This is a genomic window from uncultured Faecalibaculum sp., assembly GCF_910588395.1.
Classification (GTDB): domain Bacteria; phylum Bacillota_I; class Bacilli_A; order Erysipelotrichales; family Erysipelotrichaceae; genus Faecalibaculum.
The window spans coordinates 56,083-106,800 of the sequence record NZ_CAJUPA010000002.1; the positions used below are offsets into that span (position 1 = coordinate 56,083).

General features: G+C 53.6%; 51 protein-coding genes and 4 tRNA genes (1 of these 55 only partly in view). 49 read left to right on the forward strand and 6 right to left on the reverse strand.

The window, feature by feature from the left end; genetic code table 11:
- From QZ305_RS00905 to ade, 10 genes are all read left to right on the forward strand, one after another.
- Positions 1–47 carry the 3' end of a class I SAM-dependent methyltransferase gene (locus QZ305_RS00905; RefSeq protein ID WP_294729613.1) on the forward strand. It extends 658 nt beyond the left edge of the window, so the window shows 47 of its 705 coding nt (coding positions 659–705); its start codon lies off the left edge, out of view; the stop codon is at positions 45–47.
- Complete coding sequence (locus tag QZ305_RS00910) at positions 44–721, forward strand: 5'-methylthioadenosine/adenosylhomocysteine nucleosidase (RefSeq protein WP_294729614.1); 678 nt, start codon at positions 44–46, stop codon at positions 719–721. Before QZ305_RS00905 ends, QZ305_RS00910 begins: the two co-directional genes overlap by 4 nt.
- A 28-nt stretch (positions 722–749) precedes the next feature.
- Positions 750–1,136, forward strand: a complete 387-nt coding sequence (locus QZ305_RS00915) for a hypothetical protein (protein ID WP_294729615.1) — start codon at positions 750–752, stop codon at positions 1,134–1,136.
- 150 nt (positions 1,137–1,286) lie between these two features.
- Positions 1,287–2,210 carry a YihY/virulence factor BrkB family protein gene (locus QZ305_RS00920; RefSeq protein WP_294729616.1) on the forward strand — a complete coding sequence of 308 codons (924 nt, stop codon included), beginning with the start codon at positions 1,287–1,289 and terminating at the stop codon, positions 2,208–2,210.
- A 105-nt stretch (positions 2,211–2,315) separates the two neighbouring features.
- Positions 2,316–2,738, forward strand: a complete 423-nt coding sequence (locus QZ305_RS00925) for a hypothetical protein (RefSeq protein ID WP_294729617.1) — start codon at positions 2,316–2,318, stop codon at positions 2,736–2,738.
- A gap of 31 nt (positions 2,739–2,769) precedes the next feature.
- Entirely contained in the window at positions 2,770–3,258 is a 489-nt protein-coding gene (locus tag QZ305_RS00930; protein WP_294729618.1) for a hypothetical protein, read from the forward strand.
- Positions 3,255–3,809 carry a DnaD domain-containing protein gene (locus tag QZ305_RS00935; RefSeq protein WP_294729619.1) on the forward strand — a complete coding sequence of 185 codons (555 nt, stop codon included), beginning with the start codon at positions 3,255–3,257 and terminating at the stop codon, positions 3,807–3,809. The genes QZ305_RS00930 and QZ305_RS00935 overlap by 4 nt, the downstream gene beginning before the upstream one ends.
- On the forward strand, positions 3,796–4,491 hold the full coding sequence (gene nth / locus QZ305_RS00940; protein ID WP_294729620.1) for an endonuclease III: 696 nt from the start codon (positions 3,796–3,798) through the stop codon (positions 4,489–4,491). The genes QZ305_RS00935 and nth overlap by 14 nt, the downstream gene beginning before the upstream one ends.
- Entirely contained in the window at positions 4,440–5,042 is a 603-nt protein-coding gene (locus QZ305_RS00945) for a histidine phosphatase family protein (RefSeq protein ID WP_294729621.1), read from the forward strand. Before nth ends, QZ305_RS00945 begins: the two co-directional genes overlap by 52 nt.
- 521 nt (positions 5,043–5,563) lie before the next feature.
- Positions 5,564–7,234 carry an adenine deaminase gene (gene ade / locus QZ305_RS00950; RefSeq protein WP_294729622.1) on the forward strand — a complete coding sequence of 557 codons (1,671 nt, stop codon included), beginning with the start codon at positions 5,564–5,566 and terminating at the stop codon, positions 7,232–7,234.
- A gap of 145 nt (positions 7,235–7,379) precedes the next feature.
- Here the strand turns inward: ade and QZ305_RS00955 are convergent, their stop codons facing one another.
- The 3 genes from QZ305_RS00955 to coaBC form a co-directional block, all read right to left on the reverse strand.
- Positions 7,380–8,108: an Abi family protein gene (locus tag QZ305_RS00955; protein WP_294729623.1), complete on the reverse strand. Its 729-nt coding sequence runs from the start codon at positions 8,106–8,108 to the stop codon at positions 7,380–7,382.
- A 386-nt stretch (positions 8,109–8,494) separates the two neighbouring features.
- Positions 8,495–9,265: a type III pantothenate kinase gene (locus tag QZ305_RS00960; protein ID WP_294729624.1), complete on the reverse strand. Its 771-nt coding sequence runs from the start codon at positions 9,263–9,265 to the stop codon at positions 8,495–8,497.
- The gene (coaBC, locus tag QZ305_RS00965; protein ID WP_294729625.1) at positions 9,259–10,437 is read right to left on the reverse strand and encodes a bifunctional phosphopantothenoylcysteine decarboxylase/phosphopantothenate--cysteine ligase CoaBC; all 1,179 of its coding nucleotides are present in this window, start codon (positions 10,435–10,437) and stop codon (positions 9,259–9,261) included. Before coaBC ends, QZ305_RS00960 begins: the two co-directional genes overlap by 7 nt.
- Positions 10,438–10,847: 410 nt before the next feature.
- On the opposite strand from coaBC, the gene QZ305_RS00970 reads away from it, so the two are divergent.
- The 5 genes from QZ305_RS00970 (at position 10,848) to QZ305_RS00990 (ending at position 15,099) form a co-directional block, all read left to right on the forward strand.
- Positions 10,848–11,921 (forward strand): hypothetical protein, encoded by a 1,074-nt coding sequence (locus QZ305_RS00970; RefSeq protein WP_294729626.1) that lies wholly within the window; start codon positions 10,848–10,850, stop codon positions 11,919–11,921.
- A gap of 95 nt (positions 11,922–12,016) precedes the next feature.
- Positions 12,017–12,250 (forward strand): hypothetical protein, encoded by a 234-nt coding sequence (locus QZ305_RS00975; RefSeq protein ID WP_294729627.1) that lies wholly within the window; start codon positions 12,017–12,019, stop codon positions 12,248–12,250.
- Between the two features lie 155 nt (positions 12,251–12,405).
- Positions 12,406–13,563 (forward strand): glycerate kinase, encoded by a 1,158-nt coding sequence (locus QZ305_RS00980; protein ID WP_294729628.1) that lies wholly within the window; start codon positions 12,406–12,408, stop codon positions 13,561–13,563.
- A gap of 133 nt (positions 13,564–13,696) precedes the next feature.
- Positions 13,697–14,203, forward strand: coding sequence for a hypothetical protein (locus QZ305_RS00985; RefSeq protein WP_294729629.1), 507 nt, complete (start codon positions 13,697–13,699; stop codon positions 14,201–14,203).
- Entirely contained in the window at positions 14,200–15,099 is a 900-nt protein-coding gene (locus QZ305_RS00990; protein WP_294729630.1) for an HAD family hydrolase, read from the forward strand. The genes QZ305_RS00985 and QZ305_RS00990 overlap by 4 nt, the downstream gene beginning before the upstream one ends.
- 60 nt (positions 15,100–15,159) lie before the next feature.
- Here QZ305_RS00990 and QZ305_RS00995 read toward each other — a convergent pair whose 3' ends face one another.
- Positions 15,160–15,507, reverse strand: coding sequence for a helix-turn-helix domain-containing protein (locus QZ305_RS00995; RefSeq protein ID WP_294729631.1), 348 nt, complete (start codon positions 15,505–15,507; stop codon positions 15,160–15,162).
- A gap of 357 nt (positions 15,508–15,864) precedes the next feature.
- On the opposite strand from QZ305_RS00995, the gene QZ305_RS01000 reads away from it, so the two are divergent.
- From QZ305_RS01000 to QZ305_RS01095, 20 genes are all read left to right on the forward strand, one after another.
- Positions 15,865–16,386 carry a hypothetical protein gene (locus QZ305_RS01000; RefSeq protein WP_294729632.1) on the forward strand — a complete coding sequence of 174 codons (522 nt, stop codon included), beginning with the start codon at positions 15,865–15,867 and terminating at the stop codon, positions 16,384–16,386.
- 169 nt (positions 16,387–16,555) lie between these two features.
- A complete protein-coding gene (locus tag QZ305_RS01005; protein ID WP_294729633.1) occupies positions 16,556–19,588 on the forward strand; it encodes a hypothetical protein in 3,033 nt (1,010 codons plus the stop codon).
- 31 nt (positions 19,589–19,619) lie between these two features.
- Positions 19,620–19,817, forward strand: coding sequence for a hypothetical protein (locus QZ305_RS01010; protein ID WP_294729634.1), 198 nt, complete (start codon positions 19,620–19,622; stop codon positions 19,815–19,817).
- Positions 19,814–20,374, forward strand: coding sequence for a signal peptidase I (lepB, locus tag QZ305_RS01015; RefSeq protein WP_294729635.1), 561 nt, complete (start codon positions 19,814–19,816; stop codon positions 20,372–20,374). The genes QZ305_RS01010 and lepB overlap by 4 nt, the downstream gene beginning before the upstream one ends.
- A gap of 35 nt (positions 20,375–20,409) precedes the next feature.
- The gene (locus QZ305_RS01020; protein ID WP_294729636.1) at positions 20,410–21,429 is read left to right on the forward strand and encodes a QVPTGV class sortase B protein-sorting domain-containing protein; all 1,020 of its coding nucleotides are present in this window, start codon (positions 20,410–20,412) and stop codon (positions 21,427–21,429) included.
- 31 nt (positions 21,430–21,460) lie between these two features.
- Positions 21,461–22,201 (forward strand): class B sortase, encoded by a 741-nt coding sequence (srtB, locus tag QZ305_RS01025; protein ID WP_294729637.1) that lies wholly within the window; start codon positions 21,461–21,463, stop codon positions 22,199–22,201.
- On the forward strand, positions 22,201–22,845 hold the full coding sequence (locus tag QZ305_RS01030) for a hypothetical protein (protein WP_294729638.1): 645 nt from the start codon (positions 22,201–22,203) through the stop codon (positions 22,843–22,845). Before srtB ends, QZ305_RS01030 begins: the two co-directional genes overlap by 1 nt.
- 69 nt (positions 22,846–22,914) lie before the next feature.
- Complete coding sequence (locus tag QZ305_RS01035; RefSeq protein ID WP_294729639.1) at positions 22,915–24,375, forward strand: hypothetical protein; 1,461 nt, start codon at positions 22,915–22,917, stop codon at positions 24,373–24,375.
- Between the two features lie 341 nt (positions 24,376–24,716).
- Positions 24,717–25,067, forward strand: coding sequence for a GTP pyrophosphokinase (locus tag QZ305_RS01040; protein ID WP_294729640.1), 351 nt, complete (start codon positions 24,717–24,719; stop codon positions 25,065–25,067).
- Positions 25,068–25,154: 87 nt separating this feature from the next.
- On the forward strand, positions 25,155–25,880 hold the full coding sequence (locus tag QZ305_RS01045) for a YoaK family protein (RefSeq protein WP_294729641.1): 726 nt from the start codon (positions 25,155–25,157) through the stop codon (positions 25,878–25,880).
- Between the two features lie 107 nt (positions 25,881–25,987).
- A complete protein-coding gene (locus QZ305_RS01050; protein ID WP_294729642.1) occupies positions 25,988–26,380 on the forward strand; it encodes an Inorganic pyrophosphatase in 393 nt (130 codons plus the stop codon).
- Positions 26,381–26,443: 63 nt separating this feature from the next.
- Positions 26,444–26,986, forward strand: coding sequence for a rubrerythrin (gene rbr / locus QZ305_RS01055; RefSeq protein ID WP_294729643.1), 543 nt, complete (start codon positions 26,444–26,446; stop codon positions 26,984–26,986).
- A gap of 84 nt (positions 26,987–27,070) precedes the next feature.
- Positions 27,071–27,313, forward strand: a complete 243-nt coding sequence (locus QZ305_RS01060) for a hypothetical protein (protein WP_294729644.1) — start codon at positions 27,071–27,073, stop codon at positions 27,311–27,313.
- On the forward strand, positions 27,310–27,834 hold the full coding sequence (locus QZ305_RS01065) for a phosphatase PAP2 family protein (RefSeq protein ID WP_294729645.1): 525 nt from the start codon (positions 27,310–27,312) through the stop codon (positions 27,832–27,834). Before QZ305_RS01060 ends, QZ305_RS01065 begins: the two co-directional genes overlap by 4 nt.
- A complete protein-coding gene (locus QZ305_RS01070) occupies positions 27,815–28,672 on the forward strand; it encodes a CPBP family intramembrane glutamic endopeptidase (RefSeq protein ID WP_294729646.1) in 858 nt (285 codons plus the stop codon). Before QZ305_RS01065 ends, QZ305_RS01070 begins: the two co-directional genes overlap by 20 nt.
- Before the next feature lie 53 nt (positions 28,673–28,725).
- Positions 28,726–29,802 (forward strand): exonuclease SbcCD subunit D, encoded by a 1,077-nt coding sequence (locus QZ305_RS01075; RefSeq protein WP_294729647.1) that lies wholly within the window; start codon positions 28,726–28,728, stop codon positions 29,800–29,802.
- Positions 29,799–32,366 carry an SMC family ATPase gene (locus tag QZ305_RS01080; protein WP_294729648.1) on the forward strand — a complete coding sequence of 856 codons (2,568 nt, stop codon included), beginning with the start codon at positions 29,799–29,801 and terminating at the stop codon, positions 32,364–32,366. Before QZ305_RS01075 ends, QZ305_RS01080 begins: the two co-directional genes overlap by 4 nt.
- Before the next feature lie 126 nt (positions 32,367–32,492).
- On the forward strand, positions 32,493–33,482 hold the full coding sequence (locus tag QZ305_RS01085; protein ID WP_294729649.1) for an asparaginase: 990 nt from the start codon (positions 32,493–32,495) through the stop codon (positions 33,480–33,482).
- 617 nt (positions 33,483–34,099) lie between these two features.
- A tRNA-Ile gene (locus QZ305_RS01090) sits at positions 34,100–34,176 on the forward strand.
- A 14-nt stretch (positions 34,177–34,190) separates the two neighbouring features.
- Positions 34,191–34,266, forward strand: a tRNA-Ala gene (locus QZ305_RS01095).
- Positions 34,267–34,477: 211 nt separating this feature from the next.
- Here the strand turns inward: QZ305_RS01095 and QZ305_RS01100 are convergent.
- The gene (locus QZ305_RS01100; RefSeq protein ID WP_294729650.1) at positions 34,478–36,388 is read right to left on the reverse strand and encodes a BglG family transcription antiterminator; all 1,911 of its coding nucleotides are present in this window, start codon (positions 36,386–36,388) and stop codon (positions 34,478–34,480) included.
- A 213-nt stretch (positions 36,389–36,601) separates the two neighbouring features.
- Between QZ305_RS01100 and QZ305_RS01105 the strand changes: the two genes are divergently transcribed.
- The 7 genes from QZ305_RS01105 to QZ305_RS01135 all read left to right on the forward strand — a co-directional run bounded on the left by QZ305_RS01105 (position 36,602) and on the right by QZ305_RS01135 (position 43,962).
- Positions 36,602–37,054: a PTS sugar transporter subunit IIA gene (locus QZ305_RS01105; RefSeq protein ID WP_294729651.1), complete on the forward strand. Its 453-nt coding sequence runs from the start codon at positions 36,602–36,604 to the stop codon at positions 37,052–37,054.
- Positions 37,055–37,069: 15 nt separating this feature from the next.
- Complete coding sequence (locus QZ305_RS01110; RefSeq protein WP_294729652.1) at positions 37,070–37,387, forward strand: PTS fructose transporter subunit IIB; 318 nt, start codon at positions 37,070–37,072, stop codon at positions 37,385–37,387.
- A gap of 113 nt (positions 37,388–37,500) precedes the next feature.
- Positions 37,501–38,607 (forward strand): PTS fructose transporter subunit IIC, encoded by a 1,107-nt coding sequence (locus tag QZ305_RS01115; protein WP_294729653.1) that lies wholly within the window; start codon positions 37,501–37,503, stop codon positions 38,605–38,607.
- Between the two features lie 113 nt (positions 38,608–38,720).
- Positions 38,721–41,417 (forward strand): glycoside hydrolase family 38 C-terminal domain-containing protein, encoded by a 2,697-nt coding sequence (locus QZ305_RS01120; RefSeq protein ID WP_294729654.1) that lies wholly within the window; start codon positions 38,721–38,723, stop codon positions 41,415–41,417.
- A 218-nt stretch (positions 41,418–41,635) separates the two neighbouring features.
- Positions 41,636–42,202, forward strand: coding sequence for a rhomboid family intramembrane serine protease (locus tag QZ305_RS01125; protein ID WP_294729655.1), 567 nt, complete (start codon positions 41,636–41,638; stop codon positions 42,200–42,202).
- Positions 42,203–42,329: 127 nt separating this feature from the next.
- Positions 42,330–42,830, forward strand: a complete 501-nt coding sequence (locus QZ305_RS01130; RefSeq protein WP_294729656.1) for a hypothetical protein — start codon at positions 42,330–42,332, stop codon at positions 42,828–42,830.
- Positions 42,831–42,981: 151 nt separating this feature from the next.
- A complete protein-coding gene (locus QZ305_RS01135; protein ID WP_294729657.1) occupies positions 42,982–43,962 on the forward strand; it encodes a hypothetical protein in 981 nt (326 codons plus the stop codon).
- A 112-nt stretch (positions 43,963–44,074) separates the two neighbouring features.
- Here QZ305_RS01135 and QZ305_RS01140 read toward each other — a convergent pair whose 3' ends face one another.
- Entirely contained in the window at positions 44,075–45,016 is a 942-nt protein-coding gene (locus tag QZ305_RS01140) for a ribokinase (protein WP_294729658.1), read from the reverse strand.
- Positions 45,017–45,332: 316 nt separating this feature from the next.
- Here QZ305_RS01140 and QZ305_RS01145 point away from each other — a divergent pair.
- From QZ305_RS01145 to ftsX (QZ305_RS01175), 7 genes are all read left to right on the forward strand, one after another.
- Positions 45,333–45,409 (forward strand) — tRNA-Ile (locus QZ305_RS01145).
- A gap of 14 nt (positions 45,410–45,423) precedes the next feature.
- Positions 45,424–45,499: transfer RNA gene (locus tag QZ305_RS01150), tRNA-Ala, on the forward strand.
- Positions 45,500–45,833: 334 nt separating this feature from the next.
- Positions 45,834–46,307 (forward strand): tetratricopeptide repeat protein, encoded by a 474-nt coding sequence (locus QZ305_RS01155; RefSeq protein WP_294729665.1) that lies wholly within the window; start codon positions 45,834–45,836, stop codon positions 46,305–46,307.
- Between the two features lie 398 nt (positions 46,308–46,705).
- Complete coding sequence (gene ftsX, locus QZ305_RS01160; protein ID WP_294729659.1) at positions 46,706–47,608, forward strand: permease-like cell division protein FtsX; 903 nt, start codon at positions 46,706–46,708, stop codon at positions 47,606–47,608.
- Positions 47,605–48,999, forward strand: a complete 1,395-nt coding sequence (locus tag QZ305_RS01165) for a murein hydrolase activator EnvC (RefSeq protein ID WP_294729660.1) — start codon at positions 47,605–47,607, stop codon at positions 48,997–48,999. Before ftsX (QZ305_RS01160) ends, QZ305_RS01165 begins: the two co-directional genes overlap by 4 nt.
- Before the next feature lie 62 nt (positions 49,000–49,061).
- The gene (ftsE, locus tag QZ305_RS01170; RefSeq protein ID WP_294729661.1) at positions 49,062–49,748 is read left to right on the forward strand and encodes a cell division ATP-binding protein FtsE; all 687 of its coding nucleotides are present in this window, start codon (positions 49,062–49,064) and stop codon (positions 49,746–49,748) included.
- Entirely contained in the window at positions 49,745–50,644 is a 900-nt protein-coding gene (ftsX, locus tag QZ305_RS01175; RefSeq protein WP_294729662.1) for a permease-like cell division protein FtsX, read from the forward strand. Before ftsE ends, ftsX (QZ305_RS01175) begins: the two co-directional genes overlap by 4 nt.
- Positions 50,645–50,718: the final 74 nt, after the last annotated feature.

Sequence of the window (50,718 nt, forward strand, 5' to 3'; positions counted from 1 at the left end):
CGGGAGAGAAGTATTTTTATATCTGCAGAAAGAAGGAGACAGCATGATTGGAATCATCACCGCCATTGAAGAAGAAGCCCAGGCTCTGCTGGGCATCATGCAGGTGAAAAGCGCCACGGAAACCGCCGGCATCCGCTTCTGGACCGGCACCATTGAAGGAGAAGACGTCACCATGGCCCTGGGCGGCGTGGGCAAGGCTCTGGCAGCCATGGCCACCACCCTGCTCATTGACCTCTGCGACCCGGACTACATCATCAACGCCGGCGTCGCCGGCGGCCTGCTGGAGACACAGAAAGTCGCGGACCTGGTCATCAGTTCCCGCATCATCCAGGCAGACTACGACACCTCCATCCTGGACGGCCCGGAAGGCAAAGGAAAGACCTTCGATCCGGACCTGCGTCTGGTGAACCGCGCCAGACAGATCATGGACACCCTGCAGATGCCCAGCGAACTGGGCATCGTGGCCAGCCAGGACAAGTTCATTGCCCTTCCCGAAGACATCGCCTTCATCAAATCCACCTGGCCAGACGCCGCCTGCGCCGAAATGGAAGCCGGGGCCATCGCCCAGGTCGCAGATGCCTTCCGCGTGCCTTTCATCGCCGTGCGGGCTCTCTCGGATGTCACCGGCCATGAAGACAACCCCATGGAATTTGAAGAATTCGCCAGAACCGCTGCCGACAGCACCGCCCGGTTCATCCGGAGCTGGTGCGCCAGCCTCTGATGGTAAAATGGGTGCGGAGGCGATTGATATGAGAATTACAGACAGTGCCAGAGAAGTTCTGCAGCAGGCCCTGCAGGAAACCGGCGCCCACGGCCTGCGTGTGGCCATTCAGGAGACATGCTGCGGCAAAAGCCCGGTGATCGGACTGGATGTCTACACCGAAGACGATCAGCCGGAAACCATCAATGACATCAATATCGTGATCCCCGAAGAAGCCCGGGACGTGGTGGACGGACTGGAAATCGATCTGGTCAACGGCGAACTCGTTGTGCTCAACACCGTATGCGGATGCGGCGGCCATGAAGGCGGCTGCTGCGGCGGTCATGGGGAAAGCCACCACGATCATGGCGAAGGCTGCTGCGGCCACGGCGAAGGCCATCACCATCACGGTGAAGGCTGCTGCCACCACGAATAAACCGCTGTTCGGAAACAGCGCCACTGCATGAAAACCGGCTGCCTGAAACACAGCCGGTTTTCAGGTGGAACCAGTGCAGGCAGCTTTGTCACAGTTTGCATGCCCCCACCCTGCCAGGCACTCCGCCGGCTCTGAAAGGAGAATCTGTCCGTGAACCTGTCTCAGGCCCGCAAAACCCTTATCCGCAAATTCGCTCCCCTCACCAGGCTCGTCACCCGGTGCATCCACGACGATCTCACCACCCGCGCTGCTGCGCTTTCCTACTACCTGGTGTTTTCCATATTTCCCCTGCTCATCCTCTTCAGCCTCATCATCGGCTCCCTGCACATAGACATCGCCGCCCTGAACACCTTTCTCTCCCACGTCCTGCCCGCCGACATGACCGCCATGCTGAAAAGCTACCTGGAGTACGTCACCCGGACCTTCGATGTCAGGCTGCTGATCTTCGCCCTGGTGTTCTCCGTCTACTTCCCCTGGCGTTTTATCCGCAGCCTCATGGACGGCATCCGCATCGCTTACCGCCAGCAGCAGGAAGACGGTGTGGTGAAACGGACCCTGAAACAGATCCTGTGCACCCTTCTGATCCCCTTCACCCTTGCCGCCAGCCTGATCCTCATTCTCCTTGGACAGAACGTTATCAGCTTCCTGGTCTCGCTGCTGGCCGCTGACACCCTGCGTCTCTCAGACCTGCTCCTCACCCTCTGGCAGTACGGCCGTTTCCTCATCGCTGCCGCCCTCATGTGCCTCTCCCTCATCATTCTCTACCGCCTCTCCATCTCCACCCGGATCCCGTTTCGATCCCTCCTCCCGGGAATCCTGTTTTCCCTCACCGCCTGGGTCATCTCCAGCATTGCCTTCTCCTTCTACGTGGAAAACTTCGCCGATTACAGCGCCATCTACGGCACCCTGGGCGCCTTCATTGTTCTCCTCCTGTGGATGTACCTCACCAGTCTGATCCTGCTTGCCGGCAGCGAAATCAACGCCCTGTGGTGGCTCAGAGCCTCTCTGCGCAGCAAACGCAACGCCATGAAGCAAAACGCCGCCGCACGCAAAGCCGCTTCTGCCGCCAGCTGACTGGCTGATCCGCTTTCGCTCCTGCCGATGGCCGCCGGTCAGGCAGGATTCCTTTCTTTCACAGGTGTTAGAACCGGCGGCAGGCGGGGCATTTAGAATGGGGGCATGAAGAAACGCATTGCATGGCTTGTGGCACTGGCCGGTGCAGTGGTGATCGGCAGTCTGGCGATCACTTCGCCGCTGGTGCAGAATCTGCTGTACACCGGACACCGCACCGGCGGCAGCGACAGAGCCCAGGGAACTTATGAACTGCAGGGAGAAGACCTGACGCTGAAGGAACCGGTCTTTGGCGGCGCCCAGAAAGACCCCCGCACGCTGCTGCTCACAGGATGCATCCGGCAGGATGGCGGAGAGGTGGCTGTGCAGCTGAGCGCCGGAAAGGAAAGCACGCCCCTGTGCAGCTATGCCGGATACTTTCAGCAGGAAGTCGTGCTTCCTGCCGGCAGTGCCTACATTGAAGTGGTCTGTCACGATTTCACCGGATATATCATGCTGGAGAGCCGGGATACGGGACACCAAGCCGGATGACAGATGTGCGTCAGGCGGTATAATAAAAACGATGCCAGCAAAAAACAGAAAGAAGAAGGGAAGCCGGAAAAGAACAACCTACGGACTTTCCATGACGATATTGCTCTGGGCCCTGGCCATCGGACTGGTTTCCGTGTTCTGGGCCCTCTTTATATCCGGTCCGGTGCGGCTGCACGACGCGCAGCTGTCGGCTGTGGAAACGGTGATCCGGGAAGAGGTCCCGGAAATCAAAGGACTGGAACAGAATACCTTTGCCTATGTAACGTGGCAGGGCTACACCGAAGAGACACTGTACTGGTTTGACAACAACGGTCACCAGCTCACCACCCGGGGCATCGAGACCCTGGATTATGACGCGGCGAAAGAAACCGCAAAAAAGGACTATGACATCGAATCGGATTCCATCCGGCTGGCCTTTGGCTATGACAGCCCGGTCTATGAGATTCACGGCTCCGGCCAGATGATCATGCTGGATTATGACACCCTGACACGGATTTATGAAAGAGAGGATGCGCATTGAACGACCGCAACGACTGGAACAGCCCCTGGATGGATCATGCGACCTGGATCCTGGGGCACCTGGAAACCCTGCATCTCACCCATCTGGAAGCACTGACGCTTCTGATGATCGAATATCTGAACAAGGCACAGATTCCTGTCTCCCATGACATTCTGTGCGAAAAGCTGTCCATCACCGCCGCCCAGGCGGAAAAGACCCTGGGAGATCTCAGCGACAAAGGCCTGCTGGATTTCACCATGGAAGGGGGCAGAGTCCGCTTCCAGACCCAGGGAGTCTATGACAGAGGCACCAGCGTGGGGCAGCCGCTGGCCAGAAGCCTCATTCAGGAGTTCGAAGACGCTTTTGCCCGGACGCTGTCCAGTCAGGAAATGCAGCGGATCCTGGACATGAGTGCGGCTTACGGTGAAGACCGGGTGCTGCTGGCGCTGGATGAAGCCATTGCCTATGACCACCCGGATACCAGCTACATTGAACGGATCCTGATGTCCTGGAAACAGAAAAACCTGAGCACGGAGGATCTGCGGAAAGGATACCGGAATGAGCGCCGGTAAGAGTTCCTGGACCGGGGATGAAATCATCCGGGAGCTGGAGACAATCTTTCCGGATGCCGAGTGCGAACTGCATCATGACACGCCGTTTCAGCTGCTGGTTGCCGTGGTGCTGTCGGCACAGACCACAGACGCGGCGGTGAACAGAGTCACACCGGCACTGTTTGCGGCTTATCCGGATGCGGCCTCCATGGCTGCCGCTTCCCCGGCTCAGCTGGAGCCGTACATTCAGAGCATCGGGCTGTACCGGACCAAGGCGAAAAACATCGCGGCGCTGGCCCGGGATCTGGAAGAACTTCACGGCGGCCAGGTTCCCTCCAGCCGCAAAGAACTGGAATCCCTGCCGGGCGTGGGGCGGAAAACCGCCAACGTGGTGCGCAGCGTGGCCTTTGGAATTCCCAGTTTCGCGGTGGATACCCATGTGGACCGGATTTCCAAGCGCCTGGGCCTGGCAAAGCCCCAGGACCCGGTGGAGAAAGTGGAAGAAAAGCTGAAGCGGAAAATCAGCCGGGAGCTTTGGAACAGGGGGCATCACGAAATGATATTCTTCGGACGCTATTTCTGCACAGCCCGCAATCCCCGCTGCACCGAATGTCCTTTCACCGCGATCTGCAGGAAGGAGAAGCTGGAAGCATGGAAAACACAGCAGAAGAAAAACGCCCGGACAGCCAGCACAAAAGACTGATTCTGATCCGTCATGGACAGACAGAGTTCAATACGCAGAACCGGCTTCAGGGCTGGAGTGATTCGCCGCTGACAGAAGAAGGCCGGAAACAGATGGAAATCTCCGGTGCCATTCTGAAGCAGGCCGGGCTCCAGCCAGATGTGATCTGGTGCAGCGATCTGGGACGGGCGGTGGAATCCGCCGGAATTCTGCTCCCTCATGCCAGCCGGATGGCCATGCCGGCGCTGCGGGAGTATTCCTTTGGTGAATTTGACGGAAAACCCTCGGCACAGGCACCCGGCTGGGACGAGCTGCCGGCGCATGGGGCGGAGGATTTGACAGCAGCCCGGGACCGGCTGGCCAAAGGCATCGGCTATATTCTCAGTCAGACACCGGAAGGCCAGAGCGCGGTGGCAGTCACCCATGGCATAGCCGCCAGTCTGATTCTCACGCTGGCAGAATGCGACAGGCAGCCGGAATGGTTTTCCAATGGCTGTCTGCTGGTGTTCGACTGGGATGAGGAAACCCTGCGTCTGCAGGAAATTCTGAACAATGAACAGGGTAAAGAATAATCACATATTATCACACAATGCGGCGTTCTTTAATCCACATCGGACTGGTATCCTATGGGTGAGCCAAGGATAGAGGCTCACTTCATAATCAAATTCCCTTTCTTAAAACTTTCTTAGAATGGAGACCGCAAGGTCTCTTTTCTAATGCCAGGCGGAGTATAATGGCATTTAAAAGCGTTTACTCCGGGAAAATGTTGCCCGGCGTAAAAATCCGAGGAATTTACATCGGTAAAAATATGACTGAGGTAAAAATTCTTGATCAGATGAAATTTCTTACCCGGTTCAACCGGAATCACATAATATCACACAATATGGCAACGATTAAAACATAGTGGTTTGGTATCTTATGAGTGAGCCAAGGATAGAGGCTCACTTCATAATCAAATTCCCTTTCTTAAAACTTTCTGTAAAAGGCCCGCGCAAGCGGGCCTTTTGCATGGAAGAGCAAACCTGCAGGCCCGGGATTGGAAAACCGGGCAGCCGGCGGGTACACTGGGAAAAAGAGAAAGGTGTGTTCTGCCTTGAAAACACTGTACAAAGACGCCTGGGTTCTGAATGTCTATACCCGGGCTTTTGAAAAAACCGATCTGCTCACAGAAGACAGCCGGATCCTGGCAGTGGGAAACGACCTGGATCAGGAAGCGGAGAGAATCTGTGAGCTTGCCGGAACCTGGATCATCCCCGGTCTGCTGGATGCCCACATGCACGTGGAAAGCACCATGATGACCCCGGCCTGGCTCTCCGAAGCGCTTCTGCAGCACGGGACCACCGGGATTGTGGCGGATCCTCATGAAATCGCCAATGTACTGGGCACCGGGGGCATACAGGGAATGATGGATCAGGCTGCGGATGCGGATCTGGATATCTGGTGGACGCTGCCCAGCTGTGTGCCGTCTTCCCCCATGGAAGCCGGTGCCCGGAGGCTGCAGGCAGCGGATCTGAAACCGTTCTGGCAAGAGCCTTCCGTGATTGGCCTGGGGGAAGTCATGAATGTGCCGGGGGTGCTGTGCCGGGAGCCGGATCTCATGGAGAAAATCCGGGATGGTCTGCAGGCCGGAAAACGAATCAACGGTCATGCCCCGGGTGTGACAGGCCGAAACCTGGATGTGTATGCAGCCACGGGAATCACAGACGACCATGAATGCTCCAGTCTGGAGGAGGGCATGGACCGCATTCGCCGGGGAATGACCGTTCTGATCCGGGAGGGCAGCGCAGCCCGGAATCTGGAAGCCCTCATGGGGCTCTTCCAGGATCCCTGGTGCCGCCGGTCCCTGCTGTGCACAGATGACCGCCACCCGGCAGATCTGCAGGCACAGGGCCACATCGATCATGTGATCCGCAAAGCCATTTCCCTGGGAGCCGATCCGGTCACCGCCATCTGCATGGCTACGGTGCAGACGGCGGACTATTATGGTCTGAGAAACAAAGGAGCACTGGCACCAGGAAAGGATGCGGATTTTGTCGTGTTGTCAGATCTGGACACTTTTGCGATTCACAGCGTGTACAAAAACGGAAAACAGGTCCGTCCCGGCGAAACTGAGGGCCATCCGGCTTTCCTGAAAACAGCCCGGAACACCGTGCATCTGGACCCCGCAGTCCCCTCCCGGTTTGCACTGCCCGGGGAAGGAAAACAGCGGCTGCGGGCGATTCAGTGGCCTGTCGGCACTCTGGTGACAGAGGAGGCCATCTGTGAAGCTGATCCCCGGAATCTGCCGGAGAACCTGGCGAAAGCCGCGGTCCTGGAACGGCACCGGGGGACTGGTCTTGCCTTCACCGGTCTGATTCAGGGCAGCGGACTTGTCCGGGGGGCTGTCGCCAGCACAGTGGGACACGATGCCCACAACCTGCTGGTGATGGGAAAGGATGACCGGGATATGGCGCTGGCAGCCAACACACTCCGGGAAATCGGCGGCGGTCTGTGCACCGTGCTGGATGGCAAGGTTCTGGCTGTGGTACCGCTTCCTGTGGCAGGGCTTATGGCGGAAGAAAGCCTGGAGGATCTGGCGCAGCGGGAAACGGAGCTGAAGGCTTCTCTGCGGGCTCTGGGTGCAGATCCGGCGGGAGATTTTTTCATGACGCTGTCGTTTCTGTCTCTGCCGGTGATTCCGCATCTGAAACTGACCGCCCATGGGCTGTTTGATGTGGATGAAAACCGGATCGTGCCCCTGCAGGCAGATCTGTCTGATGCATAGAAAAAAGGGGAAGCGGCGCATGCTGCCGCTTCCCCGGATGAACCCGCCTCGGTCCGCAGTACTGCCTGAGCAGCCTGATGCGTGGGAGTTGATATTTTCAGTATACTGCCAGATTCAGTAGATGAAAAGCGTGTATCATGTCAGTTTAAAGAAATGGATCTGCAGATAAGTATCCCATCCAGTCTTCCGGAAATCCAGCACAGTCCGGGTGTATCAGAGACTCGTTTTGCGCAAAGACTTCGTCAAGTCTCTGACAAATATCAACCCAGAATGGCTGATTGGCTGTTTCGAGCAGACGTTTCATGATCAGAAATGCAGAGAATAGTTTTCCGGGATATCTGGCAGACGCAGTTTTATCCTCTTTCAGAAGTTTGGGAGCTTTTTTCAATGGACGGTTGAAGAGGGTGGTATGGTGGCAGCACATATTTCTCAAAGCTGCCAGAGCCGATAACCAGCTGCCTATGTATTCGCTTTTATAGCCAAATCTGTCAGCCAGATCTTTACGATCCTGTTTGTGCATGATTTTATACAGTTCGTTCAGAGTGCCGAAGGACAGATATTCGACTGCAATGGAAAATGGAACAGGCTGAATGAAGCTGCTGTGCGTTCTATGGGATTTATCGTAATGATGTACTATGTCCTGGCTGCACCTGTGGATGATTGAACTGTGTCTTGAGACTGTCTGATTTGCAGATGGGGCTGCAAAGTTATTGCTGTTAAGGTATCCAAAAGGACCGTATTTCTCTGTCAGCAGTGCAGAAAGGCTTGACTTCATCTGCAGCTCCACCATTTCAAGTGCATCTCTTGTAATGCTTCTGAGCCTGCAGTCAAACAGAAAAATCTGATAGAGATGTTCAATATACACTCCTTCCATAAAACTGTCCGGTTTTCAGGATCCAGCAGTTCAGAACCATATTGCCAAAGACGGTCCACACTGATTCTTCTCAGGATAAGATGAGCATTTTCCTGGCAGAGAATCAGCAAGCCATATTTGCGTGTGAGGGTGTGAAGCTGCTGTTCGTAATATGAACAGGAAGGGAGACTGTTCTTTATTGTCATATTGCAAAACCTCTCGATATTGCTCCAGAGAGCAATAATCACGTATGTTTGTTTCCTGACTGTGCTGTGAGAATATAAAAAATTACACAAACATGCAACTTATTTCAGGGGTTTTACAGAGTATAAACAGAAAAAAGGGGAAGCGGCGCATGCTGCCGCTTCCCCGGATGAACCCGCAACCCAGCGGGTTTTTTGTTTCGGCTACTGATCCTGGTTTTTGTCGTAGATGGTTTTCAGACCTTTGAAAATCAGGTCCGGATCATACACATCGATCAGATCTGTCGCCCCGCAGATCACACGGCCCAGTCCGCCGGTGGCAATGACCCGGAAATCCTGTTTCAGTTCCCGGCGATACTGCTTCACCGTGGTCTCGAAGCCGCCCAGGAACTGGAAGAAGATTCCTGCCTGCATCTCCGTGGCTGTGTTGCGCGCCATGATGGTCTCCGGCATGCGGATCTCCACCTCCGGCAGCTGCGCTGTCCGCCCCCACAGGGCATTGGCACCGGATTCGATACCCACAGATATGGCGCCCGCCCGGAAGACTCCGTGTTCGTCCACATAGTCGTAGGTGGTCGCAGTTCCGAAATCCACCACCAGCACCGGGCCGCCATAGGTATAGTAGGCGCCGGCACAGTCGGCAATCCGGTCTGCTCCCACAGAGCGGGGATTGTCCAGCTGCACGCTGATTCCGGTCTTGATGCCCGGGCCCACGATCAGCGGCTCAATGTGCAGATACTTCACAATGGCGTTTTTCAGCGAGTGCATGATTTTGGGTACCACACTGGATACAATCACGGCATCCACATCCGACGGGGAAATGTCAGCCAGGTCCATGAATGCAAAGAGCAGCACCGCGATCTCGTCACTGGTGCGGCGTTCCGCCGTGCTGGCCCGCTTTGTAGCCACCAGTTCGTCTTTGTCGTAAAACCCGATCGTGATATTGGTGTTTCCCACATCCACAGCCATCAGCATGTCAGTGCCTCCTTCAGGATCCTGAATCCCAGTTCTTCCTTGGTGGTTTTCTCCAGCCGCCTCGTTTCCCGGGGCGTAATGAACAGCACCACATTGGTGTCTGTGCCAAAACCGGCGCCGGGCATGAACAGATCATTGGCCACCAGCAGGTCGCAGTTTTTGGCTTCCAGTTTGTGACGGGCATTGGTTTCCAGATTCTGGGTCTCCATGGCAAACCCCACCAGTTTCTGCCCCGGCTTCTTGTGTTCGCCCAGCCAGGCCAGAATATCCGGATTGGGCTCCAGCTCAGTGACCAGGGCGGCATCCCGTTTCTTGATTTTCTGATCCGCCACCTGCGCCGGACGGAAGTCAGAGACAGCCGCTGCCAGTACAAAGACATCAGCCCCGGCACGGGCTTTCACGGCTTCAAACATATCCAGCGCCGAAACCACCGGCACCACCTCCATGCCCCAGGGAGCCGGCAGAGCGACCGGTCCGGTGATCAGGGTCACGTCTGCGCCCATATCCCGGGCGGCTTTGGCAATGGCATAGCCCTGTTTCCCGGTGGAATGATTGGAAATGAAGCGGACCGGGTCCAGAGCTTCCTGAGTCGGACCGGCAGTGACCACCACCCGTTTTCCCGCCAGGGGTTTTTCCTGAAGCGAGGAGAGAATCACTTCCGCTATGGTCTCCACATCCGGCAGTTTCCCCTTGCCTTCATCCTGACAGGCCAGGTGACCGCTCACCGGTTCCAGCACCTGCCAGCCGCGGCTGCGAAGCAGATCCAGGTTATCCTGCACCGCCGGGTTTTCATACATATGCACATTCATGGCCGGACACAGGATCCGCTGGCGGAAAGCTGCCAGACACACCGTGCTGGCCAGATCGTCCGCAATGCCATGGGCAATCTTGCCGATGATGTTGGCTGTAGCCGGCACCACACAGACAGTGTCTGCCCACTTGGCCAGATTGACATGGGCAATCGGGTCTTCCGGGTGGTCTTCAAACAGCGTGGTGAGCACCGGCTTGTGGCAGAGGGACTCAAAGGTGAGAGGCGTGACGAATTTCGTCGCATGGTCGGTCATGACCACCCGGATCTCATGTCCGGTTTTCGACAGCCGGCTCGTCAGATCACAGGCTTTGTATGCCGCAATCCCGCCCGTCACGACAATCAGAATATGTTTGGGTTCCATGAACAGTCCCTCCTCAATCAACTCAGTATATCTTTTGCCGCAGGCAAAAAACAAGTGCAGCCCCCGCAGGGACGGAAGTCCGGAATCTGAAACGGAATTCAGGCGGAAGATACCGGCTGGCACAGGACTCCGGGCGCTCCGGAGACGGGCGTCATATTCTGCAGCCAGGATGGAAATGTCATGCGTGCAGATTCATTTCAAATGTCATTTTATGAAGCGATGCACGGCTTTGAGGTGACAAAAAGATGAAGCGGAGAAGCCCGTCAAACGCAGTTTTCAAAGGCACATGACTCGTTTCTTTCGTTCATAAGTACGCAATATTCAGAAGTATGTCACCTGGAAACGGTGAAAATATGGCTTGAATACTTCTTCTTTCTCCTCCATACTGCCCTCGGAAAGGAGGACAGGAAATGAAGGATTCCGGAAACACAAACCGGCCTGAGACTGTCAGAACCAATGCCAGGCAGGTGGCAGCCACAGACCGGCCTGCTTCGGATTCCGGGGCAAAGGCCATGCTGCATGACAAACAGATTATTTCCCTGGTTTTGAAACGGACCTGCAATGAGTATGCCGGATTCTCTGTCAGACAAATCAGCAGCCGGATTCAGGAAATGTTCCGGATCAGTCTGAATGTGGAGAACGATCTGGAAGCTCTGAACGAAAAAGTTGAAACGATGGATCCATCAGTCACTGCAGCAGGTGAAGGAACCACCATCAATGACCAGGCGTATCTCATTCAGGATATGGAGAGTGAACAGCTGTATGTGGTTGTCATGGAGGTAAACAACGGATTGGGATCCGCTGATGTCATGGGAAACCGGGATCTGTACTATGTCAGCCGCACGATCTGCAGCCAGAGGAACCGGATCAACGGAATGAATACAGCCTATGAAGGATTGAAACCGGTGAAGGTGGTATGGATCTATCCATCTGCCGGTTTTTCGGATGTGGTGAGATGCAGACTGCAGGCGGAAGCAGAGATTGGGCAATATCCGAAAGTGAAACAACTGTGTGATCACCTGGGATTCATGGTGGATAATACGCTTGTGTTCATCGGGCCCGAATGGGACAATGCAGATAACGAGACGATCAATGGTCTGGGGCATATTTTCCGGAACAAGGACCGGCAGATGGCTCTGGCTTACATGGAGAAGGAAGGTGTTGTCATGAGTGCGGAAGTTGTAAAGGCAACGAATGAATACTACAACGACTTTCAGATGCTGATCCCGCCCAGTGTGATGGAAAGAGCCATGGATGACCTGAACAGAAGGCATCAGGCGGAACTCGCTTTGAAGGATGAACAGCATCATGTGGAACTCGCTTTGAAGGATGAGCAGCATCAGGCAGAGCTCGCTTTGAAGAACGAGCAGCATCAGGCAGAGCTCATTTTGAAGGATGAGCGGATAGATCAAGTCGCGTCGGAACGGAATGCAGCTCTGAAACGGATTCAGGAACTGGAATCTCAGCTGGCAGCAAAAAGCTGAGTCTGGTTGAAAAGCCCATCAGTGTTCCGGGTCACATTTTTCGGAACAAGGACCGGCAGATGGCTCTGGCCTGCATGGAAAAGGAAGGTGTTGTCATGAGTGCGGAAGTTGTGAATGCAACGAATGAATACTGCAACGACTTTCAGATGCTGATCCCGCCCAGTGTGATGGAAAGAGCCATGGATGACCTGAACAGAAGGCATCATGTGGAACTCGCTTTGAAGGATGAGCGGATAGATCAAGTCGCGTCAGAACGTGATGCAGCTCTGAAACGGATTCAGGAACTGGAAGCACAGCTGGCAGCAAAAGACGCAGACGCCGGTCAATAACAGATACCACCGGTTTTCAGAACCATAAACAGATGCAGCAGCCGCAGGACTCCTTCAGGAGACACCTGTGTGATACTGCACCTTTTTTTTGCATCCCTCAGCCAGGAGAAACAAAGGATTTTTACACGAACAGTCCCCTCTAGTACAATAAGGCCATGGAAATCGTAGTAGCCTGCGACTCCTTCAAAGGGTGCATGAGTGCCCCGGAAGCAGTACGCAGCATAGAAAAAGGAATTTGCCGGGCAGACCCCGGCCACAAAGTCCGCAGCTATCCCATGGCAGATGGCGGGGAAGGCACGGCGGAAGTATTCGCCCGCTACGGCAAAGGACGTCTGGTGGACTGTCCCGTGGTGGATGCCTATGGAAAACCGGTCATGGCCCGGTACTGCTGGAATGAAAAAGACAAAGTGGCGATCATGGACGCCGCCAGCGCCATTGGCCTGAGCCGCACACCCCGGGACCGCCGGAACCCCATGATTGCCAGCAGCAGCGGTGTGGGCATGCTCATGCGGGAGGCCATAGACCGGGGGGCAAAGGAAATCATCATGGGCCTGGGCGGTACTGCCACCAATGACGGCGGCATGGGCCTGCTGGCGGAATTCGGCGCGGTGTTTTACGACAGCAGCCGCCAGATCCTGCCTCCCTGCACCTACAGCCTGGACCGCATCGCCTTTATTGACAAACGGCGCTGCCGGCTCCCCCGCCACGTGAAAATCACCGTGGCCTGCGACGTGAAAAACCATCTGCTGGGAGAAAACGGTGCCACCTATGTCTTCGGCAGACAGAAAGGGCTGTATCGGACACAGATGGTTCAGGTGGACGAAGCCATGGTTCATTACCGGGACAAGATCCGCCAGACCTTCCACGTGGACATGGATGAACAGGACGGCTCCGGCGCAGCCGGGGGCATTGGCGGTCTGCTGCTGGCGGTGTTCGGTGCCCGGATGGTGCCGGGCATTGAGCTGATCATGGAATACAGCGGGCTGGAAGACGCCATTGCGAAAGCCGACATGGTGATCACCGGCGAAGGCCAGACAGACCGCCAGACGCTCTTCGGAAAAGTTCCCTATGGCGTGGCCTCCCTGGCAAAAAAACACGGCGTTCCCTGCATCTGTCTCTCCGGGGCCCTGGGAGCGGGATATGAAGGCATGTATGACGCCGGCTGCATCGGGGTGTTTTCCACCGCGGACAGAGCCATGGACTTTACCACAGCCCTGCGGACAGGAAAGCAGAAACTGGAAGATCTGGCCTTCGGAATCATGAAAATGACCGACGGTCTTCGGGCAAAAACAGCACAAAACGAACATAAATAAGCAGGGCGATATACAGCATGCAGGAGACTGCCTATATAATAAGGAACGGATGTGCCCACGGCACAAATTCCAGCGTTTGAAAAGAACCGTTGAGTCCGGATTTCCGGCTTTTCGGTACAAAGGAGGAACCCAGTTGAGATTGAAAAAATGGATGATGGCACTGCTCGTGTCGGTGCTTCTGCTCTGCGGCTGTGCCGGACAGAAACAGGAATTCACCATCACAGACGTGACCGTGCAGGATGTCAAAGACATGGCCGATGCAGGAGACACTTTCCTGCTGCTCGTGGAACGGGAAGGCTGTGATTTCTGCCAGGCCATGAATGAATACATGGAAGAAACCAAAGCGGATCACCCCGAAGTGAAGCTCTTCCGCCTGGACACCACAGACTTTGACCTGGTCAAGGAACAGGCCGAGGACAAGACCCTGGTGTCTGAAACAGAAGAAGGCAAAGCGTGGCTGGAACTGCAGCCGTACTTTCTCTATACCCCGGCCATCTACCGCTATGAAAACGGCAAAGCCGACGAAGCAGCCATTGGCTTCAACGTGGTCACCGACGAAATCAGCCTGTGGGACACCACCAGTACCATTGACTTTGACACCGCAAAGACCGAAGGGCTCTGGGAGTTTCTCGAACGATGACAGTCAAGGTTCTGGCATTTGATCTGGACGGGACACTGCTCCGCAAGGACAAAACCGTGGATCCCCGCACTGCCGATGCGATCCACAGGGCAATGGATGCCGGCATGCACGTCGTACTGGCCACAGGACGGGACCGGGCCGGGTGCGAATTTGTCTACAAGCCCCTGGGACTGGAAGAAGGGGAGAACTATCTGGCACTGGTGAACGGTCAGATTCTCTATGACTTCGCGAAGAAAGAATACGACGTGGATGATGTGCTCACCCCCGAAGACAGTGTGAAGATCCAGAACGTCTGCCGGAAATATGGTGTGGAGGGGATTTTCTGCTGCGGATACGACTTCTACTCCTACCTGACCACCCCTGGCAGAGTAAGAAAACAGCTGCGGCGGATCATAACCGGCGAACCCGGGGATTACGGCCTGAAAGCCGCCAGCGATGTGCGGACCTTCGCCAATCTGCCCTCCAAAGGAAAAGTCATTACCAAAGACATCAACAAAGTCTGCATGATCCATTCTCCGAAGTTCTTCGAGAAAAACCTCCCGAAGCTGCGGGAAGAGCTGAAAGACTACGACCTGCTCATGGTGGGCAAAGACTGGCTGGAGATCATGCCCCGTGGTGTGTCCAAAGCCAGCGGTCTGCAGAAAGTCGCAGAGCGGGTCGGCTGCACCATGGAAGAAGTCATGGCCTTTGGCGATGCGGAAAACGACATTCCGATGCTGCAGGAAGCGGGAATCGGGGTAGCTATGGGCAACGCCATGGAAACCGCGAAGGAGGCCGCTAGCTATGTCACGGATACCAATGAAAACAACGGAATCGGAAAAGCCATTGATCTGGTCCTGGCAGGCCGGGAAGATGAGCTGAGACGAAAGAAACAGAACAGGGGCAGCGGTGCATGACCGCTGCCCTTTCGAGTGCATGAATCGCTCCCCTCTGTCCTGCCCGGCAGAGGGGATTTTTCAGTTTCTGTCCAGCTGCGCAAAAACGTCGATTTCAGACAGAATCTGCAGCACCTGTTCTTTCTGCGCCTCGCTGTAGCTTTCCAGCCTCCCGGACAGTCTGGCAGTCATGTTCTCCTGCCTGCCCAGCAGAATGTAGTCCGCAGATGTATCCAGCAGCTGGCAAATCCGGATGATCGTGGAAACAGACCCGCCTGTCACACCGCGTTCCAGATCGGAAATGTACTGCACGCTGACATCCAGCCTTTCAGCCAGCTGTTCCTGTGTCAGTCCCTTTGTTTTCCGGCATTTCTGGATCCTGGAACCAATGTCGATGTTCAGTGGTTTCTTCTTTTTCGGTTCTTTCATGTGTCCCTCTATGACAATTCTAAAAGCAATGCACGGAGTTCGGAACAAGGCAGAAACCTTAGGATGTAATGCCAGGGCACTTAGAATGACTGAATTGCCGATGAATGAATGAGGTTTCAGCGGAAATGGCGGACTGCAGAGTCCTGGAATGGGTTGTTACAGAAAATCCGGCTCTGAAACCGGAATTATTCATTACAAACCAGAACCAAATATTACACGGAAAGAACAAAAACATAACATTTGTATCGTTCCATGGTTTTACCCCGGTAAGTGTAATGCTATTATCGGAGGTGTCAGGTCGTTCCTAAACCAGAGCGATACATTTACAAGCCTGAAAACAGAGAGGAGATGCCCGGTATGAACTATGGCTACACATCCATGCGGCCCGATGAGCCCTTTGAGCCGTTCTGTGTCGGGAAGATCTTCATTGATCAGTTGGGGGATGCAAAGCTGCCCGCATTTGAGGAACTGATTCACGTTCTGAATCCGGAAGATCAGGTGATGGTTCCCAGTCTTGTCTGTCTGGGATGGAGCTTTTCCCGGATTTGGGAGAGATGGGAACGGATCAGAGATACCGGCGCCAGGATTGTGATTCTGGACTGGCCGGATTCTCAGACCATGGCTCCGGAACTCCTGGACCGCATGGTTCACTACCTGCAGCACACGCAGGAGGAACTGAAAAACAGCGGATCGATCAATGTGATCCGCCGCAGCATGGCTCAGTCAGGACCCAAGCCAAAGGACATTCCCGTGGAATTTGAAGAAATCAGCGAGAAGTACAAGCAGGGAGACATCAGCAGCCGGGGAGCAGCTGAGCAGCTGCATGTATCCCACACCACATTTCTGAGATGGTTCAGAACCATCCCGCTGATGGAATAAAGCACAGATCATACAGAAAGGGGAAAGGTATGAGATTCGAACATGCCGGCTGTCTTCCTCCTTAGGAGTTTGCACAGTCAGGACTGCAGATATGCAGGCTGAAAGGGAAGTGCCTGTTGTTCCGGAACAGGTCGAACCCCATAACACAAAACAGAGAAGGAGGGGGAATTTGATTAGGAAGAAACACATAACCCTGTGCTTCAGCCTTTTTCTGGCACTGAGCATGGTTCTTGGTCAGCTGATTCCTGTCGCAGCCACCGATGAGATTCCGGCAGAGGAGCCTCAGGCGGAACAGACAGTACCGGCAGCGGAAGAACCGGCAGCAGAGCCCGAACCGGAAGTGACGACTGAAGAAGAACCGGGAGTCGTCCCCATTGAGGGAACGGATCCGGTACAAGACGAGCAGCCTGCCGATGAAGGCCAGGCTCCAGCAGAACCCGGAGAAGCCGCAGATCCAGTACAGGATGGTGAAGAGGCAAAACCGGAGGAAGAGGAGCAGGAAGAGACTTTCACTGCCAGCAAAGATGGAGCATCCGTAAAGGTTGTAGCGAGAAATGCACAGTTCCCGGAGGGGACCTTTCTGGAGGTCAAAGAACTGACAAAAGAGTCAGAAGACCCTGAAGTAGCAGGTAAATACCGGGAAGCTGAAGAAAAGGTTGGATCCGGTCTTGGTGAGAATGAATCCTTTATCGCCTATGATCTCAGCTTCAAAAATCCCGCTGGGGAAGAAGTAGAGCCTGCTCAGGATGCTGAAGTGGATGTCACACTGACGATTCAGAGAGACAAGTTTCCGGAGAATCTGAAGGAAGATTCCATTGAAATCCAGCATCTGGAAGAGACTGATGGTGGAATTGAAGTAAAGCCTGTTGCGTCCGCCAATGACACGGTGACAGTCAGGGATGCAGTTGTAGAATCACAGTTCGCAGTGGAAAGTTTTTCGACTTTTACAGCTACTTTTGCGAAAGCAAAAGCCGCACTCCCAGAGAGCCTGAATATCACGCTGGAAGATAAGGTAACCCAAAACGGACGTATTGAAGCGAAAGTTGGTGGAATTCCGGAAGGCGCAAAAACTACTTATACCTGGTACAAAGACGGAGTAGAGGTAGCCAGAGTTGCCAACGGTATCGAAAGTGGCGAAAACATCTACACTATTGACAGAGATCCAGAAAAAGCATCGTGGGTGAATGCAGTAGCGGCTAAAGGCCTCCAAAGTACATACCAAGTTAAAGTAACGGTTGATATTGACGGGGAGACTAAAGAGTATCAATCCGATTCGAAGAAAATTGAGTATTATGACTCAATCAGAAACGGAGACTTTGGAACTCCGAAGTTCAATGACTATAGCAGTGATAGGTGGGGCAATAGAGGAACTGCTCAAAAAAACGTTTCAGGTGGATCGGACGTTATTTGGAAGACCACAGACGATGACAATAACATTGAGTTGGTAGGTACGCATAAAGACAATACTACTCATTACAAAGGCACCGATGCTGATGAAAACTATCAGTGGGCTGAACTGAATGCTGAACGCCCAGGTTCTTTGTATCAGGATGTCATCACGCTGCCAGGTACGACTTTGAACTGGAGTTTCGCACATAGAGCTAGAGGCGATAGTCCTAATCGACCAAATGAAAATACAAAAGACACGATGTATCTTTTGATAACTTCAACGAAAGTTGCAGGAGAGAATAATCTCACCAATCAGGCGAGCGTTGAAGAGTTCATTGCTAAGGTAAAAGCTAATCCTACAGCTTATCCAGGTGTCACTGTATATACAGCTACTGATGATAATACCAAATGGTCAGTTCATTCAGGTGGTTATACAGTTCCTGATAAGCAATACCAGACGCGCTTTTACTTCGTTGCAGGTCCAACAGCCTCGAAAAAGCAGAATGCAGATACCATTGGTAACTATATTGATGCTGTTAGCTTCGGTTCAGAAATTCCAGTACCGGTTCCTGAAAAATCCACGCTGTATATTTATAAAGATTTTGGTGCTGATTCTGAAATTACCATCCAGGATTTCAAAACTAATACCAGGCCAGATGCTTCATATAATGCTTTGAAGTTTAGAATACAATATGGAAATGTGGATAAAACGATTGATGTTCCAGTCTATGACTCAAACAGCCCTGTCTATATTGAGCAGCTGGATTATCAAGGAGAGGTGACCATAACAGAGGTATATGGTGATAACTCTACGAATCAGGGGTCAAAGATTGAAGGCTATGATTTAACTACTAAATCTTGGATTGGTGATGGTGGTGAGGACGCTAGTGCTGTTACAAATCAGGAAAGGTCCATAACGGCTACTCTTGCCCGTGAACAAAACACGATAGTCCATTTTGAAAACACGTATAAACAGGAAGCTACGACATTCAAACTTTCAAATAATGTTGAAGGACTTGGAGCTAACCTACAGGATCCATTTGAATTTCTGATTCAGCTGACGAAGGATGGACAGCCCTATACGAAAGATCTCGTCCACGGGGACAATACGTATACCTATGATGAGACTAGACAGGGTCATGTTGTATCTCTGAAACATGGGGAGTCGATCGAACCCTCAATTCCGAAAAACCTGAATGTCAAGATTACCCAAACTGAGAAGACAGGTTATACAACCACTCATGGGTTGGATACTGCCACTCAGAATGGCTTGGTTCATGATCATACTAATGATGTTCTTGATGGTCACCACATTACGTTCCTAAATACGCTGAAACAATCTGAACTCACGGTTGTCAAACAGGTGACAGGTAATTTTGGTGATAAGTCAAAGTCCTTTGCTTTTGAGATTCAGCTTACGAATCCAGATGAATCACCCGTAACAGCTGAAATCACGGGATTGACCAAGGGTGATATGGCTGGTCTGTATACTTTCTCATTGACAGATGGTAAAAATATTAAATTGACTCTTCCCTATGGAGCCACATACAAAGTGATTGAATCGAGCGAAACAGCCGCTGGTTATCAAATTAGTTATGTAGTTGATGGTGCAGATGCAGTTAGTGGCAGTGAGTATTCAGGTACATTAACCACTGCTTCGACTGTTACATTTATTAACCATAAGCAGGGGGAAGTTCCGAGTGGATTGGGGGATCGTAACAATTCCATATATGGTCTTCTTTTCTCAGCAGGTACAGCTCTGATTTTGGTTGGAGCGATTGTCATGATTCGTCGGAGGATGAATGCCATCTAAGCCTGTGAACAGCAGGTCTTCCTACAAAACGATGGAGGATATTGCGGAGTTCATTGATGGAATGAAGTTCAGAAAGAAAACTTTTGGGGGTGTGGATGAGCTCGACGTCCTCAAGCAGATGGAAGCTCTTCAGCAGGTATACCGGTCTGTATATGAGAATCAGGCCGCATACTATCAGGCCCTGATTGACGAGCGAGATGCGATCATCGCCAGGTTGAGAAGAGGATGAAAAAACGCAAGGAGAAGGTTTCTGTCAGCCCTGAACGTTCAATTAAACTGAAGCGGCGAAAGGCGCTGGATCACCGAGATATCCAGAGCTTCATCGTCCGTCTGGTTGGACTGGTCCTGTTTGTGATTCTTCTGTTCTATGTGATTTTCCGGATCATTCCGGTTCCCAATGATGACATGCGTCCCACCTTGCGGGCCAGAGACCTGCAGCTGGTGTATCGGTATCCCTCCGAACTCTGGAACAACGATGTTGTTGTTTACGAAGGCGGAGAGAAAACGAGAACCGGACGGATTGTCGCAAGACCTGGAGATACGGTGGAAATCACGGAAGATGACCGTCTCATGGTAAACGGTTCTGTGGTATCGGAAGGAGATATTTATTACTCCACCCCAGCATACGATTCGGATGTTACCTATCCAGTCTCGCTGGGAGAGGATGAATATTTTATTCTGAGTGATTACAGAGAAGGTGCCAAAGACAGCAGACAGTTTGGATCAGTCAAAAAAGACCAGATCATAGGCAAGGTACTGACAATACTGAGAAGATCAGGATTGTAAGTATATAAAAAAGATTTAGATAAGAGAGGAAAATTATGAAACATTATGGAAAGCTGACCGCGGCTGCAGCTGCTGGTTTTATGGCTCTGAGTGCAATGGGTGTTGCACCTGTATTTGCGGCAACTGATACCGCTAACGTCACTGTTACTGTCACAAAAACAGAAAATGTCAAAGATCCAGTAGGTATAATTTCTTTCAAAGCAGATCCTCGAACGCCCGGTGCAGATGAAACTCCGCTTTACGGTGCAGATACAATTACTGCAGGACCTGCAAATGGATTGAGCGTTGCTGATGTAACATTCACTCCGGGTGATAATGATGAACAGATAACGACTAAAACTGCAGCTATTACAATCAATAATTCTGCTTTTACTAACCTGCCTGTAGGTCAGTATTGCTATACCATCAGCCAGAAAAATTCTAATATCGATGGATTGCCTATAGTAAACACCTCCTATAACGCACACGTATTTAAAACGAATGACGGATTGTACCTGACCGTTGATAACGGGAATGGATCCAAACTAGGCGAGGGAAACATTTCATTTGCGAACACTTACACAACAAGAACTCTGACTGTAAAAAAAGTGATTACTGGCAACCAGGCGAATATGTCTGATAAATTCCCGTTTACCGTTACAGTTACACCTTCTACGAGCGGTGAGAAATATGAAGTCTCTACAGATGCTTCAGCGGCTTATGCGGAAAATGGAACTGCTACTATTACTGCAAATCTGGGGAACAACCAGACAATGACTATTTCTGGCCTTTCAGCCGCAGATGCTGCAGCTATTCAGGAATCATTTGCAAAATCGAAAGGATATACGGTCACTACAGATAGCGGAAGTGTAGTAAAGAGTGATAGCGGCGACACTACAACAGCTTCTCTTGCTTCTGCAGTAATGGGTGGTGAAGACAAGACAGTTACATTTACTAACGAAAAATCTGGAGAGGTCCCCACAGGTATCCTGATGACTGCTGCTCCCTATGCTGGACTGGTAGCTCTGGGTGGAATCTTCGCTGGTCTGTTCTTCCGCCGCAAGAGAGAAGACTAATCCTGCCGTTTGACAGTCGAGAGAAATACTGATGTCAAATGCGGCAAGGATTGCCCGTCTTGGTGACCGGTTCGTCACGTTTGTTGCCATGCTGCAGGTGCTTTGCATGATGCTGTATGGTGGCTATTCGCTGTACGATAACTGGCTGATCAATCAGGCAGGATACGGTTCTGAGATGATGAAGTTCAAGCCGTCTGAGGGTCATGTATATTCCCTGGCTGAATTGATGAAGATCAATCCGGATGTGATCGGCTGGATCACTGTTGACGATACACATATCGATCAGCCTGTAACGCAGGGGAAGGATGATATGGAGTATGTAAACAAGGATGCTCTTGGAGAGTTTGCCCTGTCCGGATCTGTCTTCCTTTCGTGTCTGAATGATCGTACCTTCTCTGATATGTACAACCTGACATATGGCCACCATATGGAAAACGGCGGTATGTATGGGGATGTGACGAAGTTTCTGGATGAGAAGTACTTTGAGTCTCATAAGACTGGAGCCCTGTACAACGATACGTGCACCTGGGATATTTCGCTGTTTGCTGTCCTGAAGACAGATGCAGGAGATCCTGTGGTCTACAATGCCGGGTCTTACAAGAATTCGGCTTCGGATGTGGTTTCCTATCTGGAACAGAACGCGCTTCACTATCGTTCTGTTCCTTCGGATTCTCAGGTTATTGCCTTGTCCACCTGTTATGACACGGAAACCAATGGACGAGTGATCGTCTTTGGCAGATTGGAAAACAAACGGGAGGTGAAAGACAGCTGATGAAAGGCATTCTGAAAAAACTGATGCGAATCGGCTTTGCCGGTGCACTTTCTCTTCTGGCATTTGCTCCTTCTGCTGTAATGGCACAGGAAAGTACGGTGGATGTTAAGATTCCGGTATCCACGGAATTTACTGAAACCTCCGACCAGCCTGCCAGTACAGTCAAACTGACAACCGATTTCAAACTGGAACCTCTGGGGGGAGCTCCGGCTCCGGCAGCTGCACAGGTTTCCATTGATGGAGCGGGAAAGGCAAGTCTGGGACCTGTCTCCTTCTCTGCACCGGGAAACTACTATTACCAGCTGACTGCCAGTTTGGTAAAAGGTGAGAACAATTCCGACCTGGATGAAAAGCTGATTGTCCGCGTCACGGTGGTAAACGATGATAAGGGAGGTCTGAGCAGTGTGGTCACTGCCTACCATTCCCAGTCGGATGCTTCCAGTGACAATGGGAAGGTGGATACGATGTTTTATATTGAGTATAAAGCGCCCAAATCTCCCACTCCCAGCCCGACAGCCCGGGATCCGAAAAAGGCTTTGCAGACAAAGACTTCTGTCTATGCGCAGCCTGGTCTCTGGATCCTGCTGGGAGGTGCGGCTCTGCTGATTCTGATTGGTCTCGGAAAACGGTCAAAAGCCAGATAATAATAAATTGGAGAGGACATAGTCCTCTCCAATTTTAATGGTATCAATAATAAATGAGATTTATGAATTATGAAGAAGGAAAAGGAAATGAACTTCGAAAGCAGTAAGCAAGAGATACTTAATAAAGTATTATTGCTAAATATTGGATTAGTAGCAGGATTATTTTTTCTGATTTTCTTTGACTGTATTTATTCATGGTATAAACAAGATCAAGATGTAAGCTTTATATATAAAGACTTATCAACATTTGCAGTCGGGGTTATGAGTATTGCCATAACAACATGGGTTAGTTTGAACATATTCAATGCATTAGAAAAGAACGAAATCGACAAACTTACTAAAAGTACTGGTGAGCTAGGCGATAGCCTTGAAGAGTTGAACGAAAAAGCAGGCAAATATGAACTTGGTATTAATATCAAGCTGTCTGAAATTGAATTTGAGAATACAATGCATAAACGCAATCTATTAGAGGTAGAGTTAGATAGTGATCCGATTTGGGGACAGCTATTTTTGGATACTATTGATGCCTTAGAGTTTGAAGCGCAGGATATTGCAATAGCTAAAGTTATAGAGGGAGAACTATATTTTAAAAGAATAAAAAATGCATATAGCTCTAAGAATTGGGCCCTTGTAAAAAAACTGACCAATTATAAACCTGACATTCTTAGGGAAGAGTTTGATAGTCAAAGTGATTACCAAGATTTAAATATTTATCGAGTCCTAAGAGATTCAGAGGTTGAATTGTATCATTCTATAGCATGCCGAGAAGAGGAACAGTGGGAATCGTTTAAGTATTTCTCCGAATCAAATGTGGCTAATTTAATTAATAATGAGGATTTCCTGCTTGAATCTTTCAAATCAAGAAGCGACGAGAAACAGTTAAAGGGATATTTATACCAGAAAATAGCCCATATCTATATTTATTTATTAGGCCACCAATCTAATCGTGAGTATCAGAAAGATGAAAAGAATTGGATAGAGCAGGCGAATAAATATGCAGAGAAATCAATTAGTCTAGATTTAAGCACTTCGGAAATATATAGAATAATAGGGATGATTTATGAGCGGATACTTGATCCGGAAATAGCTTTGGATTATTTCGAGAAATCGCTTGAAATAGACCCACTCTGTGATAAAGCCGCCTATAAAAAGCGATGTCTAGAGCTGAAACTGATAAGTGATAGAATATTGGAAATAAGCGATGATGGGAAAAACTGGAATATTATTGAGCAGGTTCTTTCGAATAATGAAACGAGGAAAGAAATTTTAAAAAAGCTCAATAATATTCACCTTGGCATTCAAAGTGATTTGCAACATTATAACCAATCCCTTGATTTTTATAATCTACTAACATGGTGTTATATTTGTCTTGCGATTGTAGATGATTCTATAGAACGTCAGAAAATATATTTAGAAAAAGCAGATATTGAGTCAAAATACGGTAAAAGAGTCAACACCTTCAATGCCGATATTAATGCTAAAAAATTGAAAGTTGCGAGAGAATATATAGAGTCCATTGGTGACTCTTAGCGATTCCTTGTATTGCATGGAACACACTAGGTAACAGAGAGGGTGACGTATCTTGAATAAATATCTTCTTGCCTACGATGATGGAAATATGATTATCAGAAGCCGCAGATCCAAACTGCCACAAAGATATGATCCCAAGACAAAACAGTGGCTGGAGGATGTCAGGCTTTGTCGGATGTTTTTTGGAGATATGCCAGTTCGGGCAATCAAACGGAAAGATGCAGAACGCATGATTTGTTTTGGTAAATGAATCAGATAGAACTGGCCAGGACAATTGCAGAAAGGGCTCATGAGGGACAGTATGATAAAGGCTGTCACCCTATTTTCTGCATGTTCAGGCAGTGGCTGAAGGAGTCTCTGGAGATAAGCTGAAAGCTGCGGCATATCTTCATGATTCACTGGAGGATACGAAACTGACTGCTGAAGATCTTCAGAAATTGGGAGTTGAGTCATCTGTAATCCATCTTGTTGAACAGCTGACCAGAAAGCCTGGAGAGTCATATCAGGAGTATATTGACAGAATATCCAAAGACCCTGATGCTTCACAGATCAAATTAGCAGACCTGCGCCACAACTCAGATCTTTCGAGAATACCTTTTCCTGTGGATGAAGACAGGCAGCGCAGAAAAAAATACCAGCGTTCAATCTGCTATCTGGAGAATGTTCTGGAATCACATAAAAACAATGCGTGAAGCCGGGAGAGGGATTTCCCTCTCCTTTTCATTTCTGAAACCGTTTACTCGCCAGCTGTAACAAATTTCAGGTTTATACTTTTACCTATGAAAGCCTCTGAGTCTGAACAGGAAATCTACCTGGAATGCGAGAAACGCCACATCTTCCTCCTGCTTATGTTTGTGGGAGGTTTTTATGGTGCCTACACCTATTCCTGCCGGGGTGGCGTTTTCTGCAACGCCCAGAACGCCAACTTCGTTCTCTTCTCTCTGAACCTGGGCCAGGGCAAATGGCTCGGCGCCCTCTATTATCTGATCCCCATGAGCGCCTACCTTTTCGGTTCCATGCTCAGTGAACTTTTGCCCGGGCCAATCCGTCGCCGTTACCCCCTGCGCTGGGATACTCTGTTAATAGGGTTTGAAATGCTTGTGGTGCTGCTGCTCGGGTTCATTCCTGACTCGGCTCCCTTTCAGATTTCTCAGATTGCGGTGAATCTGATCTGTTCCATGCAGTACAACACATTCCGTCAGGCCAGAGGCCTGCCTATGGCCACCACCTTCTGCACCAACCATCTGCGCCAGCTGGGGATTTCCCTGGTGAAGCTGATCCGTCATCCCGGATCTCTGCATCAGAAACGCCGGCTGTCCATGCACTCGGCCATGCTGCTGGTGTTTGTGCTGGGTGGAATCCTGTCTTCTTTTCTCTGCATGTTCTTCTCCGGACGGACCATCTGGTTTGCCCTGATACCGCTTGCGGTCATCTTCCTGCAGCTGATTTATGCGGACCGGGTGCGGGAAGTGACACTTCGGGACAGAGTGCCACATGGGCACTAGTTTCACATATTTCTGCCTTATCTCTGAAAGAAACCGGATTTGAATGAAAATAGTTTCATTCCCTGAAAGCTGGCTATATAATAAAAAGGCATTGTTTGGAGGGCATCATGGAAGGTCAACTGGAAAACAATATATTCTTCTGGCAGAAACTGGATACACTCCTGCTTTCAAGCAGCTGCACCATCGACCGTCCCAAAGGAAGTCATCATTATAAGTACAGAAATTTGATTTATCCTGTAGATTATGGCTTTTTGACGGATACGACAGGTTCTGACCAGGCGCCAATCGATGTATTCAAAGGATCGAAAGGCGGAATCAAAGTGCAGGCCATTGCGGTGTCTGCGGATATCCTGAAAAAAGACTGCGAAGTGAAGCTGATCACCGGCTGCACCGAACATGAAATCCTGCGGATTCTGGAGTTCCTCAACCAGACGGAATTTCAGAAAGCCATCCTGGTCAGGCGGGGGAATGAAGCACCTTCCTGGGCCACTTCAGACTGATTCAGTCAGTTGAAAGTTAGCCGGCCAGCATACTACAATAGCGGTGGATGGAGGTAATATCCAATGGAATTAAAAGGATCTAAGACAGAGCAGAACCTGATGGCTGCTTTCGCCGGCGAATGCCAGGCGTTCACGAAATATCAGTGGTATGCAAAGCAGGCTCAGAAGGATGGCTATGTTGTTCTCCGCAACATCTTCAACCAGACTTCCGGCAACGAAGAAGCACATGCAAAACTGTGGTTCAAGTATCTGCACGACGGTGCTGTACCTGCTACAGAACAGAACCTGAAGGATGCATGGGAAGGCGAAAACTACGAGTGGTCTGACATGTATGCAGACTTCGCCAAGACTGCCGAGGAAGAAGGCTTCACGGAAATCGCTGCGAAGATGCGCATGGTCGGCAACATTGAGCTGCACCACCGCAACCGCTACCAGGCTATGCTGGATGAGCTGGAAAACAAGACCATCTTCACAAAGCCTGAAAAGGTTAAATGGATCTGCCTGAACTGCGGCTACATCGCAGAAGCAGAAACAGCTCCTGCAAAGTGCCCGGTTTGCGCTCACCCGCAGGCCTGGTTCCAGGAACTGATTGACTACAACTGCTAGTCACAGCCAACAATCATCAAAAGGGGTCTCCTGAATTTCAGGAGGCTTTTTTTTGCATGGGGGCGGGCATGCTATCATGAACCCATGAACATTCAACAGGCGATGAATGAACTGGAAGCAGGGCACACCCTGCAGTCCGGTCACACACTTCTCAAGCGGCGGAACGACATGATTCTGGCCAGTTCCGGAACCTGGACCGCACGCATCCCTTTGCAGGACTTTGAAGCTCTGTGGGCTTCGTGTCCCTTCGTCCTGCACGCCCCGGCTTCCTTCATCGACGAAGAAGCGGATGCCCAGTACTATGGAAAGCTGCGGTCCCGGCAATGAACGGCCGGATTCTGCTCTGGTTCCAGACCCTGCGCACCCCGGAGCTCAACCAGATCGTGCTCCTGCTGACGAACACCATCTGGCTGGCGGCTGCCCTGCTGCTGGTCCTGCTGCTCTTTTGCCGCACCAGAACCCTGGGCTGGCGCCTGATCGCCGGACTGGCACTGACCCTGATCCTCTCCACCGCCCTGAAGCACTTCGTGCAGGAACCACGGCCGTTTCTGGTGGTTCCGGGTCTGGAACGGGTCGGGCCGGTCCCCGGCGGCACCTCCTTCCCCTCCAGCCATACCGCAGCGGCGTTCGCACTGTTCTGGGGTCTGCTCTTTGCCAAAGACCGCTGGTGGATCCCGGCGTTTCTCTACGCAGTTCTCATCGCTCTGACCAGGCTCTATCTCGGGGTGCACTACCCGACGGATCTGGCCGGGGGCATTCTGGTCTCGCTGCTTTGCTGCGGTGTGACCGCCTGGGTATTTCACCGACTGAAACAGAAAGGAACCATACATGATGAATCACACAACTGATACAGGGCTGAGCTGTGCCCGCCGCATTCAGTACTTTGGTCTGGCCATGTGGATCTATGTCGTGCTGCAGTTTGTGACCGGCTTTGTCGGCGCGCTGCCTGCTCTGCTGGGGATCAACACCACCTGGCTGGTGCTTCTGGGCGGTACGGTGGTGGCGGGGCTGCCGGCGATGGCTGTGGCGCTGCAGACGACGCATACAAAAGTGGAAGGGCTGAAAACCACCGGTCATCACTTTGTGTCCACGTATCTGCGCTATGTCCCCATGATGTTTTTCTGGAACATTGCCTTCGGTCTGTTCTGGCAGCTGTTTCAGGTCTCGGACCAGACACTCCCCGCAGCGCCTGATCCCCTGGACATGGTTCTGATGCTGCTGATAGCGGGATTCATTGGCCCGGTGGTGGAAGAGCTGTTCTTCCGGGGATTTGCCTACAACTGTCTGAAGCCTTACGGTGCGGTGTTTGCGGCGGTGATCAGCAGTCTGGGGTTTTCGTTTCTGCACATGAATTTCGTGCAGGGATTCCCGGTGTTCTTCTTCGGTCTGGTGTTCTGCGCGGGGTATGAACGGACGGGAAGCATCTGGCTGCCCATTGCGCTGCATGTCACGAACAACACCCTGGCGGTTCTCAACGGCTGGTTCCCGCAGCTGGTGTGGATCATGATGGTGCTGGCGGCTGTGGGACTGGTGCTGACTGTTCTGGCTGCACCGGTGATTCGCCGGGACTGGGATGCGCTGATGGAAAAAGTCCGGCTGTTCCGGTGTGTGAAAAAGGCCCCGGCGTTCTGGCTGCTGGGGATCCTCTATGTCCTGACGGGGATCTGGTTTGCGGTAGCCGCATGAGATTCCTTCATATATCGGATCTGCACATCGGCAAGCCGTTTTATCATCAGGACATGCGGGAATTTCTGGTGCTTCAGGAGGATCTGCTGACGAAGGTGATTCAGACGGCGAAGGATCAGCACTGTCATGCGCTGGTGATCGCCGGGGATATTTATGACCGGCAGGATCCCGGGGCGGAGGCTGTGGCGGTGCTGGACCGGTTTCTGAACCGGCTCAAGGACAGCGGTCTGCTGGTGTTCATGATTGCTGGCAACCACGATTCGCCGAAGAAACTCGGCTATGCCAGATCCTTTCTGGAGGACCGGAACCTGTATCTGGAAACGGTGTACCAGGGCTCCATACGACGGGTGGAGACGGATGATGTGGTGTTCCATCTGCTGCCGTTCATCAAGCCCTTTACCGCTGGACCGTATCTGGAGCAGCGCCCGGGGTCGTATCAGGAGATGATGGAACAGGTGCTGTCCCGGGAAGAACTGGCACCAGGAAAGGCCCATGTGCTGATCAGCCATCAGTTTGTCTCCGGGGCTACGACCTGCGAGTCGGAGACGCTGATGGTGGGGGGCCTGGATGAGATTGGGGCAGAGGTCTTTGCGGGGTATGACTATGTGGCGATGGGGCACCTGCATTCGCCGCAGCGGATCGCAGAGAATGTGTGGTATCCCGGGACGCTGCAGCGGCTGTCCATCAGCGAGTTGGAGCAGCAAAAAGGCGCACTGGTGGTGGATGTGGATCCGCAGGCTGAACCCGGCAGCCGGGTAACGGTCACTCCGGTGCAGATTGACCCGCTGCGGCGGTTTGAGAAACTCACCGGCACCCTGGATGAACTGACGGATCCGGCGTTTGTGGCGGCCCATGACCGGGATGCCTATGTATATGCGGCGCTGCAGGATGAACAGCCCAATCCCCTGGCGCTGATGCGGCTGCAGGAAGCCTGGCCGTATCTGGTGGGACTGGGGTACGAGGCGCTGGAGGCCCGGGTGCAGGAAGCAGCGGGGGCTTCGGCGGCTGTGCGCAGTGATGACCCGGCTGAGAACATCCGGGAGTTCTATCTGGCACAGACCGGGCAGAGCCTGAGTCCGGGGCAGGAAACGCTGCTGGAGAAACTGCTGAAGGAGATGGAAGACGCATGAGACCGCTGAGACTGGAACTGCAGGCGTTTGGTCCCTATGCCAGCCGGGAAGTGATTGACTTTTCGGCGTTCGGTTCCCGGGGACTGATTCTGATCACCGGGGAAACCGGTGCGGGAAAAACCGTTCTCTTTGACGGCCTGATGTATGCCCTCTATGGACAGCCTTCCCAGAAAGAACGGGATGCGCAGATGCTTCGGTGCAAAAATGCCGATCCCGGGACTATGACCCGGGTGAGTCTGACGTTCGAGGAAAAGGGGCGCGTGTATACCGTGACCCGGGAACCGGCGCAGGCCAGGCTGAAAAAGAACGGAAAGGAGTTCCGGAAAAACGCCGATCCGGAGCGGCTGGAGCTGAAGACAGAGACAGAGGTGCTGGAGAACCGGGAGGCTGCAGCCAGGATCCGGGATCTGCTGGGGCTGGACGCCGCCCAGTTTTCCCAGACGGTGCTCATTGCCCAGGGGGCATTCCGGGATCTGCTCACGGCGGACAGCCAGCGGCGCCAGGAAATCTTCCGGGATCTGTTCGGAACGGGGTTTTATGACCGGGTGCAGAAGGAGCTGCAGGAAAAAGCCCGCGTAAAGCGGGAGGAACTGGATGTCTGTGTCCGGGAAAACGAAGTCCGGCGATCCGGTCTGGGACTGTATCAGGAAACGCCTTTTGATGAAGCCGCCTGCCGGAAGACACTGGAGCAGGAAGCGGTCAGTCTGGAAGCCCTTCGGCAGGGGGTGAAGGAGAAGGAAACCCGGCTGCAGGCTTGCATTGCCCGGATTGAACAGCTGCGGGCCAGGGAGAAGGAAGAGCAGCGGCGGCAGCTGCTGGCGCAGCGCCGGGAGGATGCGTGCAGAACGGAACGGCGCTGTCAGGGGCTGCTGGAAGAACTGGAGCCGCAGCAGCCGGTGTTCGAGAAACAGCGCAGTGAAACCGCGGTGCTGGAAAAACAGGCGGCGGACAGCCGGAAAGCGGAAGCGCTGAAGCAGCAGGCAGCCAGTCTGGCGCAGGCAGTGAAAGCCGGAGCCCTGGATCTGGAGAAATCCGCGGCGGATCTGGAGAAAGACCGCCGGCAGCTGCTGGATCTGCAGGATGTTCCTGCCAGGCTGGAACAGGCCCGGAAACAGCAGCAGGATCTGGAAAAGATCCGGGAGCGGCTGGTCCAGAAAAAAGCCGCTGAGCAGGCGCTGGCTCAGGGAAAAGAGCGGCTGAAAACTGCCATGGCGGCGTTTGAAAAAGCCAATGGCACCTGGCTGACAGCCAGTCACCGGTTTCTGGCTGGACAGGCCGGGATTCTGGCGCAGTCTCTGCGGGATCACGAACCGTGTCCGGTGTGCGGCAGCCGGGACCACCCGGCACCTGCCGGGCTGGAACAGGATGTGCCGGATGAAGCGCAGGTACAGCGGCTCAGGGACAAAGCCCAGGCTGCAGAATCAGCGCAGCAGCAGGCGGCTTCCGAGGTTTCCCGGCTGCAGGGAAACCTGGAATCCCTGGATCCGGTGCCGGATACGGATCTGAAGGCAGAGCTTGCAGAGAGCAGCAACAGGATCCGGGATCTGGAAGAGAAAGAGAAACAGCGGGCGCAGCTGAAAAAAAGTCTGCCGGCCAGGGAATCGGCTCTGGAGAGCCGCCGGCAGGAACAGACTAACCGGCAGTCCGAGCTGGCGGGTCTGCAGTCCTCGGTGCAGCTGCTGCAGGGAACCGTCCCTGCGGCAGAGCTGGAAGCCCGGGCCAGCCGGATGAAACAGTCCTGCGAGGCCTTTGAGACCCGCCTGCAGCAGACCCGGGAGCAGCTGACCTCCGCCCGCTCAGCCGGCGAGGCAGCCCGGAAGGCCATGGAGGAGATCCCTGCTGTGACTGGCAGCCCGGAACAGGAGCTCAAGTCTGTGGATGCCCAGCAGAAGGAGCTGTCGGCAGCGCTGGCTGCGGACCGGGAGAGTCTGGAGCAGCGGGTGCATGTCCTGAAAAATGACCGCCGTCTGCTGGAGACGCTGACATCCGGGTATCAGACACAGCGGCGGCTGGAGCAGGAGGTAGCGGACCTGAATATGCTGTCCCGCACTCTGGCGGGAACCCAGAGCGGCGTACAGCGGATTTCCCTGGAGGCCTGGGTGCAGATGATGTATCTGGATCAGGTGCTGGAAGCGGCCAACCGGCGGTTTCTGCAGCTTTCCCGGGGACAGTACCGGCTGGTGCGCAGCGAGAGCCAGAAAAAAGGCGCCGGGAAAACGGGACTGGATCTGGCGGTGGAAGACCGGTTCAGCGGAGAGATCCGGGCGGTGCAGACACTGTCCGGCGGTGAGTCCTTTGAGGCCAGTCTCTGTCTGGCGATGGGACTGAGTGACCGGGTGGCTGCGGCGAATCCGGGGATCAGCATTGATACGCTGTTCATTGATGAGGGATTCGGTTCGCTGGATGATGAGAGCCTGCAGAAGGCGATGCAGGTGCTGCAGGAACTGGCGCAGTACCGGTGTGTGGCGGTGATTTCCCATGTTTCGGGGCTGAAGACTGCCATTGACCGGCAGATTCAGGTAAAAAAGAACCAGGGTACCAGCCACGTGCGGCTGCAGGTGTGAGCCGGGAACAACTGCCGTAAGCCGGATTCTGCAGTCCGGCTGCGGCTGATGCACTCAGGCGGTTGCTGGCCCTGGCTGTATCGGCAGGAAACGGGTATCGGCGATGCCGGGAAAAGAGGATGTTGTATGGCGGAAGATCGGAAGAAGATTGCGGTGATTGCCACGGGTGGAACCATTGCGGGGGCAGGTCCTGCGGGGGATTCGGCGGGGTACCGGGCGGGGGAACTGCCTGTGGAGCAGGTGGTGAAATCTGTGCCGGGTCTGGCGGATGTGGCGGATCTGGAGATGTATACGGTGTGCCAGGTGGATTCCAATGATGTGACGTTCGGGGTGTACCGCGAGGTGAAGAAACTGGTGGAGGCACTGGAGGCGGATCCATCGGTGGATGGCGTGGTGATCACGCATGGGACGGATACGCTGGAGGAAACGGCGTTTTTGCTGAATCTGGTGCTGGATGTGAAGAAGCCGGTGGTGATCACGGGTGCGATGCGGCCGGCGACGGCGACGAGTGCGGATGGACCGGGTAATCTGATGCAGGCGGTGTCTCTGGCGGCGGATGATCAGGCTGCGGGGATGGGCGTGCTGGTTGTGCTGTCGAATATGGTGTTCGCGGGCCGGGATGTGAAGAAGACGGATTCGATGAGCACGGATGCGTTCCGGCAGAATGAGTTCGGTTTGCTGGGGTATGTGCGGGACCGGCGGGTGTCTCTGATTCACCGGCCGTACCGGTTTCATACCAGTGCTTCGCGGTTCAATGTGACGGATTTGCGGGATATGCCTGAGGTGGAGATTTTCTATGTGCATGAGGAGTCGGACCCGGGGCTGCTGCGGTATATGCTGGAGCGTTATGATGGTGTGGTGATTGCAGGTACCGGTGGCGGGAATTATCCCCGGGCGGTGCAGGATGTGATTGAGTCCTGGGATGGTGAGTGCATGATTGTGCGGGCGAGCCGTCTGCCGGAGGGCGAGGCGGTCCCGGATGAGGTGTTTGATCCGATGCAGAGGACGATTGCAGCGTATGATCTGATGCCGCACAAGGCCAGGCTGCTGCTGATGCTGGGGCTTCAAAGCGGTCGGAGCCGGGAGGAGATCCAGGAGGATTTCCGGGTGTACTGAACAGCCGTCAGCCAGCGGAATGAACAGCCGGAGGCTGGTCATTCTGCCCGCTGACTGGGCATCGAACCCGTTGCAAAAGGAAATGCTGCAGCGTGACGGACCAATCCGGATCTGACAAGACTGAAAAATGGAATCCGCCATAACTGACAGATTCCGGTGAAGTCGCTGATTTGCTGGCTGTAAGCGAAAAAACGCAGCGGGTTTGCTGAACAACTGCAAGTTGTGCAGCAAACTGGCTGCGCTATAATGAAGGTACAGACAGCAGACATCAACCGATGTGCTGTTTATTGATTAGCAGATGATCTAGCGATCATCCTGAGCACGGTCGGTGCTGGTACACTGATCGTGCTTTTTTGCAGCCAGTTCCGTGACAGCGGTAGCTGGTCACGGAACACGCTGAAAAAGGCTGTACCTCATACAGCCGAATAAGCCGGAATTCACAGCATTCCGGGGTCTCTGATTCGAACACTATTAGCATGCAGTATATCAGATTCAGCGTGTTTTCTGCACAACCTTTGGTTGTGCAGAAAACTGGCTGAGACTGGCTGAGACTGGCTGAAATTTCTGCTTGCAAGGAGAAAGGGGACTGTGGTAATATCAATGAGCAGTCAACAGATGGGCCTGTAGCTCAGGTGGTTAGAGCGCACCCCTGATAAGGGTGAGGTCGTTGGTTCAAGTCCATTCAGGCCCACCATCTGTTTTATATGTGGGGTGTTAGCTCAGCTGGGAGAGCACCTGCTTTGCACGCAGGGGGTCAGGAGTTCGATCCTCCTACGCTCCACCACTATGAAAATTCGCCTTCAGGAAACTACCTGAGGGCTTTTTTTTTATTATCTGGAATGCAAACCTGTCTGAATGCTGATGGTGACATCGACTTTGTGCCGCTTTGCCGGTACAGGCTCTCCTGTCCGGTCAGCCCTGATGCCCTGTCACAGGTGGCAGCCGCATCGGCAAGGAAAAACCGGAGCAGGGCAGGCTCCGGCATAAAGACAGATTCACTTGAGGCAGCGGCTGAAGAACTCTTCGAAGGTCTGCGATTTGAGAATTTCCTGCTGGAGCGGGATGGACTGAACGATTTCCAGGAGAAAATCATAAAGGCGCTCGATGTTTTTCTGTTCGCCTTTGCAGAAGGCCAGCAGGAAGATGATCTGCACAGTGTCCACACTGTCGTTCCAGGAAATGGGATGATCCAGGAGGGCAACGGCGGCTTTTGTCCGGCTGGCTTCCGGGGTCATGGGGTGGGGGATGGCAAAGATGTCGTTGAGGTTTGTATGGGATATTTCCTCGCGGCGCCGGACGGATTCCCGGAGTTCAGGGCTTGAGATTCCGTTCTGGATCAGGCGGGTGCAGAGTTCGTCCAGTACCTGTTCCTTGGATACCGGGTCCCGGAAGCGGACAAACAGGTTTTCCTGGAAAAATCGCGTGGCTCCTTCGGTTTCGTTCTGTGCCGGGGTCAGCATCCTGGCGACGGTTTCCGCGTTTTCGCGGGTAAGAGAGAAATCGACTTCCACGAAGGGGAGGCCCCGTTCCGGCAGAGGGACGGTGGTGATGAGAAAATCTGCTTCCAGCAGCTTGTGTTCGTCCAGAGACAGATACTGCTGGTAGGACAGACAGGCCAGGATTTCCAGCTTGGACTGAAAATAGGATTTCAGCCGGGCTTCCAGCATGCGGGAGGTGGCCATGCCGGATCCGCAGACGAGGTAGGTTTTGACAGGTTTCATCTGTCCGGAGTAGCATCGTTCCACGGCGGCGCCGATGTGCAGGGAGATGTAGCCGATTTCATCTTCGGAGAACTGCATGGGCTGGAAGACGTGACTGACTGCGTCCAGGGAGATGTCGTAGGCCAGGGGAAAGCTGCTGCGGATGGTGTTGAGCAGGGGATTGGTGCGGTTCTGGTGACTGTATCTTGCTTTGAAGATGCTGAAGAGATGATTGTACAGGTCTTTGATGAGCACCTGATCGTTTCTGAGGTCGAATCGCCAGATGGCCCGGATGTGTTCCAGCATCTGGGTGACAGCGGTCCGGAGGTCTTCGCTTTCCGGGGCGCAGCCAAGGCGGGTGTTCAGAGATATGTGCAGGCTCAGGGAGTCGCGTTCGCTGGCGGGGATGGCCAGCTTTTCTTTTTTCTCAAGCGTTTCGCAGATATCTTCCGTGGCCTGCATGATTTCCGGCGGAAATCCGCCTGGTTCCAGTTCAGGCAGAATTCCGCCGGTGCGGATCCGTTCCAGCATCATGGCGGTGTGCAGCACCAGGTTTTTCAGCGCATAGTCCGAGCAGACGAGTCTGTGTTCCTGCAGAGAGGTATACAGCCCGGCTGACAGGGCTGAGAGATCGGTGTGCCGGAACAGCTGTTTTTCCAGAGGCGAGAATTCCGTGACATAGTTTTTCATGTTCCGGTCCATATCCAGAACCTCCTGCAGGAGGCATTCCCTGCGGCGGATTTCCGGTCCTGTGATCCGGATTCCTTTCTGGCTTCTGCTTTCGAATGAAAGGCCGTACCGGCTGCAGATCTGGCGGATGCTGCGCAGATAGCTCTGGCTGGTGTTCCGGGAGACGTAAATCATATCTGCCAGATCATCCGGATCCTGCCAGTTATCCTGGATGAGCAGAACAGAGAGCATATACCGCTGTCTTTCTTCCATGGAATCCAGTGTCAGGGTCCAGCCGCGGCTCAAAGCCTGCTGTTTCCATGGGTTGAAGCGTTCGGGATCGGTGATGGTCAGTTCATAGCCTTTGCCCCGTTTCAGGGCAATGGAGGCACCGGGCATGAGGCGATTGAGGGCCTGTATGTCAGAGCGGATCGTGCGCACTGTGACGCCGAAGCGCTGGGACAGATCCGTGGTGTTCTGTCCGACAGGCTGCAGCAGCAGCTGCAGGATTTCTTTCAAACGCGGCTGACTCAGCATGATTCCCTCCTTTGCATGTTGTCTTGTTGTTCAGAGATATAGTGCCGGGTTTGCGGCGGTTTCGCAAACTGCTCATTTCCGTTTGACGGGAAATCGCGGATTTCCGGGTGCAGAGGAAACGGGGTGTTTCCCCTGAAGAGGAAATCCGCTGGATTGAGCCGCTGCCGGGTGCCGGATATGATGAGGCTGTCAAAAGCAAGGAGGTGCAAAGCCATGAACGAGTTGATTGAAAGCCGGGGGATTTTTCTGGACTGCGACTTTGGATCCAAGGAAGAAATGCTGTCCTTCATTGCCGGCAAGGCAGAGGAGTTCGGTATCACAGGGAGCCGGGAAGCGCTGCTTCAGGATCTGAAGAACCGGGAGGCGGAGTTCAGCACGGGGTTGTCGGAAGGGTTCGCAATTCCCCACGCCCGGACGGACAACGTGAAACGGGTGAGCGTGTTTTTTCTCCGCAACCGGAGGCCCCTGGAATGGGAAACGCTGGATGGACAGGATGTGACGTGTCTGTTTGCTCTGCTGGTCCCGGAGAAAAACGAAGGGAACATCCATCTGCAGATGATCAGTTCCCTGGCCACAAATCTGATGGAAGAGGATTTTTGCCGGACGGTGAAAGAGTGCCGGGATGAAAAGGTTCTTCAGTCGTTTATTCTGCACACCATTGCTTAGAAAGAGGAATGAATCATGAAAATTGTTGGAATCTCCGCCTGTCCCGCGGGACTGGCACACACACCGATGGCTGCCAAGGCGCTGGAAAAAGCCGGCCGGGAAATGGGACTGGATGTGAAGATGGAACAGCAGGGGTCCATGGGACAGGTCAATGCAATCACGCCGGCGGAGGCGAGAGCCGCGGATTTTGTGATCATCGCATCTGATCAGAAGATCCAGGGCATGGACCGGTTCAAGGGAAAACCGGTGATCCGGGTGAACATCACCACGTGCATCAAGGCGCCCCAGGCTGTGCTGACCAAGTGCATGCAGGCCATGGAAGGCAAAAAATAAGCGGCACTGTCTCTGCCAAGACAAATGCCGCCGGTTTCTGATCACTCAGTAGACCTGTATTGATTATATCAGAAACCTTTCCCGAACCAACTGACAGAAAGGAAAGGATTGTCATGAAGAAATTTTTCAAAGACGCTGTCGGTCATGTGATGACCGGCATCGGTTATATGCTTCCCCTGATTGTAGCCGCATCTCTTGTTGTTGCGATTCCGAAAATCATCGCCCTGTGCATGGGCATCACGTCCCTGGATCCGTATGCGGAAACAGAAGGTTTCACACATATTCTGTATCTGATTGAACAGGTTGGCTGGACCGGCATCGGACTCACAAACACAGTGCTCGCGGGCTTCATTGCCTACTCCATTGCGGACAAGCCGGCTATTGGCGCGGGTCTGATTGGCGGCATGGTGGCGTCCAACACCAATGCCGGATTCCTGGGCGCGCTGATTGCTGCGTTTGCAGCGGGCTACACGGTGAAATGGGCGAAGGAACACATTCATCTCCCGGAGGCCATGCAGCAGATCATGCCGCTGGTTATCTGTCCGTTCCTGGCGACCGGGGCTGTGGCTCTGCTGATGGGTGTGATCCTGGCCGGACCTCTGTCTTTCATCAATGCATCGCTGGTGGAATGGCTGCGGCAGCTGTGCACCAGCGGTACTTCTCAGCTGGTTCTGGCGCTGATCCTGGGTGCCATGATCTGCTCCGATATGGGCGGTCCCATCAACAAGTCTGCCTGGATGGCCGGCAACGTTCTGATGACCGAAGGCATTTTCCAGCCGAATGTATTCATCAACTGCGCCATCTGCATTCCGCCGCTGGCGTATGCCATTGCCACAACGATCCGCAAAAAGCGTTTCTCTGCGGATCTGTATGAAGGCGGCAAGGGCTGCTGGGTCATGGGCTTCATTGGCATTACGGAAGGCGCAATTCCCTATACACTGGTCAAGCCCCAGGTTCTGATTCCGGTGAACATGATTGGCGGGGCTCTGGGTGCTGCGGTGACCTGTCTGCTGGGGGCCACAGCGGAGATCCCTCCTGTGGGCGGCATTTATGGATTCATTTCCATTGCCAATGGCTGGGCTTATCTGGTGGGTATCCTGGCGGGGGCGCTGTTCATTGCCTTTGTTTCCACCTGGCTGGTGAACTTCAACGTCAATGTGGAAGGCGACAGTCCGGATATCAGTCTGGATGACATCGATATTGACATCACGATCGAATAGAACATGAAGACGGGCAGGATCAGGGATCTGCGATGGTTTGGTCCTGCCTTTTGTGTATCGGAAATTGTGCCGGTCGCCACACGCATGACCGGCTGCAGAAGGAGAGAAGGACAATGACGAAAAAAATACATGTGATTCCTCATTCCCACTGGGACCGGGAATGGTACTTTACGACTTCCCGGTCGAAGGTCTATCTGATGAAGGATCTCCAGGATGTGCTGGATACGCTGGAAGAGCAGCCGGCTATGCGGTTCATGCTGGATGGGCAGGCATCGCTGCTGGATGATTACCTGGCCTGGCGGCCGCAGGATGCAGCCCGGATTTCAGAGCTGACAAAAAAAGGCCAGCTGGTGACTGGTCCCTGGTACACCCAGACAGACCAGATGGTGATCTCGGCGGAGAGCATTGTCCGGAATCTGATGTACGGTATCCGCCGCTGCAGAGAATTCGGTCCGGTGATGATGGTGGGGTATGTTCCGGATTCCTTTGGCCAGGCGGGGAACATGCCGCAGATCTACCGTTCTTTCGGCATGGATTCCACGGTGTTCTGGCGGGGTGTGTGCGATGACATGGTGCGATGTACGGATTTTGAATGGGAAGGGGACGACGGAAGCCGGGTGCTGGCAGCGCAGATCCCTTTCGGGTATTACATTGGCGGGAACATTCCGGAAGAAGAGCCGGCCAGCGGTGAATTCTGGAAACGGGAGTGTCTGGAGAAAATGGGACATGGGGCAACGGACAATGTCTGTTTCCCCAATGGATTCGATCAGGCGCCGGTGCGGAAAAACCTGGTGGAGCTGGTTGAAAAACGGCAGGAAGCGGATCCGGAGAACACCTATGTGATTTCCACGGTTCAGGACTATCTGCAGGATGTGCGGAATGCGCATCCGGAGCTGGAGCTGGTGAAGGGAGAACTGCTGATGGCCAAGCACTCCCGGATCCATAAATCCATTTTCAGTTCCCGTTCGGATCTGAAGGCAGAGAATACAGCAGTGCAGAACTTTGTGGCAAATGTGCTGGAACCGGTTCTGGTGATCAGCGCTTCGCTGGGCAATGAGTACCCGAAAAAAGCGGTGGAAGCAATCTGGAAGCTGCTGTTTGAAAATGCCGCGCATGACTCCATTGGCAGCTGTATAGCAGATACGGTGAATGAAGATGTGCATATGCGCAACAAGCAGGCGCTGGAGACGGCCATGGCTCTGGCGGAACTCCATGAGCGGCTGATAGCCACGGGCATCAAAGGAGACAAAAATCAGCTGTCCTGGACGCTGATCAATCCGCTGCCGGAAAAGCGCAAAGGTGTACGGGTTTTCACCACGTATGTGCCTTCGGATTCCTTTGGGATCGTGAATGAGAAGGGAGAACCGGTGGCTTACACCATTCTGTCCATGCGGGATCTGACGGAGTATGTGCTGAACCAGACCATTGTTCTGAATCCTTCCGACCAGCCGCACCGGCCTGAAAAGGTATTTGAAGCTGTAATTGCAGTGGAATATGAAGTGCCGGCACTGGGGTATGTGCAGTACCGGATTGCAGAAAACAGCTCCGGAACTGCCCTGAAAAAGACGGACTGCCTGGAAAACGGATTTTACCGGATCACGGTCAATGCAGATGGTTCCCTGGATGTGCTGGAGAAAAAAACCGGCCGGCTGTACCAAAACCAGGCGATTCTGGAGGAAAACGGTGATGATGGAGACAGCTTCAACTATTCTCCCCCGCGGCAGGACATGGTGATCCGGAGCACCGGCTGTCAGGCGGCTGTGCGCATCGAATCCTCGCCCCTTGTTTCACGGGCTGTGATCAGCCTGGAGATGAAGGTCCCTGGCGATCTGGAACAGCGTGCGGCGGGTGTGGCGGATACCCGGCTGCCGGTTACTCTGACGGTAACGCTGAAGGAAGGGGATCCGGTGATTGGTTTTGAGGCAAAAATCGAGAACCGAGGTCTGTCGCACCGGCTTTGTGTGCTGTTTGATGCACAGATGCAGTCGGCGTTCAATTTTGCCGATCAGCAGTTTGGCAGCATCCGCCGTCCGAACCGGTATGAGAAGGAAATGGCCTGGTACCGGCGGGATGCAGATGGAAAAACGGAAATGGCTGCCGGTCAGCCGGTGAACTGGGCACAGTCCAGTGCCTGGCAGGAACCGCCGGTTCCCATTGAACCCTGTCAGAGCTATGCAGCCCTGAGTGAAGATGGCCGGACAGTGGCTGTGTTTCCCCAGGGGGTGCGGGAATATGAAATTCTGGATGATTCCGTGATCCGTCTGACGCTGTTTCGCACCTATGGATTCATGGGCAGGGAAAACCTGCTGTACCGCCCGGGACGGGCTTCCGGGGAGAGCATCATTGAGACACCGGATGCACAGCTGCTGCAATCCATGACCTATACTTTTGGTGCGGCTTTCATTCCGGCGGACCTCAACAGTGCGCGGCTTTCTCAGATGGCCAAAGACTTCAATTCCCCGGTGGAAGTGTATGAGTATGCCCGCTTCCTGAACGGCCGGCTGATTTTCTCGCAGATGGAGACAGAAGGCTGTCAGGCTCCGGTGCATTCTCTGTTTGAGACAGATGGCAATCTGACGGTTTCGGCAGTCAAGCAGGCGGAAGATGGTTCTGGCATCGTACTGCGGCTGTACAATGGGCAGCATCGCAAAGCGGTGGGAGATTGCATCCGGTTTTCCAGACCGCCCAGGCGGATACAGGAACTGAATCTGATGGAGGAACCGGTGCGTCAGCTGCAGCTGGAGAACGGGGAGCTGCAGATTGATCCCATCGGGCACTGCAGGTTTCTGACTTTGCGGATCGATTACTGAGCAGAAGGAGAAGGCGGGCTGATGAGGCCCGCCTTTTCTGCGACTCTGTAACCAGGCGCCGGGCCGGTCCTGATTTACGGACAGATCCGGTACAGGCTCTCCTGTCCAGTCGGCTCTGATGCCCTGTCACAGGCGGCAGCCGCATCGGCAGAACGGTTTTTCCGGTGCAGGCTGGCGGTGTCTGTTACACTGGAAAGGATTTGAAAGGATATCAGAACATGAAAGTTCGCCTGAAGTACAATGCTCCGGTAATTCTGACGTTTGCGCTGCTGTGTCTGGCGGTGCTTGTTTTCTCGGAGTTCACCGGCTACCGCTATGTGTCTGACTGGTTTGTGACGCACCGGGGTCCGCTGGATAGCGTGCGGACGTATCTGACGATGTTTACCTATGTACTGGGTCATGCGTCGATTGAACATTTTGCGGGGAACATGATGCTGTTGCTGCTGGTTGGTCCGGTGGTGGAGGAGAAATACGGTTCGAAAAACACATTGATCATCATTCTGGTGACGGCTTTTCTGACGGCGGCTGCGAATATGGCAGTGACTGCAAATGGCCTGATTGGCTGCAGCGGGGTGGTGTTTGCGTTCATCATTCTGTGCAGCATGACGTCGTTCAAGCGGGGAGAAATCCCGGTGACGATGATTCTGGTGGTGGTGCTGTATCTGGGGCAGGAGATCCTGGCGGGAGTGCTGACGGCGGACAATGTTTCGCAGATGGCGCATATTCTCGGGGGGATCGCGGGTGCCGCGTTCGGGTTTTTCCTGGAGGGCGGCAGGCGCCGCTGAGGTGCATTGTGTGACTGTTGTGGAATGTGATGGCACACGGGGCACGAGGCGGGTGATTGCTTTGGCACGAACGTATAATTTCTGTTAGATAGCCGTACGGTATGTCGGCGGATAAGAGGTAATTGCAATGAATGATAAAGCACAGAGAGAGATCACAAGACTGGATGAGTCTTTCGGGACGTATTCAAACAGCAGCAATGTGAATGAAAATGCGACTGTGACTGCAAGAAGCGAGGATGACAAGAAGCATCCTCTGGACAATGATCTGTCACTGGATGTGGGACAGCCTTCCACGAATGATGCACCGGATCAGTACTCCACTTTCCGGAGGACTCCGACGAAGGAACAGGATAAAATCTCTGATGAGATCCTGGCGGCGGATGCCGGTGAGTCTCTGACGAAGGAAGCCCATCAGATGCATGAGACGATTGATGATCTGGCGGATGAGATCGGCGAAGAGGTGGATGGTGAATATCCGGAGTTTCTGAGCGAGGTGCAGGACAAGGCGCAGGCGTTTATTGACCGGGCGCAGGAGGATCCTGCGGGGACTTTGAAGGAGGTCGGCAAGGGCATTCTGATGGTTGCCGGGGCTGTGGCGATTCTGAAAGGTCTGTTCAGGCGGCGGTAGGCTGGCTGCTTTCATGACCGGGCTGCAGAATATGCGGCTGCAGAGTTTACAGATATATCCAAATGCGCAAAACGCCCCTGTGTGGGCGTTTTTGACTGTGAAATGAGCAGTACAGGGTAGAATAAAGGAAACAGAGAGAGGAAGAGACGACATGGAAACCTTCTTGATCAACTGTCTCCATGCTTATTTTTATTTTATGGTGTACTCCTTTGGCGGCTGGGTGGTCCAGGGACTGTATGTGGGTGCGAAGGATTTCAGGTTTGTGAACACGGGGTTCTTTCATGGTCCCTATGTGCCGATTTTCGGTTTTGGCTGCCTGTTCATTATTTATATTGTGGACAGGCTGAGCATGAATCCGTTCTGGGTGTTCGTGAATACGTTCTGGCTGACGAGTGTGCTGGAGTATATCACGAGCTGGTATCTCCAGAAGCGGTATCACCGCTTGTGGTGGGATTATTCAAAGCATAAATTCAATATCCATGGACGGGTGTGTCTGCTGAATTCCACGCTGTATGGTGTGGCGGGGCTGGTGGTGACGTATGTGTTCCAGCCCTGGATGGAGGATCTGGTGGCGCATATTCCGCTGCATGCGATGCAGGGGATCATGATTCTGTTCACGATTGTGTTCGGCATTGATTTCATTACGACGAACCGGGAGATGGGGCGTCACAAGAAAGCGCTGGAGCAGCTGCATGCGCATGTGCAGCGGGCTGTCGGCAGTGTGGCGTATCAGGATGAAAACTTTGCGGCGGCTGTGGCGAGTCTGCAGAAGATGCAGGAAAACAGCCGGCATATGCGGGGGTTTGTGCATCAGCGGCTGGATGAAGCCTATCAGAGCAGTGTGGACCGGGTGAACCGGCATGTGCAGGAGGCCGGCCGGCGGATGCAGGATGCGCAGAATGCTGTGACGGCCCGTGTGCAGGATGCGCAGAGTGCCGTAAATGCCAGAGTGCAGGAGGCTGGTGCCCGGGTGCAGCAGGCGCAGGAGATGGTGGAGAGCCATGTGCAGGAGGTCTCGCAGCGGGTGAATGCCTTGCGGCAGGAAAGAGACAAGCCGGCCAGTGGCGCAAACGGCAAGGCTGCTTCTGAAGAAGCAGGCGCCGGAAAAGATGATGCGAAACAGGCAGAGTGAGCTTCGGAGAAGGAAGCGGCGCTCTGCCTTTTGATGTTTATATATCAGTTTTATGTGCATTCTGGATGTCTGCCTGTGAGAGCCTGTTTGGCAGGGATCAGGAATATTGGAATCAGGCAGAGAGAGGTGACAGAACGGTCTTCTCCGGCTCTTCTGTCTGTGACTGGAGAAAGTCTTCAACCTGGCTGTCTTCCGGTATGGAAGAAGCCGCTCCTTCCCGGGCGACAGCCAGAGCTGCCGCTGCAGAGGCGCGTTTCATCACCTGACCCATGGGCAGACCGCGGCGAAGGCCATCTGCAAAATAGCCCAGCCAGGTATCGCCGGCGCCGGTGGTGTCCACGGCTTTCACCTGAAAGGCGGGCATGAACCAGAGCTGTTCATTCTGCAGGCAGATGGCACCCCGGGATCCCAGGGTAAGAAGCAGGGAGGTCTCCGGATAGCGGCGGCGGAACAGGCGGCACAGGGTGAGAGGATCCCGGGAACCGGTGTCCAGAAGCTGTGCACATTCTGTTTCGTTGACAGCCAGCCATGTCACGCAGGACAGATCCATGTCCCGGATATCCGCTGTCATGGGAGCCGGATTGAACAGTATCTGCAGTTGTCGGCTGCCGGCCTCCTGCACCAGCTGACGGGTGAGACTGGTTTCGTTCTGGCAGATGAGCAGGTCCCCGGGCTGGTACGCCGTCAGCGTATCCTGAATCTGCTGCAGGGTGCACAGGCTGTTGGCGCCGGGGTCCAGAAGAATGCGGTTGTGTCCCGCGGGATCCCGTTCGATGATGGCCGTGCCTGTTCGGGCGGCTTCCAGTGTATGGACGTGACCGGTCTGTACGCCTTTTTCTTCCAGCAGTGCCGTCAGCCAGGTTCCGTCTAGGCCGATGCATCCGGCCATGGAGACAGGGCTGCCGGCCTGGGAGGCGGCAATTGCCTGATTCAGACCTTTGCCCCCGGGATACTGACTGACCTGGTGGGCTTTGGTGGTTTCTCCGGGCTGTCCGAAGTGGTCGATGTCATAGACGATGTCCTGGTTCAGTGAACCGAATACGAGTATGTTCATGGTGATTCCTTTCTGTGGGCTGCATGGCTGGGAAAAGGCAGGATGCAGTGCTTTCTTATATTGTACACAGGGCTGTGGCGGACGCTGTTCACGCCACCCGCTGTAAAAAAGAAGGCTGGACGTTACACAGCTGACTGAGTCGGAATCCACAAGGTTTCAGAGTTTCTGATTTGAATGCTGTGATAATGCAGTATGTCAGTCTCAGCGTGTTTTCTGCACAACCTTTGGTTGTGCAGAAAACTGGCTGAGACTGGGTGAAATTTCTGCTTGCAAGGAGAAAGGGGACTGTGGTAATATCAATGAGCAGTCAACAGATGGGCCTGTAGCTCAGGTGGTTAGAGCGCACCCCTGATAAGGGTGAGGTCGTTGGTTCAAGTCCATTCAGGCCCACCATCTGTTTTATATGTGGGGTGTTAGCTCAGCTGGGAGAGCACCTGCTTTGCACGCAGGGGGTCAGGAGTTCGATCCTCCTACGCTCCACCAATATGCAAATTCGCCTTCAGGGAAATCCTGAGGGCTTTTTTTTGACACTGGATGCAACTGCCGGGGCTCTGCTGAGCTTTTCCGCCATTTGCGCCAATTCCGCGGGGATCAAATACAACAGTTTTTCCAATGCGCAGGAGAAACCATACTCTGAAGGAGCAAGTTTCGGTATGCCCGGATTTATGCCCTGCCCCAGGCGCCAGCCGCATCGGCAAAAGAAATCCGGCTGAGACAGGAAAACAAAGGCAAAATCCGGTCAGCCTGCCGATGGGTTTGTGTATCCGCTTTGAGCCGGTGGAAGAGGAACGGTACACTGAGAGGAGAAAGAAGTGTGATGGGTATGGAACAGGATATCGTGAATGATGTGGTGCGTGAGTACAGGGAACTGCTGGATAAAGGTGATCTGCCTGCAGCGCTGCCGCTGATTCGCCAGGCGGCTCACTGGGGAGATGTGAGCAGCCAGATACTGGCGGCGAAGCTGTATACGGAGACAGTCCCGGATCCGGCAGAGGCACTGGAATACACCCGGCTGGCGGCGTTGAACGGGGACAGTGAATCAATGCTCGGACTTGGTCTGCTTCTGCGCGGGCGCCGGGAGTTTGACAAGGCGTTTTATTTTGTCCGCAAAGCGGCACAGGCGGGCTGCACAAAGGCCTGTGAACCGCTGGCTTCCATGTATATGATGGGGCAGGGTACGCCGAAGGATCTGGAACAGGCGAAATACTGGAATCTCCAGGGACTGGAGGCAGATCCGGAAAACGCCCGACTGCAGCGGCAGCACCGGGTTCTGGAAAAATCCGGCTGCTGATGTGTTCTGCCGGATTTCCGGATAACAAAATGAGAGCAATTCAAATCTGCAGGATCCAATCCGCCTGCGGATTTTTTCGTGAACAGACTACTCTGGGGGAATTCATCCAGTGCATCTGGCGTGGTCAGCTGAATACGACAAAGGCAGCCCTGCGGCTGCCTTCATCTAATATAGGAGAGAGATTTATGAAGAGATTTTTTTCTGTGTTCTCTTGGCACACCTATAAGATACGAAACCATTATCGGCAAAGTTTGCCGGGATGATGGGAAATTTTGTGTAGTTGCGATGAATTATGGGTGAATCCACGCAAATCATTACATCACCTTAACATTTTCTTGCGTTTGGGGAATGCCTGCAGGCCATGGTACAATTGATTTATCTATGCAAAGGAGGAATCTATGCTCTTATTCATCAAAAGCCTGCCCCGCATGGTGCGCAGCGCCAACAAAGATATCAGCCGGCATTTCTCCACGGCATTTTCCAGCAGTCTGTCCATTGCGATAGCTCTGCTGATTGCGGCATTCATGACCGTCATGGCTGCCAGCGTGGATCAGTTTACCAAAAATATAGAGAGTGAATTTGTCGTCCAGGTTTCCCTGCTGCCGACAGTGACAGAAGAACAGCGTCAGGTGCTGACAGATCAGCTTTCCGCTATGGAAGGCGCTGGGGAAGTGACTTTTTCCACCAGGGAACAGGAACTGGATGAACTTATCGCGCAGAACGGCGAAATATTCAGCCAGTATGCCGGTCAGGACCGGAACCCGCTCCTGGATGTACTCACCGTCCATCTGGAAAACGCACAGCAGGTGGAGACTGTGTCCCGGGAAGCGGAAAAGCTCCAGGGTGTTGCCAGCGTTTCCTACGGCGGCAGCATGATTTCCAAAATCGTGGATGTGTTTGATGCCGCCCGTACAGGGGGCTGGATTCTGGTGGGCTGCATGATTCTGCTGGCAGTTTATCTCACCCGGATTTCCGTAAAAATGAACATTCATACACGGCAGGAGGAAATCGCCATCATGCGTCAGGTGGGAGCCTTCAACTGGTTCATCACCACTCCCTTTGTGTTCGAAGGGCTGATTATCGGCTTCTGGGGCGCTCTGGTTCCCGGCCTGCTGGTTCTGACCGGATATCCGGCGCTGTACAATCTGCTCCATGGTGTCCTTCTGTCGGATATGTTTGTGCTGATTCCTCCCTGGCCTTTTGCAGCCTGGGTCAGTGCCGGTGTCTTTGGCATCGGTTTGCTGACCGGTGCGCTGGGATCCTGGCTGGCTGTCCGCAAATATCTGAGGTGGTATCGATGAAACTGAAAGAAAAGCTGACCGGATCTCTGGTCTCGGTGTCTCTGGCTGTGGCAGGCTGTCTGCCCGTGGCGCTGATGCCGGTGCACGCAGAGGATTATTCGGATACAGAATACTGGTATGGCCAGTGTACAAAACCCCAGACCTCTGCCGATGGGGTCAAAGCCTGTGAAGGCTTCAAAGCCTATGAAAATGAAAGAAGACAGCAGCTGCAGCAGTCCATATCAGACTTTTCCAGCTCCATCAGTTCTCTGGAAGGAGAAACGGACAAAGTTGCAGCTCTGGCGCAGGAACAGAAAGCCCTGGCAGAGGAACTTTCTGCCCAGATCAGCCAGAAAGAAGCAGCCATTGCCGAGATTGAAGCCAATATCCAGGCGCTTCAGGAACAGATCCGGCAGAAGCAGGCAGAAATTGATGCCTGGGATGCCCAGATCAAATCCCGGATGCGGCATGAACAGGGAAATGTGGGAACCAATATGCTGGTGGATCTGGTGATGGGTGCCAGTGATCTCAATGACATGCTGCGGCGGATTTCCGGCATTGAGCGGATCACGGAAGATGATCAGGCGCAGATCAGCCGGCTGAATGAACTCAAAGCCCAGCTGGAACTCTCCGTGAGCGAGGAAAAACGGCTGCAGGATGAAAACGCTGCGCAGAAAGCGGAGCTGGAGGAACAGAAAGCCCAGGCAAAACAGCTGGAAGATTCCTACAATCAGCTGGTGGCGCAGTACAAGCAGCAGATTGCCGATCTGCAGGCGCAGAAGCGGGCGGCACAGGCGGATATGAATTCCATCCGTGATTTTGTCATCACCTCGGCGGGTGCCGGAAGTGCCTCCATCACCACAAGTTCAGGCTTCAATGTGCCGGTTCTCGGGGGACAGTATTCTGCAGGTACCTGGGCCTATCCCGGTGGCGGCATTCATCTGGGTCTGGACTGGGCGGCTCCCATTGGGACGCCGGTGGTTGCGCCGGCCAATGGCATCGTTCTGTATGCCGCCAACCCGGTTCCCTCCAATTCCGGATATCTGGGCAATATGTCGGGATATCCCTATGGCGGCGGCAACACCATCTGTCTGCTGTGTTCCATGAATGGCACGCTCTATGCCTTCTCATTTGCGCATCTTTCCCAGGAAGGCATGTCGGTCAGCGCCGGGCAGTCGGTATCGGCCGGTCAGCAGATCGCTTTGACGGGAAACTCCGGCAACTCCACCGGACCGCACTGTCATATCGAAGTGGTCAATCTGGGAAACATGAGTGTGGAAGAAGCCATTAAACGCTTCTCTTCCAGCGCAGACTTTGCCTGGGGAACCGGCTGGGGCAATACGGCGGGTGCCTGCGAGAACAAAGGCAGCACGCCCTGCCGTGAGCGCCCGGAAATTTTCTTTGGCAGCTGACGGTTCCGGCTTGTGACAATACCCGGCCGGGCAGGATACCCGGTGGCGGAAAGGAGACTTGTATGATCGAACTGAAGGACGCATCCAAAGCCTATCCCAATGGCGTGCATGCGCTGAACCATATAGATCTGAGAATTGACCCGGGGGAATTCGTGTATGTGATCGGCCCCACCGGGTCCGGGAAAAGCACGCTGATCAAGCTCCTGAACGGGGAAGAAGTGGCCGATTCGGGAACAGTGACGGTGAATGGCACCAATGTGGGCGCCCTCAAGCACCGCAAGGTTCCGAAATACCGCCGGAACATCGGCTGCATTTTTCAGGACTACCGCCTGCTCCCCCGTCTGACGGTGTATGAAAACATTGCCTTCGCCCTGGAAGTCACCGGTACGCCCTCCCGGAAAATCAGAGAGCGGGTCCGGGAAGTGCTGGAGCTGGTGGATCTGAAGGACAAGGAGCGGGCATATCCGGATGAACTCTCCGGCGGGCAGCAGCAGCGTGTCACGATTGGCCGCGCCATCGCCAACCGGCCTGCCATCCTGATTGCCGATGAGCCCACCGGCAACCTGGATCCGAACATGTCTCTGGAAATCATCGAGCTGCTGGAAAAAATCAACCAGACGCAGGGGACCACCATCGTGATGGTGACCCATGACCGGGACCTTGTGGACCGCTTCCGGAAACGGACGATCATGCTGGACAAAGGGTACATCGTGCATGATTCCAGCAAAGGCGGATACAAATCCTTATGAAGCGGCTGTTTTTCCAGTTTCTCTACGAACTCAAAAGCGCCTGGCGGGGAATCACCCGGAACTGGGCTCTGTCGCTCTCCGCACTGGGAGCCGTTACGGTTTCCCTGTTTCTGATTGCCTGCTTTTCGCTGATTGGCTATCACACTGAGCAGTTTGCATCCCGGGCTGAAAGCGGTCTGCGGCTGCACGCTGTGCTGAATCAGGGGCTGGACGAAGCGGCGGTGCAGCAGACGGGAGAGCAGATCCGCAGCCTGTCCTTCGTGGATCATGCGGACTATTCGGACAAGGATGCGGAACTGGAGCTGATGATTCAGGAAAAAGGGGATGCGTTTTCGGTGTACCGGGGGGAACAGAATCCCCTGTCGGATGCCTGGTTTGTCTATCTGGAGAATGGAACCGACATTGAAGAAGCTGCCAGGGAAGTGGGACGGATCGAAGGGGTCGAGACAGTCACCTATGGGGGACAGAGCACCCTGGAGCTTGCACAGCTGCTCAGCCGCGTCCGGATTGCCGGCTATATTGGCAGTGGCCTGCTGCTGCTTCTGTCCATGTATCTGATCTACAACACGATCCGCACGACGATTTATTCCCGGCAGGATGAAATCATCACCATGCGGCAGGTGGGAGCTTCCAATGCATTCATCAAGATTCCCTTTGAAATCCAGGGCATGGTGCTGGGACTTCTGGGAGCGCTCATTCCTTTTCTTCTGATTGCCTGGGGCTATCCCCGGCTCTACAGTGGCCTTGGCGGAATTCTTTTCGCGAATGTATTTCAGCTCATGCAGCCGTCACAGGCTGTATTCTGGTCCGGTGCCCTGCTCTTCGGAGGCGGTCTGCTGGTGGGCTGGCTTGCCAGCTTTATGGCTGCGACCAAGTACATCAAGGCAAAACGATAGGAAATCCTGTCGTTTTTTTAGTGTACCGGGCATGGTGCACTTCTAGCTGGTGAAAGTCCAGCCACGATTATCTG

Coding starts and splice junctions, on each gene's coding strand:
- QZ305_RS00910 (WP_294729614.1), top strand. CDS start 44: ATGATTGGAATCATCACCGCCATTGAAGAAGAAGCCCAGGCTCTGCTG.
- QZ305_RS00915 (WP_294729615.1), top strand. CDS start 750: ATGAGAATTACAGACAGTGCCAGAGAAGTTCTGCAGCAGGCCCTGCAG.
- QZ305_RS00925 (WP_294729617.1), top strand. CDS start 2,316: ATGAAGAAACGCATTGCATGGCTTGTGGCACTGGCCGGTGCAGTGGTG.
- QZ305_RS00930 (WP_294729618.1), top strand. CDS start 2,770: ATGCCAGCAAAAAACAGAAAGAAGAAGGGAAGCCGGAAAAGAACAACC.
- nth (WP_294729620.1), top strand. CDS start 3,796: ATGAGCGCCGGTAAGAGTTCCTGGACCGGGGATGAAATCATCCGGGAG.
- QZ305_RS00945 (WP_294729621.1), top strand. CDS start 4,440: ATGGAAAACACAGCAGAAGAAAAACGCCCGGACAGCCAGCACAAAAGA.
- QZ305_RS00955 (WP_294729623.1), bottom strand. CDS start 8,108: ATGGAAGGAGTGTATATTGAACATCTCTATCAGATTTTTCTGTTTGAC.
- QZ305_RS00960 (WP_294729624.1), bottom strand. CDS start 9,265: ATGCTGATGGCTGTGGATGTGGGAAACACCAATATCACGATCGGGTTT.
- coaBC (WP_294729625.1), bottom strand. CDS start 10,437: ATGGAACCCAAACATATTCTGATTGTCGTGACGGGCGGGATTGCGGCA.
- QZ305_RS00970 (WP_294729626.1), top strand. CDS start 10,848: ATGAAGGATTCCGGAAACACAAACCGGCCTGAGACTGTCAGAACCAAT.
- QZ305_RS00975 (WP_294729627.1), top strand. CDS start 12,017: ATGAGTGCGGAAGTTGTGAATGCAACGAATGAATACTGCAACGACTTT.
- QZ305_RS00980 (WP_294729628.1), top strand. CDS start 12,406: ATGGAAATCGTAGTAGCCTGCGACTCCTTCAAAGGGTGCATGAGTGCC.
- QZ305_RS00990 (WP_294729630.1), top strand. CDS start 14,200: ATGACAGTCAAGGTTCTGGCATTTGATCTGGACGGGACACTGCTCCGC.
- QZ305_RS00995 (WP_294729631.1), bottom strand. CDS start 15,507: ATGAAAGAACCGAAAAAGAAGAAACCACTGAACATCGACATTGGTTCC.
- QZ305_RS01000 (WP_294729632.1), top strand. CDS start 15,865: ATGAACTATGGCTACACATCCATGCGGCCCGATGAGCCCTTTGAGCCG.
- QZ305_RS01010 (WP_294729634.1), top strand. CDS start 19,620: ATGGAGGATATTGCGGAGTTCATTGATGGAATGAAGTTCAGAAAGAAA.
- lepB (WP_294729635.1), top strand. CDS start 19,814: ATGAAAAAACGCAAGGAGAAGGTTTCTGTCAGCCCTGAACGTTCAATT.
- QZ305_RS01020 (WP_294729636.1), top strand. CDS start 20,410: ATGAAACATTATGGAAAGCTGACCGCGGCTGCAGCTGCTGGTTTTATG.
- srtB (WP_294729637.1), top strand. CDS start 21,461: ATGTCAAATGCGGCAAGGATTGCCCGTCTTGGTGACCGGTTCGTCACG.
- QZ305_RS01030 (WP_294729638.1), top strand. CDS start 22,201: ATGAAAGGCATTCTGAAAAAACTGATGCGAATCGGCTTTGCCGGTGCA.
- QZ305_RS01035 (WP_294729639.1), top strand. CDS start 22,915: ATGAAGAAGGAAAAGGAAATGAACTTCGAAAGCAGTAAGCAAGAGATA.
- QZ305_RS01045 (WP_294729641.1), top strand. CDS start 25,155: ATGAAAGCCTCTGAGTCTGAACAGGAAATCTACCTGGAATGCGAGAAA.
- QZ305_RS01050 (WP_294729642.1), top strand. CDS start 25,988: ATGGAAGGTCAACTGGAAAACAATATATTCTTCTGGCAGAAACTGGAT.
- rbr (WP_294729643.1), top strand. CDS start 26,444: ATGGAATTAAAAGGATCTAAGACAGAGCAGAACCTGATGGCTGCTTTC.
- QZ305_RS01060 (WP_294729644.1), top strand. CDS start 27,071: ATGAACATTCAACAGGCGATGAATGAACTGGAAGCAGGGCACACCCTG.
- QZ305_RS01065 (WP_294729645.1), top strand. CDS start 27,310: ATGAACGGCCGGATTCTGCTCTGGTTCCAGACCCTGCGCACCCCGGAG.
- QZ305_RS01070 (WP_294729646.1), top strand. CDS start 27,815: ATGATGAATCACACAACTGATACAGGGCTGAGCTGTGCCCGCCGCATT.
- QZ305_RS01075 (WP_294729647.1), top strand. CDS start 28,726: ATGCGGGAATTTCTGGTGCTTCAGGAGGATCTGCTGACGAAGGTGATT.
- QZ305_RS01080 (WP_294729648.1), top strand. CDS start 29,799: ATGAGACCGCTGAGACTGGAACTGCAGGCGTTTGGTCCCTATGCCAGC.
- QZ305_RS01085 (WP_294729649.1), top strand. CDS start 32,493: ATGGCGGAAGATCGGAAGAAGATTGCGGTGATTGCCACGGGTGGAACC.
- QZ305_RS01100 (WP_294729650.1), bottom strand. CDS start 36,388: ATGCTGAGTCAGCCGCGTTTGAAAGAAATCCTGCAGCTGCTGCTGCAG.
- QZ305_RS01105 (WP_294729651.1), top strand. CDS start 36,602: ATGAACGAGTTGATTGAAAGCCGGGGGATTTTTCTGGACTGCGACTTT.
- QZ305_RS01110 (WP_294729652.1), top strand. CDS start 37,070: ATGAAAATTGTTGGAATCTCCGCCTGTCCCGCGGGACTGGCACACACA.
- QZ305_RS01115 (WP_294729653.1), top strand. CDS start 37,501: ATGAAGAAATTTTTCAAAGACGCTGTCGGTCATGTGATGACCGGCATC.
- QZ305_RS01120 (WP_294729654.1), top strand. CDS start 38,721: ATGACGAAAAAAATACATGTGATTCCTCATTCCCACTGGGACCGGGAA.
- QZ305_RS01125 (WP_294729655.1), top strand. CDS start 41,636: ATGAAAGTTCGCCTGAAGTACAATGCTCCGGTAATTCTGACGTTTGCG.
- QZ305_RS01130 (WP_294729656.1), top strand. CDS start 42,330: ATGAATGATAAAGCACAGAGAGAGATCACAAGACTGGATGAGTCTTTC.
- QZ305_RS01135 (WP_294729657.1), top strand. CDS start 42,982: ATGGAAACCTTCTTGATCAACTGTCTCCATGCTTATTTTTATTTTATG.
- QZ305_RS01140 (WP_294729658.1), bottom strand. CDS start 45,016: ATGAACATACTCGTATTCGGTTCACTGAACCAGGACATCGTCTATGAC.
- QZ305_RS01155 (WP_294729665.1), top strand. CDS start 45,834: ATGGGTATGGAACAGGATATCGTGAATGATGTGGTGCGTGAGTACAGG.
- ftsX (WP_294729659.1), top strand. CDS start 46,706: ATGCTCTTATTCATCAAAAGCCTGCCCCGCATGGTGCGCAGCGCCAAC.
- QZ305_RS01165 (WP_294729660.1), top strand. CDS start 47,605: ATGAAACTGAAAGAAAAGCTGACCGGATCTCTGGTCTCGGTGTCTCTG.
- ftsE (WP_294729661.1), top strand. CDS start 49,062: ATGATCGAACTGAAGGACGCATCCAAAGCCTATCCCAATGGCGTGCAT.
- ftsX (WP_294729662.1), top strand. CDS start 49,745: ATGAAGCGGCTGTTTTTCCAGTTTCTCTACGAACTCAAAAGCGCCTGG.